The sequence below is a fragment of the Caballeronia grimmiae genome (assembly GCF_022879615.1).
Taxonomy (GTDB): Bacteria; Pseudomonadota; Gammaproteobacteria; order Burkholderiales; family Burkholderiaceae; genus Caballeronia; species Caballeronia grimmiae.
This window is the reverse complement of record NZ_CP084271.1, coordinates 2090496-2146592: the sequence shown is the minus strand read 5'-3', so window position 1 is coordinate 2146592 and position 56097 is coordinate 2090496. Positions and strand designations below refer to the sequence as shown.

The following is a 56097-nucleotide window of genomic DNA, read 5'->3' as shown; positions in this document are numbered from 1 at the left end:
CTGCTGCACCTTCACGATCGATCCGTACCCCGAAGGGGTCAGCGTCACGAGCCACGCATTCGATCCGACGATAAGCTCCGTCGAACCCTGATCGCGGATCACTTGCGTCGACGGCAGCCTCCGCTGCAGGCAGTCCGATATGTCCGACGCCGCGCGCGCCGACGAGACATAGATCATGGGTTTCGCTGCCCGCAGTTCCGGGCCACTGGTCGAGCCGCACGCGGCAAGCGCCCCGGCAGCCGAAGCAAAAGCGGTAACGAGAATTAGGCGATGCAAGGTCATAACGCTCCGTGAGAAAACGCGAGTCGGCGCACGGACGCGACGCACGCCGGAAACAGCGCAAAAGGCCGTGGTCCAGAGCGGCCGCCGCCCGTTGCCGAAACCGGCAATGCTATCATCGGGCCCATTGTCCTCGTGCGGGGCGCACCTCCGGCAGTCGCCAGAGGCGGTTCCGGGCCCGCATGCAGGCGGCACGAAACCATCCGCATTGCTCAATGGCCATCACCCTCAAGACTCCCGCCGACATCGAGAAGCTGCGCATCTCAGGCCGCCTGGCCGCCGAAGTTCTCGCGATGATCGCCGAACACGTGCGCCCCGGCGTCACCACCGACGAACTCGACTCCATCTGCAATCGCTTCATCGTCGACGAGTTGAAGGCGGTGCCGGCGAACGTCGGCTACATGGGCTTTCCGAAGACGGTTTGCACGTCGGTCAATCACGTGGTGTGTCACGGCATTCCGGGGCCGAAGGAATTGAAGGACGGCGACATCATCAACATCGATGTCGCGATCATCAAGGACGGCTACTTCGGCGACACCAGCCGCATGTACTACGCCGGCACGCCTGCGAAGGAAGCGCGGCGTCTGACCGAAACCACCTACGAAGCGATGGTCGCCGGCATCCGCGCGGTGCGTCCCGGCGCGACGCTCGGCGATATCGGCTTCGCAATTCAGTCGGTCGCGCATCGCGAAGGCTTCTCGGTGGTGCGCGAGTATTGCGGCCACGGCATCGGCCGGGTGTATCACGAAGACCCGCAAGTGCTGCATTACGGCCAGCGCGGCGCGGGGCTGCGTCTGAAGCCCGGCCTCGTCTTCACCATCGAGCCGATGATCAACGCGGGCCGCGCGGCCACGCAGCAATCACGCGATGGCTGGACCGTCACCACCAAGGATCGCTCGCTGTCGGCGCAATGGGAACACATGGTCGCCGTCACCGAGGAAGGCTTCGAGCTGCTTACGCCCTGGCCGGATGGCACGGGCGCTTACGCGCAACCGTGAGCGGACAGCGCCAGCAAAGCCTCGAAAGCGTGCGCTGTTAAGCACTTTCCAGGATTTAGGAATTGACGGGTACGCCCGTTCGGATGAAGCTACGCGAATGGGCCTGCGCCCGAGCCGCCGCAAGGCGCCCGGGCAAAGCCAGAAAGCCAGAGAGATAATCGCCCGCATGAGTCCCTCACTGACCGTCAGCCGCATCGGCGCGCAACAAGGTTCGGTTTTGCGCGAGCTTCGCACGGCATCGCTGCGCGAAGCGCCGTACGCGTTCGGCGAAACACTCGAAGAAGCACTGCTCGTCGATCCCGCTTCATTCGACGATACCGCCACGCTGCACGCCAGCTCGCCCCGGCTCGCCACCTTTCTGCTGTACACCGAAGGGCATCCGGCCGGGCTCGTGCATGCGTATGTCGAAGAGGCCGATGACAAGCGGGCATTCGTGAGCGCACTGTGGGTCGCGCCGGCGGTTCGTCATCTGCGGGGCGGGGAACTGCTCGTCAACTTCGCATCGCAGTGGCTTGCGGAGCAGGGCGCGTCGGAAGTGCATGCATGGATCGCCGATGAAAACCGCAACGCGATGCGCTTCTACGAACGCCTCGGCTTCGGCCCCACCGGCGATCGACGCGCGATGCCGATGCACGAGCAGGAAGCGGAATCGCTCTACGTGCGTCACATGAAGTCCGGATACGACGCTTAAGCCCTCCACGTCCAGCCTTTGCATGGCGTGCGCGCAGCACGCACTCATCTGTTCGATGCCAGAAAATCGGCCTGAAAAACTATGGCCGCAAGCGTGTACGCCTGTAAAATACGCAAAATTTTTGGCCGTTCCTATGTCGCTCAACAAAACGCCCTTCTTCGAACTGCGCAGCGGCTCCGTCGACACGCTTCTCTTCGTCGTCAAGACTCCCGACCTCGACGTCCTTCGCACCGAACTCACGCGGCGCTTCGAAGCGACTCCCGAATTCTTCGCGAACGATGTCGTCGCCATCGACGTGCGGCGCCTTGCCTCGGCTGACGGCGGCGAAGGCGAGCGTGTATCGCTTGCGGAGCTTGAGACGCTTTTGAAAAGCGTACGCATGCGTCCCGTTGGCATCGTCGCGTTGCCGTCGCAGGCCTGGGCGATTCAATGGGCCAACGCGGGCGGCCTGCCCATTCTGGAAGCACGCGACCGCCGGGGCGCGCCGAAGCCCTCCGTCGATGAAGCGAAGCCCAACACCGAAGCCGCCGCTGTCATCGAAGCAGCCGTCGCGAAGGAGCCGCCGCCCGCGCTGCCGCAGCCGGCGACCATCATCGACAGGCCGCTTCGCTCCGGCCAGCAGGTGTACGCGAAGGGCGATCTCATCGTGCTCGGGCTCGTGTCGTATGGAGCCGAGGTCATCGCGGAAGGGAACATCCATATCTATGCGCCGTTGCGTGGCCGCGCGCTCGCAGGCGTGCACGGCAATCTCGAAGCGCGCATCTTCTGCACGTGTCTCGAGCCGGAACTGATTTCCATCGCCGGGATCTACCGGACGACCGAGAACCCGCTCGCAGCCGATGTGCAGAGCAAGCCCGTGCAGATCTGGCTCAACGAAGAAAAGCTCATGATCGAACCGCTGCGGCTGACCTGAAGCCGCGCGCCCGTTGCGTATGGCGCGCGCTCATGCATGAGGCGCAAGCGGACCTATTGACGAACACAAGGTACTTGTATGGCAAAAATCATTGTGGTGACTTCGGGGAAGGGCGGCGTCGGCAAGACGACCACCAGCGCGAGCTTTGCATCGGCGCTTGCCATACGCGGCCACAAGACGGCCGTGATCGACTTCGACGTCGGTCTGCGCAACCTCGACCTCATCATGGGCTGCGAACGCCGCGTCGTGTACGACCTGATCAACGTCATTCAGGGCGAAGCGAACCTGCATCAGGCGCTCATCAAGGACAAGAAATGCGAGAACCTTTACATCCTTCCGGCGTCTCAGACGCGTGACAAGGACGCATTGACGCTCGAAGGCGTCGAGAAGGTCATCGACGAACTCATCAAGATGGACTTCGAGTACATCGTCTGCGATTCGCCCGCGGGCATCGAGTCGGGCGCGCTGATGGCCATGCACTTCGCCGACGAAGCGCTCATCGTGACGAATCCGGAAGTGTCGTCGGTGCGGGATTCGGACCGCATTCTCGGCATCCTCGCATCGAAGACGAAGCGCGCGATGGAAGGCAAGGAGCCGGTCAAGGAACACTTGCTGATCACGCGCTACAACCCGAAGCGCGTCTCCGAGGGCGAGATGCTGTCGCTCAGCGATATCCAGGAAATCCTGCGCATCGACCTAATCGGCGTGATCCCGGAATCCGAAGCGGTGCTGCATGCATCGAATCAGGGTTTGCCGGCCGTGCATCTCGACGGCACCGATGTCGCGGAATCCTACAAGGACGTGGTGTCGCGTTTCCTCGGCGAGGAAAAGGCGCTGCGTTTCACTGACTACCAGAAGCCTGGCCTGCTGCAACGCATCTTCGGCACCAAGTAAGGGGACGCAATGTCGATTCTTTCGTTTTTGCTGGGCGAGAAAAAGAAGTCCGCTACGGTCGCGAAGGAACGCTTGCAGTTGATCATTGCGCACGAGCGCGCGGGTGGCAAAGCCGCCGCCGATTATCTGCCGGCGTTGCAACGAGAACTGGTTGCCGTGATTTCGAAGTACGTGAAGATTTCCGATGACGATATTCGAGTGAGCCTCGAACGTCAGGACGATCTCGAAGTGCTGGAAGTGAAGATCGAAATTCCGCAGGCGTAACGCGCCATCGCGCACCGCGCGGCGTCGTACGTCCGCGCGGTGAGTTGTGATATGAAAAAGCCAGGATCCGGCGATCCTGGCTTTTTGCTTATGCGCGCTATCGTTTGCGCGCCGCGGTTCACGCCTGTTTTTCGACGCGCGCCGCTTCGGTTGCCGGCACTTCCGGCGACGGCGTGTGCGGGGCGACGGGCGTCGCATAGCGCTCGGACAGCGCCTCGTAGAGCGGGGGCGCGAACGCACGCGACACCCGGCTCGAGATGAGCGCGGTCGCCATCAGCGAGATGACGAGCGCGTGGCCGTTGATCATCTCCATCACGATGACGAACGCGGTGATCGGCGACTGGGTGACGGCGGCGAGATAGCCGACCATCGCGAGCGCGATGAGCATCGGCAGCGGCATGTCGGTGAAAAATATGTGGAGCACATTGCCGAAGCCCGCGCCGATCGACAGCGACGGCGCGAAGATGCCGCCGGGGATGCCGGGCAGATACGAGCCGATCATCGACACCATCTTGAGCAGCGGATAAAACACCGACAGATGCTCGCGCCCTTCGAGCAGGCCGCGCGCTTCGGCGTATCCGCTGCCGAACGTCGTGCCGCCGGATACGATGCCCGCCACCGCGATGACGAGTCCGCACAGCGCCGCGAACGCCACCGGGCGCGATGCGTGCAGCGTGCGCAGCGGCGCGGGAATCCACTTCGCCGTGTTGAGCAGCAGCCAGCAGAACACGCCGCCCGCGATACCGGTGATGACCGCCGTCACGACGACCGCGACTGCAAGCAGACTGGGGAAATGCGCGCCGACATCGATGGTGCCGAAGTACGTGTAGTTGCCGTTCAGCCCCAGCGCCACGATGCCGGCGATGATGATGCCGGTGATCAGCACGCCGCTCGCGCGCGTCGAGAAGCTGCGCGTCAGTTCTTCGATCGCGAACACGATACCGGCAAGCGGCGTGTTGAACGCCGCCGACAGACCCGCCGCCGCGCCTGCGAGCACGAGTTGCCGCTCGATCAGCAGATTCGAGCGCGGATAGAACCGCCGCATGTTGAACATCAGCGCCGCGCCGACCTGCACGGTCGGCCCTTCGCGTCCGATCGTGAAGCCGCCGAGAATCGCGATGAAGGAAACGGCGATCTTGCTCGCGAGGATTTTGAGCGTCAGGAGCCGCTTGCCTGCCGCCGCCGTCGGGCTGTGCAGCACGGCGATGACTTGCGGAATACCGCTGCCTTCGGAGCCGCGAAAGAAGCTGCGCGTAAGAAAGACGCACAGCGCCGCGACCGCCGGCGTCACGATGAGCGGCAGCCACGGATGCTCGGCGCGATAGTGCATGAAGAGGCCGTAGCCCCAGTCGATGAGTCGTGCGTAATACACCGCGACGAGACCGACGAGAATCGCGCCCAGCCAGAAGATGCCGTAGCGCCGCCACAGACTGCGCGTGCGGCGCGTGGTCAGGGTCGAGAGAGAGCGGAGCGCTCGGAGCATGCGGTAGCCGTCGCTTTCTGAAGAGCGCCGATTATATCGACCATCTCATAAACGGGCGCGCTGGCTGTAAAGGCAGAACGGCCGCCAGAAAAAAGAACAGGCGCGAGGCTTGCGCCGGGCGCCCAGGAAACGCTCCCACAAAGCAGGAGCGGAGAGGAGAAGTGCGCCGCACGCGCCGGAATATGAGCGAGCACGCGCGGCATTAATCGTTCCGACTGGGTCACGCGATGGAAGTTCAACGGAGTTTCGAACTTCGTCGCCTGGACGTTCAAGCCGTAAGGACTTCGAAAGCAATCACGGCGGCGATCGCGCCGAGATTGGCGACGACCGCCTCCCATAGGACTCCGCGCCATGTCGCGGGCCGGAAGCGGATCGCAAGCAGCAGGGCGACGGACAGCGCGATGGCGATCATCGCGACGAGGTGCGAGCTTTGCAGATAGAGGCGCATGGTGGTCTCCGCTGAAGTGCCTTGCTGCAGTCGAGTATAGGCACGCCGCGCCGCGCGTGAAACCGGCAGAAACGCCATTTTCCCGCCAGCTTGCGGACGGCGTTCGAGTGTTAGCTTTGATGCACGCATTTCAGGGAATCTTCTTGCAGCGCCGCTTACCAACCCGAATACGCGCAATCGTCCCTGAGAGGCGCGCCCGACAGCAGTTCGTGGAGCAATTGATCGATGACTTCCCCGACGACACGTTCACTAGAAGTCGATTTCTTCCGGGGAATCGTGCTGCTGGTCATCGCGGTCGACCATATATCGGGAAGCGTGCTGTCGCATTTCACGTTGCATCGATACGCGTTCTGCGATTCAGCTGAAGTCTTCGTGTTTCTTGGCGGTTACGCGTCGGCGGCGGCTTACACGGCGCTCGCGACTCGCCGTGGCCATCCGGCCGCTCGCCGACGCTTTTTCAAGCGAAGCTGGGAAATCTACCGCGCGTACCTGCTGACGGCGGTGCTGATGCTGCTGGGCGGCGCGCTGCTGATGCTCCTCCAGATCGATTCGCCGATGCTGCAATACACCGAATGGCCCGCGCTGCTCGGGCGTCCGTTCGGTCTGATGCTCGATGTCGCGACGTTGCGCCAGCAGCCGTATCTGTCGTCGGTATTGCCGATGTACGCGCTCTTCGCGCTCGCCATGCCGGTCGTGGCGCCGCTTGCGCAGCGCAAACCCGTCGTCGTGATGTTCGGCAGCCTGCTGCTGTGGCTCGCCGCCGCGCCGCTCGGGCACGCGTTGCCGGCATCGTATGTGCAAGCGTGGTCCTTCAATCCGTTCGCCTGGCAACTGATGTTCGCGGCGGGCGTGCTGGCGCGCGTGCAGCCGATCAGCGACACGTTCCACGCAAGCCGGACCGCGCGCTGGCTCACGTGCTTCGCGGTCGCGTTCGCGCTGACGTTCGCGTTTGCAAAGCTGTTCCTCGAGACGCAAGCCCCGCCGGGATACATGAAGCAGAATCTCGCGACGCTGCGCATCGTGAGCTTCGCGGTGGTGGCGTGGATCGTCGCGCGGGCGGTGTATCGAGGATGGATCGGCGATCTGGCGCGCAGGCTGCCGGGCGTCGTGACGGTGGGGCAGCAGGGGCTCGTGTGTTTCATCGCGGGCGCGTGCGTGTCGCTGGTGCTGGATTCGGCGCTGCGCGTGATGGGCGTCGATCAACTGGGACGGACGCCGTCGCACTGGCTCGCGGGACTTGCCGCCGATGCGCTCGCCATCGGCGCGCTGCTCTGGCTCGCGCGCTTCTGGGCGGATCGCAAGGCGGCGAAGGCGACCCGCGCGAAAGAGGCGGCGCGCGCCGGGGCGAAGCCTTCACCGCGTCTGTCCGTCATCGAGCGGCGGCCGGCGCCCGCGCACGCCGTCGATCGGCGGCGCGAGCGTTGAACGTGTCGCCGCGCCGCGCCTTGGTCACTCCAGCGTGATATCGCGTGTCTCGCGCATCGCGAGCACGGCGAGGAGGCTCACCGCCGCCGCGACCGACACGTAGCCGCCGACCCACGCGAGTCCGCCGCGATTCGCGAGCAGTTGCGCGATATACGGCGCCACCGACGCTCCCAGAATCCCGCCCAGGTTGTACGCGACGCCCGCGCCGGTATAGCGCACGTTGGTCGGAAACAGTTCGGGCAGAAGCGCGCCCATCGGTGCGAACGTCACGCCCATGAGGAACAGTTCGATTACGAGGAAGAGCGCGACGTACGCCGTGTTGCCGCTGCCGAGCAACGGCGCCATCGCGAAGCCGGAGAGGATCGCCGCGATGCAGCCGACGGCCAGCACCGGCTTGCGGCCGAAGCGGTCGCTGGCGATGGCGGAGATCGGCGTGGCGATCGCCATGAACAGCACGGCGAAGCACAACAGGCCGAGGAACTTCTCGCGCGAGAAGTGCAGCGTGGCGACGCCGTACGACAGCGAAAAGACCGTCGAGATGTAGAAGAGCGTATAGCAGACGACCATCGCGAGTGCGCCGAGCAGCGTCGGCCCGAGATAGCGGCCAAGCAGCGTCGCGATGGGCACGCGCACGCGCTCCTGGCGTTCCAGTGCGGCGCGGAACGCCGGCGTTTCCGCGATCTTCAGGCGCACATAGAGGCCGAGCGCCACCAGCACCGCGCTGACGATGAACGGCACGCGCCAGCCCCAGCTGCGGAACTGTTCATCGGAAAGCGAGAGCGCGAGGCCGAAGAACAGTCCGTTCGATGCCAGAAAGCCGACCGACGGCCCGAGTTGCGGAAACATCCCGAAGAGACCGCGCTTGCCTTTGGGCGCGTATTCGGTCGCGAGCAGCGCCGCGCCGCCCCATTCGCCGCCGAGCCCGATGCCCTGGCCGAAGCGCAGGATGCACAGCAGCACGGGCGCGAGGCTGCCGATGGAATCGTAGCCGGGCACGAAGCCGATGAGCGTCGTGGAGACGCCCATCACGAGCAGCGAGGCGACGAGCGTCGATTTCCGGCCGACGCGATCGCCGAAATGCCCGAACAGGAACGAGCCGATGGGGCGAGCCAGAAACGCGATGCCGAAGGTGACGAACGCCGAGAGCGCCTGCGCCGCCGGCGATCCGTGCGGAAAGAACACCGGCCCGATGACGAGCGCGGCGGCGGTGGCGTACACGTAGAAGTCGTAGAACTCGATCGCGGTGCCGATGAAGCTCGCGAAGATCACGCGCGAGGTGCTTTGGGCTTTATCGCCGGGGTTAGCGGCGGAAAGCGGGGTTGAGGACATGGTGTCTCCGTATCATGAAGCGCTGTTGGGCGCATCGGCCGCAAATGGACGATGGCGCTCGGTCAAGCTTTTATAGGGATGAAAAACGATGCCTCGGGCTGCGCGAGAGTGTGCGCAAGGCGGGTGCGGCGTGGCCGCATGAGCGCTTCGCGCGGCGCGCGGGGTCGGCGCGCGGCGAAGGCGGCGCCGGTCGGAGCCGGCAGGGGTGCCAAAAGTATATCGACCGGGCGCAGAGAGCGCCAACTCGTTCGCCGGCGGGCGCTAGTCGATGGTCGTCGCCTGCGGCGAGTGCGATGTCTGCAACTGGAACTGGCCGTTGTCGTTGAACATCCATCCTTCGAAGAGTTCGATCTGGCCGCTGCCGTTCAGGAGCCGCGCGGGCGGCGCGGGCAAGGGCGCCGAGCGTCGCAACGACGCGAGCGCGGTGGCTTCGGCTTCATCGTCCCCGTTCGTGCGATACACCGACGAATGCAGGACTCGCCCGCTGCGATCGACGGTGAACGAGACGAGGACGAACGAGCGCAGCATCGCTTGCGGAGTGCCTCGCAGCACGAGCGACGGATTGCGCTCGAAGATGCGCTCCGCGATGCGCGCTTTGTAGTCATTGAGCGTGGGACTGGGCGCGGGCGTCGCGGGCGCGGCGGCCCGCGCCTGCACGACGCTCGGCGGCGGCGTGAAGGTGCAGGCGGTGGTGGCGAGAAGGAGTATCGACGCGACGCAGATGCCCGACCGTCGTATGAATGAGGCGCACATGGAACGAAAGCACGAGTGACTCGATGTTTAAATAGTAGTCGGTGATTGCGTAGACGGGTGCATAACTTGCTAACGATGGTTGTATATCGAACGGAGAACGGAGGAAGTCATGAGCAGCGAACCGAATCGCCCTGAAGATGCACAGCCGGCCGAGCATAGCGACAACGAGAAGAGCAAGTTGCCGGAACGTAACGACGAAGGCCGCAAGCAGGCGCCGAATGACCAGCCGGGCAAAGAGCCGGGCGCGGGCGAGCCGCCGGTGGGTTGAGCGCACCAGGGATGCGGTGCTAAGGTAGGAGAGAGGCGTCCCGCGCCTCTTGGGAGAAAGCTATGTCACCCGCAAACGATCCCCCTTCCAACGGCGCGCCTGAACAACCGCCGTCGTCACCGAACGAGAACGGCTCGGTTCCCGATGCCGATAAGGCCGAGCCCGCGCCGCACGAGCGTCCGGTCAGAACGGACGATAACTGACGCGGGCGTTTGCGTCAGTCGCGGTAGGGTTGGACCAGTTCGGCGCAACGCAGCGGCGTGATTGAACGCGTCGCGGCTGAGTCTGTCGCGCGCGTTTCGACGCAGCGGTAGACGCTGTTTGTCTTCTGCAGGATGTAGGTGTCCTCGGGCAGGCCGGCGCTGCGCGCGGCGACGCTCGTCGTGCCGGTTATTGCGTATCCGTTCTGGATTAGGTCGAACAAGGTGATGTCGGATGCGCGCCATTGGGTGTTCGGCAGGACTTCGGCATGCGCGGACGGTGTGAGATCGCTGAGAGCGAGGGCTAACAGGAGCGCCGTTATGCCGCCTGGGATTTTCATGCGCGGTTCTCCGTGGGCTTAAGGCGGGTTAGAGGGCGTGCGGTCGGAGGGGTTCATTGGTTGACGGTGGGCGCGTGGTATTGCGTGGGTGGTAAGGCTGTTCGGGGCTTGGCTAGACTGGAAGTTTGTCGCGATTCTTCGTAGGAGCGAGAAACAGCCCCGTTACTTTGCCGTCGAAGACCGGCTTGTCGTCCGGTCGCAGTGCTCTTGCTTGTTTATCTGTCAGCAGCAGAGAAATAACACGCAACAGCCCTGTTTCTGTTGTCGATCACATCTTGCCGAAGCAGACGGACAAGAAAGAGCATCAGCCTGCGAATCCGTGGCGCGACGTGTCCGCGTTCGTGAAAAAGCATGTCGCAGAATTCAAGCAAGGCGAAGCCACGCGCGCCGCCCTGCTGTTTCTGATTCTGACGGCGGCGCGCAGCGACGAAGTGCGTGGGGCAACGTGGGGCGAGTACGATCTTGACGCGCGTATCTGGACCGTTCCCGCCGAGCGGATGAAAGCGAAAGAAGCGCATCGGGTCGCGCTATCCGCGCCCGCGCTGGCGCTTGTCAAACGGCTGAAGGACCAGCAGCTACATGAAACGCTGGTGTTCCCTTCGCCGCGCGGGAAGGTTCTCAGCGATATGGTTCTCACGTCCTTCCTGCGCCGGGTCAAAGCGAAGAGCGACACGCCCGGACGCGTCGCCACGGCGCATGGATTCCGCAGCAGCTTCCGTGATTGGGCCAGCGAGAACGGTCACGCCCGCGAGCTTGCAGAACGCGCGCTTGCGCACACCGTGGCGAATAAGGTTGAGGCGGCGTATCACCGCACGGATTTACTTGAGCAGCGCCGCCCGTTGATGGAAGCGCGGGCGAAGCACGTTCCTGGCAAGTGATCACGCCGCCCTTTGCATTATTGAGATGCGGCTCGAAACCCACATCATCACTCGGTTACGATTTTGCACTCCTGCTAGAGATGGAGGTGACATGTCGTTTCCAGAATGGGGGCGTTCGTACAACGCGCTGTGGGTGCCGCTAACGAGCGACTGGCAATGTTCGCTCGTACCTGCCCGCGATATGCAGGACGTCGATCGCGGTTGGAAGCTCTCTTACGAAGAGCGTCAGAAAGCACGCAAAGAGCGCGAAGAACAGATCGAGCAAGATCAGCGAGACTTCGACCGGTTGTTCCGAGTTTCCATCAACCGCCGCGCTGCGCACGCCTGTAGCGATTTCGGTGAGTATGCTGCTTTTATCCGCGAACACTTAAGCATCTCGGCATTTTCCGCGCCGGTCGATGGGGACGATATCACGCGTATCCTTCACGATGCGGTACGCGATGGTCAGATCGTTCCTGCCATTAGCCGCGCTTGGTGGGGTAGTCGGCGGGTCGCCCGACAATACGCACCGCAAAGCTGGCCGAAGCCGGCACCAGATCTGAAACCTACCATCTACTCCTTTCGTGGCGGCCAACTCGTACCGCTCGACGCGAATGGGCGCTTTATCGATGACTCGCCGTATGTGCCTACGAGGATTGCGGCCAAAGTCGCCGCCACGGCGGGCGCTCGTTCCGGCGGCGGTGATGGCGCAAGCGGTTTCGACTGGCTCGGCGCGGCTGAAACGGTCGCCGGGGCGGTGCTTGGCGGTGCGGGTTCAAGCGACGGCGAATCGATGCTGAAGAGCTTCGGAGATACTGACGATAGCGAAGGCGGTTCGTTGCTCAGTGACACGCTGCCGTTCGAGTACCAGCCGGATGCTTTGAGCGATGATGTAACGGAACTGGCGGCGCGGGGCGTCAATGAAGCGCAAGAGGCTGAATGCTTCGCTGAGTATGATATCGATATGGAAATGTGCTCGGCGGGCGGCGCGATGTACAACAGTCCGGCGTATTACCTTGAATGTAAGGCGCGCGCCTTTCAGAAATACCAGCAATGCAGAGGATATTGAGATGACCAAACCAGCGCGAGCGGCGATTGTATTCTACGACGAAGAAACTCAGGAATTTAAAGTCTGTAACGTACAGCGATCAAAGGTGCAGCCTTTAATCGAACGAGCTACGGTTATGCCTGTCCCGATTGATGAACATGATGCCACTATCACTGATGAGGACGCACGCAGGCTGGGAGGCATGGTCATGCTAATGCAGGGACACACGAATCCAGAATTGCGTGACCGTTTCAGGATCACAACGGAACGACCAATGAATTGGGAGTCGCCACAGCGACCCGAATAGAGACAGTAAAGACAAAACGGACCGAACGTGGTCACGTAAGAAGCAAAAAGGCCGCCCGTGTACGGGGCGGCCAAGTTGTACGAACGCGCGATATTCAGGCCCTTGGCTGCGGTTGAACCACTATCGGTCCGTCAACACCAGCGACGCTAGTTGTTCGCCGGTCATCTTCAGGACTTCCAAAACAGCGCGCCTTTCGCGCGCTCTTGGACAAGCAGCGCCCATCGGGTTTGGTCTAACCGGCCGCGGATAGTTTCAATGAGGAAACGGTACAGTCTGCGATACTCTTTCGAGCCGCGCGTCTGGTCTCGAACCCACTTAAGTTCGCCATTCAGGGCCGTGAGGCGCGCCTTTGCCGCGACGTGCTCAGGCGAATCCTGCGCGCTCGTTTTGCGTATTCGTTCCGCGTCTGCACGCGCGCGCAGCAGATTTGCACGTTGCAGTTCAAGAGAGCGAAACATATTTGGAGTCTGCTTCGCAAAAAGGGAAAAGGCGGACTCGATTGAGTCAGGAACGGCGGGAATGTGTTGCAAAGGTGCGGCTTCCTGTATCGAGTTAATAACCCGACGCCCCGAAGCCCATCGGGTGGCCGGGCACAAGGCAAGGTTGGCGTACCGGCGATACAGGCAACCGGCGAGCGCAAGCGCTCCCCCACCAAGGCCTGATTATGCAATCAGAATGGGCTCTTTCTTATACGTGCCGGTAACAATCAAGCAGCTTTTGGAACCTCTAGAATTGTCCAGAGCGCGCCGCCGTAGTATTTCACCAACACATGACGCACAGTGCCAAGGGAAGCACAACCATATTGGGTAGTGCTCGTTGATGGGCTAAATGATGGGTCGAAAAAACAAAAACCCCGTAAGTCATCAGACTTACAGGGTTCGATTAATGCATTGGCGGAGGCGGTGAGATTCGAACTCACGGAAGGATCGCTCCTTCGCCGGTTTTCAAGACCGGTGCCTTAAACCGCTCGGCCACACCTCCAGCAAGGCGCGTATTGTAGCGCAACTCGCAGGCCGCAAGAAACGGTTAGCCTTCGAGCGTGCGCGTCGCCTTTAGCGCGGGAAACAGCCGCATCCACAGCAACGCGACCGCAATCGTGCCGATGCCGCCGATCAGCACCGCCGGCACCGCGCCGAACAGCCCCGCCGTCATCCCCGATTCGAATTCGCCAAGCTGGTTCGACGTGCCGATAAACAGCGAATTGATCGCGCCGACGCGTCCGCGCATCTCGTCGGGCGTCTGCAATTGCACGAGCGACATCCGCACGACGACGCTGATTACATCCGACGCGCCCAGTGCCGCCAGCGCGATCAGCGAAACATACAGATTGCTCGACAGCCCGAACACGATCGTCGCGATGCCGAACGCGATCACGCCGCCGAACAGCGCCGTGCCCGCGCGCTGTCGCAACGGAAAATGCGCGAGCCAGATCGATCCGGCCAGCGCGCCCGCCGCCGGGGCCGCTCGCAGCACGCCCAATCCCCATGGACCGGTATGCAGAATGTCACGCGCGAACACGGGCAGCAGCGCGGTCGCGCCGCCAAGCAGCACCGCGAACAGATCGAGCGACAACGCGCCGAGAATCACCGGCTTGCTTCGAATAAAGCCGATCCCGCTGAACAACGCCGCAAACGACAAGGGCGCACGCATGCGCACGGCGTCATCGATGCGAATCGCCGAGACCGCGCACGCCGCGACCACGAAAGCGGCCGTCACCGCGCCATACACGGTCGATGCGCCCAGGCCGTACAGCAGGCCGCCCATCGCGGGGCCGAGAATCTGCGCGGTCTGATTCGCCGATGTCGACCACGCGCTCGCGTGCTGCAACTGATTGCGCGCGACGAGGTTCGGCAGCAGCGCCGCCATCGATGGCGATTCGAACGCGCGCGCAGCGCCCGTGATCATCGCGATCGCGTAGATGGGGCCGACGTGATCCCAGCCGCGCCACGCGCCGAAGCACAGCACGAGCGCCGCGATGCCCTCGATCGTCTGACAGACATAGGCAATCGTGCGCCGGTCGTAGCGATCCGCGGCATGACCGACGACGAGCGTGAGCACGAACATCGGCAGAAACTGCGCGAGTCCGACGAGGCCGAGCGCAAAGGCGCTGTGCGTGATCGAATAGACCTGCCATCCGATCGCGACCGACATCATCTGAAACGCCACCGACGACATCACCCGCGCGCTCCAGAACAGCGCGAAAGGACGGTGCCGCATCACCGAGCCTGGCGCCATCGCGGGCGCGCTCAACTGTGCGGGTCCTTCAAGAACAACTCCTGGAGATCGTTCAGAAAGCGCTGGCCGAGTTCGGTCGGGGCGATGCGCTCGAAATCGCGCGTGATGAGCCCGCGCTTCTCCGCTTCGACGAGCGCAGGCTCGATCGCCGACATCGCGAGACCGGTGCGCTCCACGAACGCGTGGACCGGGAAGCCCTCGACGAGCCGCAGCGTATTCAGCATGAATTCGAACGGCAAATCGCGCGGACCGACCTGGCGCTCTTCCTGAATCGCGCTTTCGCCGGGCGACAGCGCCTGATCCATATACGTCGACGGATGCTTGAAGCGCGCCTGCCGCACGATCTTCTGCGGAAACGACAGCTTCGTATGCGCGCCCGCGCCGATGCCGAGATAGTCGCCGAAGCGCCAGTAATTCAGGTTGTGCCGGCTCTGGCGGTGCGGCTTCGCATACGCCGACACTTCGTAACGCTCATAGCCCGCATCGCGCGTGCGCTCTTGAATCCAGTCCTGCATGTCGGCGGCGGCGTCGTCGTCGGGCAACGCGGGCGGATACTTCGCGAAGAGCGTATTCGGCTCCATCGTCAGGTGATACAGCGACAGATGCGGCGGCGCGAACGCGATCGCCGTCTCGATGTCCTGCCGGCATTCATCCAGCGTCTGCTGCGGCAACGCGAACATCAGATCGAGATTGAAGTTGTCGAAGTGCTTCGCGGCGATCTCGACTGCGCGCCGCGCCTGGCTCGCATCGTGGATGCGGCCGAGCGCCTTCAGATGCGCCTCGTTGAAACTCTGAATGCCGATCGACAGGCGATTCACCCCGCTCGCGCGATACTCCGCGAACTTCTCGACTTCGAACGTGCCGGGATTGGCTTCGAGCGTGATCTCGGCGTCGGCGTCGATGGGAAGCAGGGCGCGCGCATCGGAGAGCATGCGGTCGAGTCCCTTCGCCGACAGCAACGATGGCGTGCCGCCGCCGATGAAAATCGTGTGGACCTGACGCCCCCATACCAGCGGCAAGGCGCTTTCGAGATCGGCGCGCAACGCGTCGAGATAGCGGTCTTCAGGGAACGTGTCGTCCTTCGATTCGTGCGAGTTGAAATCGCAGTACGGGCATTTGCGCACGCACCACGGAAAATGCACGTAGAGCGAGAGCGGCGGCAGCGAGGTCAGCCGGATACTTCCCGGCGACGTGAACGCCTGGACGACGTTGATCGTGCGTTTGGTGCTGTCGGGTCCGGTGCTCACGCAAGTTCCTTCAGCCGTTGCAGCAGGTCACGCAGCGCGAGCGCGCGATGGCTCAGCGCGTTCTTCCGTGCGGGATCGAGTTCGGCGGCGGTCGCGTTCAGCGTCGGCAGAAAGAAGTACGGATCGTAGCCGAAGCCATTCGCGCCGCGCGGGGCATCGATTACTTCGCCGTGCCAACGGCCTTCCGCGATGAGCGGTTCGGGATCGTTCGCATGCCGCACCAGCACGAGCACGCAGAAATAGTACGCGCGGCGGTCCGCCTTGTTCGCGAGGTCCGCGACGAGCCGCGCATTGTTGGCGGCATCGCTTTTGTCGCCGCCGTTCATCATCGCGTAGCGCGCCGAATAAACGCCGGGCGCGCCGTTCAGCGCGCGCACGCACAGACCGGAGTCGTCGGCGAGCGCGGGCAGGTTCGTCAACGCCGATGCATGACGCGCCTTCGCCAGCGCGTTCTCGACGAACGTCGCGTGCGGCTCTTCCGCTTCCGGCACGCCGAGCTCGCCCTGCGCGATCAGTTCGATGCCCGCCGCATCCAGCAGCGATGCAAACTCGCGCAGCTTGCCCGCGTTGTTCGACGCGAGCACCACGCGCTTCATGCCATGCGTATCAGACACCTTCGATCTCCAGCGCCGCCTTCTGCTTCGCGATCAGCGCCTTGATGCCGCTGTCCGCGAGATCGAGTAGCGCGTTCATTTCGTCGCGCGAGAACGGCGCGCCTTCCGCCGTGCCCTGAACTTCGACGAAACCGCCTGCGCCCGTCATCACGACGTTCATGTCGGTATCGCACTGCGAGTCTTCTTCGTAATCCAGATCGAGCACCGGCGATCCATCGAAGATCCCGACCGAAATCGCCGCGACGAAATCCTTCACCGGCGATTGCGCGATGCGCCCGCTCGCGAGCAGCTTCGTTGCCGCGTCGTGCGCGGCGACGAACGCGCCGGTAATGCTAGCCGTGCGCGTGCCGCCATCGGCCTGGATCACGTCGCAGTCGATATGCAGCGTGCGCGGGCCGAGCGCGTTCAGATCGAACACCGAGCGCAGCGCGCGACCGATCAGGCGCTGAATCTCCTGCGTGCGGCCGGTCTGCTTGCCGCGTGCGGCTTCGCGGTCGCTGCGCGTGTGCGTCGCGCGCGGCAGCATGCCGTATTCCGCGGTCAGCCAGCCTTGCTCGCGTCCGCTCAGAAACGCCGGCACGCGCTCGGCGATGCTCGCCGTGCAGATCACCTTGGTATCGCCGAACTCGACGAGCACCGAACCTTCCGCGTGCTTCGTGTAATGCCGCGTGATGCGGACATCGCGCAACTGGCTGTCGCGGCGGCCGCTCGGACGTGGAATGGAAGGCTTGAGCAGGGGAGAGTCGGTCATGGTGATCCGGAGTAGGAGAGGTCAGGCGCGGGTTCTAAGCCGATCGCGCCGGGTGCAGCGATTTTATCGTCATTCAACGGGTGACGTTGCCGGGCGCGACGGGTGCCGGGAGCGCCTGTCCGGGCGGCCCGCGCGGCAAAAATGGGATAATGCCGATTCATCGCCCGGCGGCACACGCGTGCTCATCCCAAAGCACCTTCAGACGCGCCGGGCGTTTCGTTGAACCGGCCTTCGCAAGGAAGGCTCACATCGCGAGACGGACCATGATCTACAGCATGACAGGCTATGCCAGCGCGACGCGCGAAGTCGTCGCGGATGGCGCCGGACCCAATGGCGCCGGCGGTTCCGGCGTCGGTGTTTCGGTGGAGTTGCGCACGGTGAATTCGCGCTTTCTCGACCTGAATTTCCGGATGCCCGAAGACGTGCGCGCGACCGAACCGCAATTGCGCGAAATGCTGATGACAAAGCTCTCGCGCGGCAAGGTCGATATTCGCATCAACCTGAATCGCGTCGAGCAGACGGCCAATGCGGGCGCGCTCAATCGCGACGCGCTCACGCAACTCGCGACGCTCGAACGCGCGGTGCTCGACGTCTTCCCGGATGCCGAACGCATGCGCACCGGCGAGATTCTTCGCTGGCCGGGCGTGCTGGCGGAAAGCTCGGTGTCGCCCGAAACGCTGCGTGAAGCGGTGCTTGCGTGCGGCAAGCAGGCGATCGCCGATCTCATCGATGTGCGCGCGCGTGAAGGCGAGGCGCTCGGCAACGTGCTCATCAACAACGTGACGGAGATGGAAACCATCGTCGCGCGCATCACGCCGCTGGTGCCGGAACTGATCGCCAAGCATCAGCAGAAGATCGTCGAGCGATTGCAGGACGCGCTCGGCGTCGCGACCGCCGAAAACACGGCCACGACGAGCGTGCCGCGCGAAGAGATCGCGGAGCGCATCCGCCAGGAAGTGACGATGTACGGCATTCGCATCGATATCGCCGAAGAATTGCAGCGCCTGACCGCGCATCTCGCTGAAACGCGCCACGTCCTGCAGAAGGGCGGCAAGGTCGGCAAGCGGCTCGACTTCATGATGCAGGAGCTGAATCGCGAAGCGAACACGCTCGGCTCGAAGGCGGCGGCGAAGGAACTCGCGGATGCATCGATGACGCTCAAGCTGCTCATCGAACAGATGCGCGAACAAGTACAGAATCTGGAGTAATGCAACATCATGCCGAACACCGCACACCGCTCGCATAGCAACTACACGGGCGTCTATCCCGGCAACCTGTTCATGGTGGTCGCGCCTTCGGGCGCGGGCAAGTCCACGCTCGTCAACGCGCTGCTCGCTCAGGACCCGGCCATTCGCCTGTCCGTGTCGTACACGACGCGCGATCCGCGTCCGACGGAAACCAACGGCGTGCAGTATCACTTCGTGTCGGTCGAAGACTTCATGGAACGGCACGGCAAGGGCGAGTTCCTGGAGAGCGCCGAAGTCCACGGCAACTACTATGCGACCTCGCGCCTGTGGATCGAAGACCAGATGAAGATGGGCCACGACGTGCTGCTCGAAATCGACTGGCAGGGCGCGCAGCAGGTGAAGAAGCAGTTCCGCAACGCGGTCGAAATTTTCATCTTGCCGCCGTCGCTGGATGCGCTCGAGGACCGGCTCAAGAAGCGCGGCCAGGACTCGGAGAAAGTCATCGTGCGCCGTCTGCTCGCGGCGGGCAGCGAGATGGCGCATGCATCGGAAGCGGAGTACGTGGTCATCAACGAAAACTTCGATCGCGCGCTCACCGAATTGCAATGCCTCGTCACCGCGACGCGGCTGCGCTTCACGTCGCAATACGCGCGTCATACACAGCTTTTCGTCGACCTCGGCATTCATCCCTCGCACGCGTCCTGACGCGAGCCGTGGCCAAGCCGTACCGGTCACATAAGGTAGAATAAAACTCATATTGAGAAGGAAACAAACATGGCCCGCATTACCGTCGAAGACTGCCTGAAACAAATTCCGAATCGCTTCGAGCTCGCGCTCGCGGCAACGTATCGCGCGCGCCAACTGGCGCAAGGCCACACCCCGAAAATCGAAAGCCGCGACAAGCCGACCGTCGTCGCGCTGCGCGAGATCGCAGCCGGACAGGTGGGCGTCGAAATGCTGAAGAAGGTGCCCGTTTAAGGGCTGCCGGATTCAAAGTCTTATCGCTTCATAGGCGTTTCACTTCTTGCAACCGGCGCGACAGATCGTCAAGCGGCGCGTCACACGAACACGGAGGCGAACTTGAGTCAGACACCGTTGCCCGTCTCCGCGTCCGTGGACCCCGAGACCGATTCCGACATCGACCAGGACGCGCTTCTCGACGCCGACAAGCCGCACGCCGCGCGCAAGTACATCGACGCAGTCCTCGAACAGTCTTTCCGCCATCTGTTCGGCCCGACCGCGACTCCGGAGCAGCCGCGCAAGCACGACGTCGTTTCCATCGCGAACCTGACGAACGCGCTCGCGAGCTACCTCTCGGCCGACGAGATCAAGGAAGTCAAGGCGGCGTTCCACTTCAGCGACGAAGCGCATCTCGGGCAGTATCGCCAGAGCGGCGAGCCGTACATCACGCATCCGGTTGCGGTCGCGGAAATCTGCGCGAGCTGGAAGCTGGACGCGCAATCGATCATGGCGGCGCTCCTGCACGACGTGATCGAAGATCAGGGCGTGACCAAGACGGAGATCGCGGAGCGCTTCGGCGCGAAAGTCGCGGAACTGGTCGATGGCTTGTCGAAGCTCGACAAGATGGAGTTTCGCAATCGCGAGGAAGCGCAGGCGGAGAACTTCCGCAAGATGCTGCTCGCGATGGCGCGCGACGTCCGCGTGATTCTCGTCAAGCTCGCGGACCGGCTGCACAACATGCGCACGCTCGGCGCGGTGCCGCCGGAAAAGCGCCGCCGCGTGGCGCGCGAGACGCTGGATATCTACGCGCCGATTGCGCATCGGCTAGGCTTGAACAACACGTATCGCGAGCTGCAGGACCTGAGCTTCGCGAACTTCAACCCGAATCGCTACGCCACGCTTGAAAAAGCGGTGAAGTCGGCGCGCGGTAACCGGCGCGAAGTGGTCGGCAAGATTCTCGAAGCGGTGCAGCGCACTATCGCGGATGCGAAGATTTGCGCCGAAGTCACCGGCCGCGAGAAAACCATCTTCAGCATCTACAAGAAGATGCGCGACAAGCAGTTGTCGTTCTCGCAGGTGCTCGATGTGTACGGCTTTCGCGTCGTCGTCGAGAGCGCGCTGGAATGCTATACGTGCATCGGCGCGCTGCATGCGCTCTACAAGCCCGTGCCGGGCAAGTTCAAGGATTACATCGCGATTCCGAAGGTCAACGGCTATCAGTCGTTGCACACGACGCTCGTCGGGCCGTTCGGCGCGCCCATCGAGTTTCAGATTCGGACGCGCAAGATGCATGAGATCGCCGAAGCGGGCGTCGCGGCGCACTGGCTCTACAAGAACGGCGGCGCGGACCTCAACGATGTGCAGAAGCGCGCGCATCAGTGGTTGAAATCCCTGCTCGACATTCAAAGCGAAGCCGGCGATTCGAGCGAATTCCTCGAGCACGTCAAGATCGACCTGTTCCCGGACGCGGTCTATGTCTTCACGCCGAAGTCGAAGATCATGCCGCTGCCGCGCGGCGCGACCGCGCTCGACTTCGCGTATTCGATCCACAGCGACCTCGGCAATCAATGCGTCGCGGTGAAGATCAACAACGAGTTGCTGCCGCTGCGCACGGAGCTGAAGAGCGGTGACATCGTCGAAGTGATCACCGCGCCGTATTCGAAGCCGAACCCCGCGTGGCTCGGCTTCGTGCGCACCGGCAAGGCGCGCTCGGCCATTCGTCACTATCTCAAGACGATGCGTCTGAACGAGTCGGTGCAACTGGGCGAGCGGCTCGTCGACCAGAGTCTCAAGGGCTACGGCCTCGCATTGTCCGAAGTCACGCCGGAAGTGTGGGAAAAGCTCGTGCAGTGGACGGGCAACAAGACGCGCCAGGAAATTTTCGCGGACATCGGCCTTGGGCGTCGCGTCGCGGCGGTGATGGCGAAGCGCATCGAAGTCTTGATGAACGGCATCGCCGATGACGACGAGCATCCGCATCGCGAGCATCACAACACGAATACCGCGCCGCCGGTGGTGATCACGGGCACCGAGGGCATGTCGGTGCAGCTGTCGCCGTGTTGCCGCCCGATTCCCGGCGACAACATCATGGGCTATATCGGCATCGGGCTCGGCATGGCGATTCACACGACCGAGTGCCGCGTCGCGCAACGCATTCATCGGCGCGATCCGGGCCGCTGGATCGACGTCGCCTGGGCGCCGCAGCCTGGCCGTCTTTTCGATGTCGCCGTGAAGGTGCTCGTGCGGAACACCAAGGGCGTGTTCGCGCGGGTCGCGGCGGACATCACGTCGGCGGATGCGAACATCGTGCATATCGCGATGGACGAAGATGTCTCGCAGGAAGCCAAGCTATTGCGTTTCGTGATTCAGGTCAGCGACCGCGTGCATCTCGCCAACGTGATGCGCCGCGTGCGCACGAACCTGGACGTGATGCGCATTGCGCGGGAGCGTCCGAGCGACGAGCCGCATCATCGCAATCAGGACGGCGGCATGCGTGTCGACCGGGAACGCGCCGACTACTGAGCGGCGCGGGAACGCGGCGTGCATGCCTTTCGTCATTCGACCGAAAGCATGGGAGACGCCGCAATGAAAACATCCGATCTCGAAGGCGCCACGCTCGACTACTGGGTCGCGCGCGGGCTGCACGACTTCATCCGCGAAATCTACTTCACCGACAGCGGAGAGACGCTCTCTATTCGCGGCACTGACCGCGGCAAGGCATGGGACGGGCGATTCCTTCCATCGACGTCATGGGAGGCGGCTTCCGTCGTACTGGAGCGCGCCTGCCGGCTGGAGATGAGCGATCACGGGCGTGGCGAGGTGCAATGCACGGTGACGTTCGGCGCGCAGGGCCAGCCGGTGCAAGGACGCGGGCCGTCGCTGCGCGTCGCGCTGCTGCGCGCGTTCGTGCAGCATTCTTTCGGCGATGCCGTCGAGGATGTTTATCTGCGGCATCCGCAGACTTTGCTTGGTACGCGGGCTGAATCTATCTCGGAGCAGACTGCCGTTAGCACGGCAGGGGATGTTCCTGTTCCTGAAGGGCGGATCGGGGATGTGCGGTCGGCGCCGCGGCCTTGAGCTTTCTTGGTGTTCGGGTGCGGCGGGAAGAGTGTTTCGTGTCGGGCTATTGATGCGTCCGTCGCTGGCGAGGCACTTGATTGAGTTGGCGCTTTGGCGTCTCTGCCCGATCCCATGCAACGAAGCAGCATCTACACCGCCCATAGCATCCGTGGGCGGCGGACGCGTCGCCTCGTGGCGCAGCAGGGTTTAGTCGTTTGTTACAGTCTGACGGCGTAGTAAGCCCGGCATAGCGCGTCGCGCTGCCATCCGGCGCTAGGCTCGATCACACGCCAATATCTGCGCCCCAAAACAAAAAGGGCCTTCCATCTGGAAGGCCCTTCGAAAAATGGCGCGGCTGGCAGGATTCGAACCCACGACCCCTTGGTTCGTAGCCAAGTACTCTATCCAACTGAGCTACAGCCGCACGCAAAACGGTACTGCTATATTACTTCAATGCGCTTTTGGTTAAGCGCTCGATGCCTTCGCTCGAAACGAAAACACCGGAATGGGTGGCGCGGCTGGCAGGATTCGAACCCACGACCCCTTGGTTCGTAGCCAAGTACTCTATCCAACTGAGCTACAGCCGCACGCAGAAGCGGAATTATAGCGAAGCCGTTTTCAAAAAGGAAGCGTTTTCGACCGGAAAATCGCTGCTGCCTCTTCATTCAAACGCTGTACTTCAGCCTCCGGACGAGCGTCACCGCGCTCGCTTCTTGCGACGTGGTAAGTTGATGGTCTGAACCTAACTGCGGCACCCTGAAACCGGTTTGCACGATGAACAAGGCATTTGTCAAAGAATCCGACGAGAGCGACGACGACCTCGAACTCAACCAGCCCGATGTCCCGGCCGGCGCGAAGAACTACATGACGCCAGCAGGCCATGAGAGGCTGCGAAGCGAGTTGCTGCAACTTCTCGATAACGATCGTCCCGAAGTGGTCAAGCTCGTGTCCTGGGCGGCGTCCAACGGCGATCGGTCGGAGAACGGCGACTACATCTACGGCAAGCGGCGTCTGCGCGAAATCGACCGGCGTATCCGCTTCCTGACCAAGCGGCTCGATCTTGCCGAAGTCGTGGATGCGCGCAAGCAGGAGAACGTCGATCAGGTGTTTTTCGGCGCGACGGTCGATTACGCGGGTGACGACGGCATCGTGCAGACCGTGACGATCGTCGGTATCGACGAGGTCGATCTCGATCGCGGCCACGTCAGCTGGATCTCGCCGGTCGCGCGCGCGCTGCTGAAGGCGAAGATCGGCGATACGGTGCCGCTGCACACGCCGGCGGGCGTTCAGCAGATCGACATCCTCGACGTGCGTTACCCGCGCTGATCACCCGGAGAAGGGCGCAGGACGAAAAAAAGCCGCTCCGAAGAGCGGCTTTTTCACAACTGTGCTGCGGATACGGCTTAGAAGCGGTGACGAACGCCAACCGTTGCCGAAACCTGGTTCGACGACGACGACATACCGACGCCGTTGATCGTCGCGCCCAGATCCGAACCGTCGAGGCCGGTCACGTGCTGGTATTCGCCCTGCAGGTACACGTCGGTACGCTTCGACAGCGCGTATGCCGTTTGCAGGTCGACCTGATGCCACTTCGGTGCGATACCGTTGATGCGGCTGTTCGTGTACGTGTAGTTCGCAGCCAGCGACATAGCCGGCGTCAGGTTGTAACGGCCGTTGACTTCGTAGTTCGTGAAGCGAACGTGACCGTTCGTCAGCTGGAAGGCGCCTGCGCCTTGCGTGCCGCCGTTGGTGATGCTGGTTGCGTTGTCCAGCATCGTCTGCGTGAACACGAAGCCGACCGTTGCCGGGCCGAACGCGTAGTTGATGCCGCCGCCGAAGATGCGCTGACGGCCAGCCACGAACGGCGTGTTGTCGTTGGTGACTGCGCCAGCCGCGTTCGCCGAGCCGACGTTGTTCAGTTGCATGTACGCGCCAGCGATGTTCAACGGACCGTAGTTGTACGACACGCCTGCGCTGTAAGCGCGGTTATCCGCGAAACCGCCTGCTTCGTTCGAGAAGCCGTACATCGCGCCGAACTTGAAGCCAGCGTAGTTCGCGCTCGTGTACTTGACCGAGTTGTTGACGCGGAACGTGTTGTCCAGGTTGTCGTTGTCGAACGGGTGGGCGAACTGCGTGCCGCCGTATTGCGTGCCCGTCAGAGCCAGAGGCCCGAGGAAGTCGACCACGGAGTCATACTGACGGCCGAGGGTCACGGCGCCGAACTGGTTGCTCGACAGACCGACGAATGCCTGACGGCCGAACTCACGACCACCTTGGCCGTTCGTGCCGTTCATGATGTTGAAGCCGTTTTCCAACGTGAAGATCGCCTTCAGGCCGCCACCGAGGTCTTCCGAACCACGCAGGCCCCAACGGCTGCCGTTGACCGAGCCGCTCGTCGCCTTCCAGTTGCTGTGGCCAGGGCCGCCGACCGTCGTCACCTGGTTGTTCGTGTAGGTGATGCCCGCATCGATCAGGCCGTACAGCGTGACGCTGCTTTGCGCATGGGCGGCGGTAGCGAAGACGCCCGACAGGGCAGCGACCATGAGAGTCTTTTTCATCTTTGTAACTCCGAGAGCAGATTGGGCCTAAGGGTCCCAGGCTTTGAGGAAACCTCCGTGCGACGCGCTGCGAGAGGCGCTGTCGGGGAGCAATGCGTCCGAAGGTGCGACACATTTGTTTCCGGACCAGACGAAGTGTAAAGACGGCGTTACAGATGGGGCGTTCCACTTTCCGCAATAAATCATTCTCCGATCAGCAATGATCAAATCGCGCCTGTTTTCCCTTTATTCACAATGAGTTATCGGCGAATAAAGTCGTAAAGACCAAGGTGTCAACAGAACGACGTTGCGGAAGTGCTACATGAAACTAAGGCGTCGGCAATGGGAAACTGCCGAAGTATTGATTGTTGAGCTTAAAGAAACAGACGTTTGTGCGTTCCGAACGTAATGCTCGATGGGGTTATCGCTATACTGCGGTTTCTGCTTTCCGAAGCAGACTTTTTCGTTGACGGAAAAGATCTCCAAACTTTGTCAGCGCGACTTCCCGGTCGCGCTTTTTTTTCGCCGGTGCGCTTGAGCGTCAAGCAGGGCGGGGCTTGGGCGGGCAGCGGCTTTTAGCGAACAGGCCGCGTAAGAGGTGGCTTGCCTTAAAGTCCACGCGAAATCGTTACCTATCTTTCGAGGCAAGCGGCAAGTTCTGCCAAAATGTTCCAAGACGCGGGGACTTATTTGCATGAAGAATTGGCTTCACTGGTGAGAATCGCAAGAGGCGGGAGAAATGGGTTAATGAAGTTACTGAGCGCTTCAGGTCCGATTAAGCAATTTCGTGATTAAAGCACGGAGAAACTCGGGCGCCGAATTGATCCGAGATGCGTTCAAAGAAGATAAGCAGTTCTGCGAATCCGATAATAAAAATCGTCGTCGATATTAAGAAAAAACAATGGACGATAAACTCGGGCGAACGTCTAATTTCTTATTAACGGAAAGTGGAGCTTCATTCCAAAGACGTTCGCGCAGGGAACCACCACAGCCGCGCCTGGCTTGGTGGGCGCGGCGTCCTGCGGGCTAGCCAGCGTGGCTGAGGAAGGCGCGGCGGCGCGTTCGGTCAAGTTCGCGCGAATGCCGCGCGCCGTATATCACACCGAAATTGACGACAAAAAAGATTCGATGCGACGCTAACGTTTTTCTACAATCGGGTTATCCGCAATTGCCCGTCATTCGAGTTTCGGTTCAATGAAGTTGAATCCCGAACACCGCGTTCGCCTGCGTCGTAAATCGGTGTAACTACCAATCAATAAAAAATCATATCCACTGACACCGCATTTTTACCGACGCCCAAGCCCGCCGCCGCGTCCAAAACAGCGTACGTTAGAATGCACAATCTGATCGCCCTCCCTGACCCGCCGTCCCACGATGCGCCCCGATTTCTTGCCTGAATCCGCACTGCCCGCCGAACCCGTCGTCTTCGTCGATCTCGAAACGACTGGCGGCACCTTCGGCGTCGACCGCATCACCGAAATCGGTATCGTCGAGGCGGGGCCGCAAGGCGTGTCGCAATGGACGACCCTCGTCAATCCCGGCAGGCCGATTCCCGCGTTCGTCCGCCAGTTGACCGGCATCGACGATTCGATGGTCCGCGACGCGCCCACGTTCGAGCAACTCGCTTTCGACCTGATGGAGCGGATGAGCGGGCGGCTCTTCGTCGCGCATAACGCGCACTTCGATCATGGATTCCTGAAGGACGAGTTCAGGCGTATCGGCATGCGCTTCTCGCCCGACGTGCTCTGTACCGTGCAGCTTTCCCGCGCGATCTATCCGCAAGAAGCGCGGCATGGCCTCGATGCGCTCGTCGAACGTCATGCGCTGTTGCCTTCGGCGCGACATCGCGCGCTCGCGGACGCCGATCTGCTCTGGCAGTTCTGGCAGCATCTCCATGGCTCGCATCCGTCCGACGTGCTGCGCGCGCATATGGACCGCGTTACGCGCCGGTTCCAGCTTGCCGCGCATATCGACGAAGACACGATCGAGCGCATTCCGGCGGGCTGCGGCGTTTATACGTTCTATGGCGACGACGATCTGCCGCTCTATGTCGGCCGAAGCGTGCGATTGCGTCAGCGGGTGCGGTCGCACCTGACGGGGCCGCGCCGGTCGGCGAAGGATATGCGGCTCGCCGCGCTCGTGCGCCGTGTCGAATGGAAGGCGACCGGCGGCGAAATCGGTGCGATGCTTGCCGAAGCGCACATGGTCGCGACGCTGCGTCCGTCGCTGAATCGCGTGTCGAAGTCACGTGGCGGCGATGCGCGCGGTGCGCCGTGGCTGCATGCCGGGGCGATCGCCATCGAGGAGCGCGACCCGTCGACGGGGGAGCCCGCGTGGCATGTCGTCGACAACTGGCAGTATCTCGGGACGGCCGGCACGTTGGCCGAAGCGCGGACGTTATGCACGTCCGCCAAGCCCAATGCGTTCGATCTGGCGACTTATCGGATTCTCGCCGAGCGCCTTTCGCGGGGACTGGCGATCACGCCGCTCGCGCTGGATGCGCTCGTCAGCGCGACGTGATGCGACGTGACGCGATCGGACGCGCCGGATTCAACCCACGGCGCCCACACCGCCGCCCGCGCACACATGCGACAGGGCGCGCGAAAGCGGCGCGTTCATCGACGATTCATAGCGCGTCAGATGCTTCCAGCGCGCGACGCTGTCGGCGAGGCGGAGCGGACAGTCGTCGGCATGACGGATCGGCTCGACGCGCGCCAGTGCGCTCAGCAGCGAGCGCGTAAGCTGGTCAAGTTTCGGCCGTGTGTCCCTGGCGAGATCGGGCGGCGTGCCTTCGGGAGCGGCCCGCACCGCGCGCCAGCTGGCGAAAAGGGCGTTCTGCACGTCCTTGCTGGCGTCGATCTGATCGCGGAAGAACTGTTGCGCGAATTCCGGATCCACTTCCGCCGCGCGTGCCCGCTGTTCGACCTGTTTCAATAACGCGGCCTCGCGGGGTTCGTCGGTGATCGGCTCGTGGTTCGCCCATTTCCAGCGCGCGACCGGTTCGGCCAAAGCGAGCCGTTGCGAAACCAGTGCGATGAGATTGGTGAACGCGGTGTCGTCGCCGTCGGCGTGCGCCGGGCTGGCGAGGGCAAGGAAAAGCGCCGAAGCGGCGGTAATCGCGTGGAGCGGGCGGAGAAGGGAAGGTCGGCGCATCGGTCGTGGGCGGAAGCTGACGAAAGCGCCAGCATAGCGCAGCGACTTCAGCCGGCGGGACGGATGCGCGCCGGGCAGCGATGCTCGACGACGTTCGAGCGCGCGCGACGCCCCTCGGCGTCGAGCCATATGCGGACTGCGTAGTCCGGGTGCGCCTTGTGCACGGGCGTCGCGATCACGTCGACGACGTGAGCGGTAAGACTCGCCGCCCTTAGTTCGACGACGCCATCTTGCGCTGTTCGTCGAAGAACGCGCGCACGTGCGCCGGCAACTCGGTCGCGAGAAACTCGACGGCCACCGGCTCCGGGTCCGGGGAATACACTTTGTCGGGCGTCGGGATCTTCGTCGGTTTGGCGTCCATGGTTCTCTCCTCGGGTGACATCAACTGTTGCGTTGCTACGGATGCGGCCTTTCGCGCGATCGCATCCTTACTAATCCAACACCACTTCCTTCTTATGCGTTATCGGATCGTCGCAGCCTGACTTGAGCGGCGCGTGAGATCCGGCACGATCGTTCTTGAGTCCTTCGGTAATTTGCGCTTGATGCTTGATCGAAGGACCGGCGTGTTCCAGCAAAAACTTCGCATTGCCTAATGGATGGAAGCGCGCGCGAAGCCGCGTGGCGTCTGGCTGTGCGGCCGACGCGCCTATCTCACGCTTTCGACTTTAGCCTCTCCCCTATAGGTATAACGATACCGGGAAACCATCGTTGACGCCTCATGCTGCGGAGCGGAAAATGGGTCGCCGTTGTATGAAACCGCACATAACGAGTGAATTAGCGAGGGCGGTTGAGGAGAGGCGAAACGAAACCGCGAGAAGGACGCGATCGACGCTTCATTCGACCAGGCGCCGTGTCCGCTGCGAAAGTCGTCGCTGACGACACACCGACAGCCCAAAGCAAAAACCCGCGTCACTTGCGTGAACGCGGGTTTTTGTTTGATGCTGAATCTTGATGGTGCCGGAAAGAGGAATCGAACCCCCGACCTTCGCATTACGAATGCGCTGCTCTACCGTCTGAGCTATTCCGGCATCAGAGAAACAAGATTATAGCGAGCACTTTCTCGTTTTGACAATACCCTGAATCAATTTTTCTTTTCGAGATGGTAGGCCGTGACGCGCTCCACCTCGTTCTTCGAGCCGAGGAAGACCGGCACGCGCTGATGCAGGCTCGTCGGAACGATATCGAGGATGCGCTGTTCGCCGTTCGTCGCCGCGCCGCCGGCCTGCTCGACGATGAACGCCATCGGATTCGCTTCGTACATCAGGCGCAGCTTGCCGGGCTTCGACGGGTCGCGGCGATCCGCCGGATACATGAAGATGCCGCCGCGAGTCAGGATGCGGTGCACGTCCGCCACCATCGACGCAATCCAGCGCATGTTGAAATCCGTGCCGCGCGGGCCGTCCTTGCCCTCGTTCAACTCACCGACGTAACGCTGCACCGGCTCGTACCAGTGGCGGACGTTGGAGGCGTTGATGGCGTACTCGTTGGTGTCGGCCGGCACCTGCATATCGCGCTGCGTCAGCACCCACGAGCCGAGCTCGCGGTCCAGCGTGAAGCAGTTCACGCCGTTGCCCGTGGTCAGCACGAGCACCGTTTGCGGGCCGTACACCGCGTAGCCCGCGGCCACCTGCGCCGAGCCCGGCTGCATGAACGCCGCTTCGGTCGGATCCGCGCCGTCGGGGCAGCGCAACACCGAGAAGATCGTGCCGATCGACACATTGACGTCGATGTTGGATGAGCCATCGAGCGGATCGAAGGTCAGCAGGTAATTGCCCTTCGGGTAGCGGTTGGGAATCGGGAAGATCTTTTCCATCTCTTCCGATGCCATCGCGGCCAGATTTCCGCCCCATTCGTTGGCTTCGAGCAGAATTTCGTTCGACAGCACGTCGAGCTTCTTCTGCACTTCGCCCTGAACGTTCTCGCTGCCTGCCGAGCCGAGCGCGTCGCCGAGAGCGCCTTTGCTCACCTGATAGCCAATTTGCTTGCAAGCCCGCGCGACGACTTCGATCAACAGGCGCAGGTCGGCCGGCAGGTTTTGATGTTCACGCTGCTGCTCGATCAGATACTTGGTCAGCGTGGTACGGCTGGAGATGGAGGACATGCGAAGCTCCGTGAGCGTTTAGACGAATGTTCACGATTCTAACCGCTCGATTCGGTCATTCCTTATGACAGTGCCCGCTGATGCCCGCCATAAGCGAGAACGGCCGCCGCGCCAATCGTCGCGCGGCGGCCGTCAGGGCGTTAAAGCGCGCTCAGGACGCGAGCGCTTTCTCCACGACTTCCCGCACGTCGCGCGACTTCACCTTCGACGCCACTTCGGTCAACGCCGCGTGCATCTTCTCGCGAAGCTGCGGCGTGAAGCGTCGCCACATCTCGAGTCCGCGCGCCAGACGGGCGGCGACCTGCGGATTCAACGCATCGAGCGCGATCACCTGCTCGGCCCAGAACGCGTAGCCGGAACCGTCGACGGCATGGAACTGCGCGGGATTGCCGCTGCAGAAGCTGAAAATGAGCGAGCGGGCGCGATTCGGGTTCTTGATATTGAACGCCGGATGCTGCATGAGATTGCGCACGATATCGATCACTTTGCGATCCGCGCCGCCGCGTTGCGTCGCCTGAAGCGCGAACCACTTGTCGATGACGAGCGGCTCCTTCTCGAACCGGCGATAAAAGTCCTCGAGCGCGGCATCGGCGGCATTTGCGCTCGCGCCCGCCGTCGCGCTCGCGAGCAACAGCGCCGAAAGCGCCGCCGAGCGATCGGTCATGTTGTTGGCGTCGTCGTACTGCTTTTGTGCAAGCTGAACGGCGTCACGCGGATCGTCGAGCTGGCTCAGATAGGCGAGGGCGAGGTTCTTCAGGCCGCGCTTGCCGGCGTCTTCCGGCATCGGACGATATTCGCCCGGCGTGCGGTTCGCCTCGTAAAGCGCGAGCCACTTGTCGCGCAACCGCGACGCCAGTTGCCGGCTCATGAACACGCGCGCCGCGTGGACGGCGGCCGGATCCGACACGCTCATCTGCTCGGCGAGATAGCTCTCGGACGGCAGCATCAGCGCGAGTTCGCGGAAGGCGGGCGTGAGTGTGGTGTCGTCGAGCACGCGGGCGAACGCGGCGATCGTTTCATCGTCGATGGCAAGCGCCTCGCCCTTCGAAGCGCGTGCCGCCAACGCGAGCAATTCGCGCGTCGCGAGCCGCTGGCCGGCTTCCCAGCGGTTGAACGGATCGCTGTCGTGGGCGAGCAGGAACGCGAGCTGTTCGTTCGTGTAATCGAAATCGACGATGACCGGCGCGGAAAAATTGCGCAGCAGCGACGGCAGCGGCGGTTCATCGACATCGACGAACGTGAACGATTGCTCGCGCTCGGTGAATTCGAGCACGCGCGTCGTGCCGCCCGGCTGTTGCTCGCCTTCGAGGCGCAGCGGCAAGTCCGCGCCGTTCGCGCCGATCAGACCGACCGAGAACGGGATCAGGAGCGGCCCTTTCTGCGTGGCGCGCGCCGCCTCCGACGTCTCGCCGTAACCTTGCGCGAGCGTCAGCGTGTAACGCTTCGCAGCGGCGTCGTACGATGCGCGCACCGTCACGCGCGGCGTGCCCGCCTGGCTGTACCAGCGCTCGTACTGCGCGAGGTCGCGCTTGTTGGCATCGGCCATGGCGCGGCGGAAATCGTCGCAGGTGACGGCCTGGCCGTCGTGGCGCTGAAAATAGAGGTCCATGCCGCGCTGGAAGCCGTCGCGGCCAAACAGCGTTTGATACATCCGCACGACTTCCGAGCCTTTCTCGTAGACGGTCATCGTGTAGAAGTTGTTGATCTCGACATAGCTTTCCGGGCGAACCGGATGCGCCATCGGGCCGGCGTCCTCGGCGAACTGCATCTGCCGCAGCACGCGCACGTCTTCGATGCGCTTCGTCGCGCGAGCGGCGGCGCTGGCCGCGCCTTCGGCATCGCCGGCGGCCATGTCGGCGGAAAATTCCTGATCGCGGAACACGGTCAGGCCTTCCTTCAGGCTCAACTGGAACCAGTCGCGGCAGGTCACGCGGTTGCCGGTCCAGTTATGGAAATACTCGTGGCCGACGACCGCCTCGATGTTCGAGAAGTCGATGTCGGTGGCCGTTTCCGGATTCGCCAGCACGTACTTCGTGTTGAAGATGTTGAGGCCCTTGTTCTCCATCGCGCCCATGTTGAAGTCGCTCACCGCAACGATCATGAAGCGGTCGAGATCCAGCTCCAGCCCGAAGCGCTTTTCGTCCCAGCGGATCGAGTGGATCAGCGAATCCATTGCGTGACGCGTCTTGTCGAGATCCTGCGGCTCGACCCAGACCTGCAGCAGCTTTTCCTTGCCCGAACTGGACTTGATGCGTTCTTCGATGCACACGAGCTTGCCCGCCACCAGCGCGAACAGGTAGCTCGGCTTCTTGAACGGGTCTTCCCATTTGGCGAAGTGACGGCCATCGGGCAGATCGCCTTCTTCGAGCAGATTGCCGTTCGACAGCAGCACCGGATACGCCGCCTTGTCGGCGCGCAGCGTGACGGTGTACGTCGACATCACGTCCGGGCGATCCAGGAAATAGGTGATGCGCCGAAAGCCTTCCGCCTCGCACTGAGTGAAGAAGTTGCCGCTCGACACATAGAGCCCGGACAAGGTCGTGTTCTCAGCCGGATTGCAGATGCTTTCGATGCTCAGCTCGAACGCGTCGCCGGGAATATCGCCGATCGACAGGCCGTTTTCAGTCACATGAGCGCCGGCGTGGGGCTTTCCGTCGATCGATGCGCTCACGAATTCGAGTTGTTCGCCCATCAGTTCGAGGCGGGGCGCGGCGCTCGCGGCGTCCGGATTGCGACGCAGGCGCATGGTGTTCTTCACGACCGTGCGCGACGGCACGAGATCGAACTCGAGCGCGACCGAATCGATCAGAAACGCGGGCGGCGTGTAGTCCTCGCGGCGGATAACAGCGGATGCGGTCGGTGCGGTGTTGGACATGGCAAGATCGTGTAGGTGGAATGGCGGCGCGGTCGCATGGGCGTGCCGGGAAGCGGGAAGACAGGCACGAATGCGGGCGAGGCGGGTCGAACCATTGTACAAAACGGCCGGGCGTCGTGAGTCGGATGCGAGCCGGCAAGTGCGGCAACTGCTATCTATAACTGAGAAGGGCATTCGACGAAGTGAGGAAGACCATGAATCTCTCGATGTTTCCCAGCACGCTTGTGCACGCCGTCTGCGTGCTGGGCGCGTTGTGGCTCGCCGGTTGCACGAGCTACGTCCAGACTCGCGTGACCGCCTTTTCGGACTGGTCCGGCAGCGACGCGAATCGCACCTACGCGTTCGCGCGCACGCCGGAGCAGCAGAACAGCATCGAACAGGCGAGCTACGAGGTGCTCGTTGCCAACGAACTGGCGAGATACGCGTTCAAGCAGGTTCCGGAAGCGAGCGCGCACTACGAGGTGGCGCTCGCGTATTCGGTTCGCGGCGATCTGCTGACCGTGCGCCAGCCCGTCTATTACGATCCCTGGCCGATGTACGGCTATTACGGCCGCCCGTTCTGGGGTCCGTGGGGCGGCATGGGACCCTACGGCCCGTGGGGCCCGACCGGCTACGTCGATCAGAGCTATCCGGTCTTCATCCACGCGCTGCAGGTTCGCATGACGGATCGCACGACGGGCCGCGAGGTCTACAAGGTGAGTGCGGTCAATTCGACCGGCGACGCGTCGCTGTTCCACGCGATGCCGTTTCTCGTCCGCAGCGCGCTCGCCGATTTCCCGCTCGGCAACGGCACGGTGCGCACGGTGACGCTGCCGGTCGATCAGAGCGGCGGCGTCGGCAACGAGACGGCGGCATCGGCCGGACCGAACGCGGGCGGCGGTGCGGCGAAAGGGGTCGAGTGACAGGCTGCGAGCCTTGTCGGAACGGGCGTTCGCAGACTTCGCTGACCGCCCGCATCCATGCAGCACGGGCCGATTAGCGATATATTCGCGGTCATGACAAAACCGTGTCCGCCCGACCCCAAAACCGTCCCGAAGCCCGCCACGTGGGACGCGCGGCTCGCCCGCGTGCTCGTCACGCCGCTCGTCGGCACGCCTGTCACGCCGAATCATCTGACGACGCTGCGCCTGGCCATCGGCCTCGCGGGCGCCTATTACCTTTCCCTCGGCGATTTCTGGCTCTGCACGCTCGGCGCATTGCTGATCGCGCTGTCGAATTTCGTCGATCACACCGATGGCGAACTCGCGCGCATCAGTGGTCAGTCGAGTAAAATCGGGCACTTTTACGACCTCGCGTCCGACGCGTTCATCACCGTGCTGCTGTTCCTCGGCATCGGGTTTTACGTGGCGGAGCATCATCCGTCGATGGCCGCGGCGGCGCAGTGGCTCGGCGGCGTCGCCGGCGTTGCGGTCGCGATCATTTTCTTCCTGCGCATGCGCATCGAGTCGATGGTCGGCAAGTCCGGCACCAAGCAGGCTTCGATGGGCGGTTTCGAAACCGAAGACGTGCTGTACCTGCTGCCGGTCGTGACGATACTGAACGGCATGACGCCGTTTCTGATCGCCGCATGCATCGGCGCGCCGCTCTTCGCGGTGTATGTCGCGGTGGACTACCGGCGCGTCGTACGGCGTGTGCAGTCGAATACGAAAGGCGCAGCGGCCAAGGACGGCAACGATTTTCAGGCGGTGAGATGAGCGATACGGCAACCCCGGTCAGCAACCTGCATTACGAGCGGCATCCGGCGGACGCCGGCCGTCCCACGCGGGACGAAATCGACGCCACGCTCCACGCGCGTCTCGCGGCGCTGCCCGCGCCGAAGCTCCACGCGGATTACGAGAAACAAGGCTCCTTTCTTTATCTCGACGACTTCCTGCCGCGCGAATACACCGAACGCCTGATCGCCGCCGTGCACGACGTGACGCCGGCTGTGAACCGCAACTATCTGCCGGGCCACAAGGCGGGCGGCAGCGTGAGCCGTCACACGCTCGACAAGCTTGCGCCGTTCATCGCGGACCTGTACCGGTCCGAGGCGCTGATCAAGTGGCTCGAAGCCATCAGCGGCGACAAGCTGCAGCTTTCGCCCGAAGACGATCCCCACGCCTACGCGCTGTACTTCTATACGCGTCCGGGCGACCACATCGGCTGGCATTACGACACCTCGTACTACAAGGGCCGCCGCTATACGATGCTGCTCGGCGTGATCGACGATTCCTCCTGCCGGCTCGACTACGAACTGCATACGCGCACGCCGAACGCGACGCCGGAGCCGGGCTCGGTGCAGTATCCGCCGGGCGCGCTCGTGTTCTTCGATGGCGACAAGCTGCGCCACCGCGTGACGCCGCTTCGCGAGAACGAAATGCGCGTGTCGCTCACGTTCGAATACGTGACCAATCCGAACATGCGGCCGTTTCAGCGCTTCATCTCGAACATGAAGGACTCGATCGCGTACTTCGGCTTCAGCCAGGTCTTTCGCCGCAAGGGCGGCAAGAACGGACAGGCATGAGCCGCGCGGGCACGTTCATGCTGTCGGTCGGCGTGGTGTTGTTCATCGCGCTGCTCGGCTGGCAAGGTTTCGGCTCGGTCGCATCGACGCTCGCCGCAGCGGGCTGGGGTCTCGTCGCGGTCGCGGCGTTTCACTTCGTGCCGCTCATCGTCGACAGCGCGGCCATCAGCGTGCTCTTTTCCCACAAGCAACGCGATGTCTCACTGCGCGATGCGCTTCTCGCACGCTGGGCCGGCGAATCGGTCAATAGCCTGATGCCCGCGGGCCAGATCGGCGGGCCGATGCTGATGGTCCGCCATCTCTCGCAGCGTGGCATGCGCGCGCGTGACGCCGCCGCTGTCATCACCGTCAGCACGACGATGCAGACCGTCGGGCAACTGATCTTCGCGCTCGTCGGCGTCGTGCTGCTCACGGATTACGCGGCGGGCGGATCGTCGACGGTCGTGTCCATCGCCGTGCTCGCGGTCGTAGGCGTAATCGGCGCGATGATCTTCGGCTTCTATCTCGCGCAGCGGCGCGGTCTGTTCGGCCGCGCGATGCGCTTCGTTTCCGGCATCGCCGCGCGCTTCTCTAAGAAGCGCGACTGGTCGTCGCTCGTGACGCGCGCCGAAGCCGTCGATACCGCCGTCCACGAGCTGTATCGCGAGCGCGGCAAGGTCGCGGCGAGCTTCGCCCTGAGCCTCTTCGGATGGATCGTCGGGACGGGGGAAGTGTGGCTCGCGCTCAATGTGCTCGGCCATCCCGTTGGACTGACCGAAGCGCTGCTGCTCGAAAGCCTCGGCCAGGCGATCCGCGGCGCGGCCTTCATGATTCCCGGCTCGCTTGGTGTGCAGGAGGGCGGTTACCTGCTGCTCGCGCGCCTCGTCGGCCTGCCGCCGGAAGCGGCGCTCGCGCTCTCGCTCGCCAAGCGCGCGCGCGAACTGCTGCTGGGCGTGCCGGGCATCGTCTATCTGCATTTCGTTGAGAAAGGCTGGCAGCGCCGCCGTCTTGCGCGTGTGCCGGAAATCGACTGACTACCCCTCGAAGGGAAACAACACCATGCGCGCAATTATTCTTGCGGCCGGGATGGGCTCGCGTCTCGCTCAGCCCGACGGCGAGCAAAAGCCGAAGTGCCTGCTGCGCTTCAAGGACAGCACCGGCGACGGTTCGGGCGATGCATCGCTGCTCGAACGCCATCTGCATTTTCTGAAGAACGCGGGCGTCGACGAGATCGTCTTCGTGACGGGCTACAAGCACGAGCAGATCAATGCGGAACTCGCGGCCATCGACTGGAAGCCGCAGACCGAAACGATCGTCAACGGCGAATTCACACTCGGCAGCGTGCTGTCCGTCCACACGGCTCGCGACGCGATGACGCGCGGCGGCGACGTGCTGCTGATGGACGCCGACGTGCTCTACGACGAGCGCATCATCGACCCGCTGGTGGCGGGCGGCTCCGTGAACCGTCTGTTGATCGACCGCGACTTCGAAGCCGGCGATGAGCCGGTGAAACTGTGCGTCGAGAATGGCGTGCCGGTCGAACTGCGCAAGCAGGTGGCGGCGGGCTTGAAGTACGACACCATCGGCGAATCGGTCGGCTTCTTTCGCTTCGATGAAAAGACGGCTGCGCGTCTTGCCGATATCGTCGCGGATTACGTGCAGACCGGCCGCGCGAAGATGCCGCATGAAGAAGCGGTGCGCGACCTTCTGCTGGAGCAGCGCCACGTGTTCGATATCGCCGATGTCACCGGCGCACCGTGGATCGAAATCGACTTTCCGAACGACGTGAAGCGCGCGGCCGATGAAGTCCTGCCGCAGCTCAACCCGCTGCGCCAGTTCGCAGGCTAAAAAGACAAGAGGAGCAATTCGACAATGAACGCACCACGCACTATCCCCGTTGGCTATTCGCGCACGCTGCGCCTGCGCGAGATGCTCACGAGCAACCGCCTCGAGTTCCTGATGGAAGCGCACAACGGCATCTCGGCGCGCATCGCGAAGGAAGCGGGCTTCAAGGCGATCTGGGGCTCGGGCCTTTCGATTTCCGCGCAGTTCGGCGTGCGCGACAACAACGAGGCGAGCTGGACGCAAGTCGTCGACAACCTCGAATTCATGGCCGACGCGAGCGATCTCCCGATTTTGCTCGACGGCGACACCGGCTACGGCAACTTCAACAACGTGCGGCGGCTGGTGAAGAAGCTGGAGCAGCGCGGCATCGCGGGCGTGTGTATCGAAGACAAGCAGTTTCCGAAGACCAACAGCTTCATCAACGGCGAAGCGCAGCCGCTCGCCGATATAGACGAATTCTGCGGCAAGATCAAGGCCGGCAAGGATTCGCAGAGCGATCCCAACTTTTCGATCGTCGCGCGCGTGGAAGCGCTGATCGCGGGCTGGGGCATGGAAGAGGCGTTGAAGCGCGCGGAAGCCTACCGTCAGGCGGGCGCGGACGCGATCCTCATTCACAGCAAGCTTTCGAAGCCCGATGAAATCCTGACCTTCGCACGCGAATGGGCGGGGCGCGGTCCGCTCGTCATCGTGCCGACGAAGTACTACAGCACGCCGACCGACGTGTTCCGTCAGGCGGGCATCAGCACCGTGATCTGGGCGAACCATTTGATTCGCGGCGCGGTGTCGGCGATGCAGGCCATCGCGAAGGAAATCCACGACAGCGAGACGCTCGTCAACGTGGAAGACCGCATCGCATCGGTGAACGAAATCTTCCGCCTGCAGGACGCGGACGAATATTCCGCCGCCGAGAACATCTATCTGACGGCGGCGAACGAAAAGCGCAGCGCGGTCGTGCTGGCCGCGAGCCGCGGCGCGGGTCTCGAAGCGGTGACGGCGGATCGTCCGAAGGTGATGCTGCCGGTCGCGGGCAAGCCGCTGCTGCGTCATCTCGCGGAAGCGTTCAAGAAAGAAGGCATCAACGACATCACCGTGGTGGGCGGATATCGCGCGGACGCGATCGACACGTCGGGCATCCGCCTCGTCGTCAACGAGAAGCACGAGTCCACGGGCGAACTCGCGTCGCTCGCGTGCGCGGCGAAGCACATCGCCGGCGATACGGTCATCTCCTACGGCGATCTGCTGTTCCGCAGCTACATCCTGCGCGATCTGGTCGAGTCGGAAAGCGATTTCTGCGTCGTCGTCGATTCGTCGCAGACGCCGCAGGCAGGCGCATCGGCGAGCGCAACGGACTTTGCCTATTGCTCGACCGCCGACGATCGCGCGCTGTTCGGCCACAAGGTGTGGCTCGAAAGCGTGGTCGGCGCGGGCCAGGCGTTGAACGGCGGCCGCGCGCCACAAGGCCGCTGGATGGGTCTGATCTACGTCCGGGCGGCGGCGCGCGAGCGTTTCACCGCGACACTCGCGCAGCTTCAGCAACGCGCCGACTTCGACACGCTCGACATGGCCGCGCTCCTCAACGCGCTGATCGCAGCGGGCGAGAAGGTGGAAGTGCAGTACGTGCACGGCCACTGGCGCGGCGTCAACGATCTGGACGATTTCCGCCGCGCAGGCGATTTTGCGCACGGCCAGACGCCGATCGGTTCGGAAGGAACGGAGAACGCGCGTGATTGAAGCAGCCGAGTTCGTCGAAGCGGCGCGCGCGCATGGCTTCGACTGGTATGCGGGCGTGCCGTGCTCGTTTCTCACGCCGTTCATCAATTACGTGCTGCACGACGAATCGCTGCACTACGTGTCGGCGGCGAATGAAGGCGATGCCGTCGCGTTGATCGCGGGTGTCGCGCTGGGCGCGGCTCAGGGAGAAGGAAAGGGCGCGGTCAGGCGTCGCGGCATCGCGATGATGCAGAACTCCGGCCTCGGCAACGCGGTGAGTCCGCTAACGTCGCTCACGTGGACGTTCCGCCTGCCGCAGCTTCTGATCGTCACGTGGCGCGGCCAGCCGGGCGTCGCGGACGAGCCGCAGCACGCGCTGATGGGTCCGATCACGCCGCAGATGCTCGACACGATGGAGATTCCGTGGGAGCGGTTTCCGACGCAGAGCGATGCGATCGGTCCGGCGCTCGAGCGCGCGACCGAGTACATGGACCGCACGGGCCGTCCGTACGCGCTCGTGATGCAAAAGGGCAGCGTCGCGCCTTATGAGTTGAAGCGCACCGGCTTGTCCGGAGTGCGTGCTGCCGGCGAGCGGGCTTCTGTGGCGCGTTTCGATGGCGAGCGCGTGTCGCGCCACGACGCACTGGAACGCGTGATCGCGAGAACGCCGAAGGAATCGACCGTGGTGCTCGCATCGACGGGCTTCTGCGGCCGCGAACTCTACGCGATCGACGACCGCGAGAACCAGCTCTATCTCGTCGGCTCGATGGGTTGCGTGACGCCGATGGCGCTCGGGCTCGCGCTGTCGCGCCCGGACCTCACCGTGGTCGCGCTCGACGGCGACGGCGCCGCGCTGATGCGCATGGGCGCATTCGCGACGCTCGGCGCCTACGGCCCGTCGAACCTGCTGCATCTGCTGCTCGACAACGGCGCGCACGAATCGACCGGCGGGCAGGCGACCGTCTCGCGCGGCGTCGATTTCGCGTCGATCGCGTCGGCGTGCGGCTACGCGCTCGCGCTCGATGGCGACGACATCGGCGTGATCGATCGCCTCTTCGCCGCCGACGCACCCGAAGGCGCGCGCTTTGCCCGGCTGTCGATCGGCACCGGCACGCCCGCCGACCTGCCGCGCCCGAAGATCACGCCCGAGGACGTGCGCGCGCGCCTGCAACGACATATCGGAGAACGCTGATGCTGCTGCTCAATCCTGGCCCCGTCACGCTGACCGAGCGCGTGCGCAACAGCCTTCTGCAAACGGACCTGTGCCACCGCGAGCCCGAGTTCTTCGATCTCCAGGACGAGGCGAGAAAGCGTCTCGTCGCCGCATACGAGCTCGATCCCGCGAAGTGGACGGCCGTGCTGATGACCGGCTCCGGCACGGCCGCGGTCGAAAGCATGGTGGCGGGCATCGTGCCGGAAGGCGGGCGTCTGCTCGTCGTCGAAAACGGCGTGTATGGCGACCGCATCGCACAGATCGCGAAGCAGTACGGCATCGAGCATGAAGTCTTAAAGTACGAATGGATGCAGGCGCCCGACATCGACGCGATCGTCGCAATGATCGACGCCCGAGCGTTCACGCACGTCGCGATCATCCACCACGAAACGACGACTGGCCGCCTCAACGCCATCGATGCGCTGTCTCGCGCGTGCGCCACACGCGGGGTGGGGCTGCTCGTCGATGCCGTCAGCAGCTTCGGCGCGGAAGCGATCGACTTCGACGGCGGCGGCATCGTTGCAGTCGCGGCGACGGCGAACAAGTGCCTGCACGGCGTGCCGGGCGCGGCGTTCGTGATCGTCCGGCGCGATGCGCTGGAGAAGGCCGCGAGCCGCACCTATTACCTCGGCATCGCGCGGCTCGCGAAGCTGCAGGACCAGCGCAATACGCCGTTCACGCCGTCGGTGCATGCGTACTATGCGCTCGTCGAAGCGCTGCGCGAGTTCGAGGACGAGGGCGGCTGGCGCGCGCGGCATCGGCGTTATGCGGCGCTTGCCGAGCAGGTGCGCGCAGGGCTGGCTGCGCTCGGAATCGACAGTGCGTTGCCGCCGGAGGAATCGTCGGTGGTGTTGCGTGCGTACCAGTTGCCGCAAGGCGTCACATACGAGACGTTGCACGATGCGCTCAAGGCCAAGGGCTTCGTGATCTATGCGGGGCAGGGCGGTTTGTCGAAGAGCCTGTTCCGCATTTCGACGATGGGCGCGCTCGATGCAGCCGACATGGACCGGCTGATCGCGGCGGTTGGCGAACTTCTGCGCTGATCAGGGCTTGCAGAAAATAGCAGTGATGAAAGGCGCGACGCGGTGCACCACCGCGTCGCTGCCCGCCTCGCGCACGCGCTGCTCCACTTCGTCGTCCCCGCCCCACACGACGGCGCCATACGCCGCATCGCCGATGGGTTCGCCCTTGCCTTGCCTGAAGAGCGGATCGTCCTTCTGATACGCCACCAGCGCGTAGACCTTGAAGCCGTAGGCGGTCATCACCGTGCCTTTCACCGGCTTGAACGCGTTGATCGAATTCGGCTCGACGCGCATCGCCTTCTTTTCGAGCAGACCTTCTTTCTGAAGCGGCGCGATGAAGTCATGCGGCGTGGACTTGCAGTCGAGCTGCGATTCAATGGCCGTCGCGTGCGCGAGCGAAGCGGACGCGGTGATCGCGAACGGCACGGCCAGGCGAGAGAGTCGAGCGGCAAGCATCATGGCTTAAGCGACGTGAATGGCATCAGGCACTTTAACGACAACGCAAAAAATCTGCATGAGCGGCGCGATGGAAAAATTTCGCCGCGCCGTCGCGAAGCCGTTTCAAAGGCGCGCGTCAGGCCGCCAGTTCCAGCTTCGCCGTGTTGCGCTTGTCGCGCGAGTGAACGCGTCTTCCTGCTGCATACGTCTCGAACACCGCGCGATCATCGCCGAGGAGCGCGAACGCAAACAGCAGTTCCTCGAGCGATTCCACCCGCGCCGTGCGCCGTGCGAGCAGCGGCGTCGCGGCCGGATCGAGCACGACGAAATCCGCTTCGCTGCCCGCCGCGAGCGTGCCGATCCTGTCGTCGAGATCGAGCACGCGCGCCGCGCCCGTCGTCGCGAGCCAGAACATGCGCGTCGCGGTCAGATGATGGCCCGTCAGGCGCGCGACCTTGTGCGCTTCGTTCATCGTTTGCAGCATCGAGAACGACGTGCCGCCGCCGACATCCGTCGCCAGCGCAACCGGCATGTTCGCCGCGCCCGCCTTCTCGAAGTCGAACAAGCCGCTGCCGAGAAAGAGGTTCGATGTCGGGCAATGCGACGCCACCGCGCCGGTTTCCGCCATGCGCTGACGGTCCGTCTCGTCGAGATGGATGCAATGGCCGTACACCGCGCGCCGCCGCAGGAGGTTGTAATGGTCGTAAATGTCGAGATAGCTGCGATGCCCCGGAAAGAGGCTCTCGACCCACTTGATCTCGTCGGTGTTTTCGGCGACGTGGCTCTGGATGAACACGTCGTGGTGCTTCTGCGCGAGCGCGCCGCACGCTTCGAGCTGCGCCTCCGTCGATGTCGGCGCGAAGCGCGGCGTCAGCGCGTAGTGCTGGCGTCCGCGTCCGTGCCAGCGCGCGATCAGTTCGGCGCTGTCGTCGTAGCCGGATTGCGCCGTGTCGCGCAAAAACTCCGGGCAGTTGCGATCCATCAGCACCTTGCCCGCGACCATGCGCAGATTGCGTGACTCGCTTTCGGCGAAAAACGCATCGGCGGATTGCTTGTGCACCGTGCAGTAGACGAACGCGGTCGTCGTGCCGCAGGCGAGCAGTTCATCGAGGAAGAAGCTCGCCGTTTCCCGCGCGATCGTCGCGTTCTCGAAGCCGCGTTCGACCGGAAACGTGTACGTGTTGAGCCACGGCAGCAAGCCCGATGCCGGCGACGCGATCATGTCCGTCTGCGGATAGTGAATGTGCGAGTCGATGAAGCCCGGCACGATCAGCTTGTCGCGCATCGTGTGCACGGTCGCATCCGGCCTGAGCGTGTCGCGCAGCGACGCATACGCGCCGGCCGCGCTTACCTTGCCGTCCTCGACGATCAAGAGGCCATCGGCCTCGTACACCGCGCCGTCGGCGGCATGCGCGGGGTCATCGCGAAAGGTCAGCAACTGGGCGCGGTAGGCGGTCTGAGTCATGGTGCAACGTCTCCGGTTTCTAATGATGTCTACAACTGCGAAAGCAGCACAATCGAGAATGCCGCGATGACCCACATCGCCGGCTTGATTTCCCTCGCGCGTCCCGTGGCCGCCTTCAGCACGACGAATGCGATGAAGCCGTAGGCCACGCCATCCGTGATCGAGTACGTGAGCGGGATCAGGATCATCGCGAGGAAGGCGGGAATGGCTTCATCGAAGCGATGCCATTCGATCTTCGTGATCGCTTCCATCATGAACACGCCGACGAGCACCAGCGCGGGCGCGGTCGCGATCGCCGGAACTAGCGACAGCAGCGGCGAGAGAAACAGGAACGGCAGGAAGCACAGGCCGGCGACGACCGCGACGAGCCCCGTTCGCCCGCCCGCGGAAATGCCCGCCGCCGATTCGATGTACGCGTTCGCCGGACTCGTGCCGAGCGGCGCGGAGATGAGCGCGGAGAAGGCGTCGACCGTCATCGACTGACGGATGTTGCGCGGATTGCCGTTCTCGTCGTAGAGCTTGCCCGCCTCCGAAATCGCCATGAAAGTGGAGAGCGCATCGAAGAAGGACGTGAACAGCATCACGAAGATGAAAGGCCAGTAGACCACTTTCAGCGCGCCGAGCAGGTCCAGTTGCCCGATGCCCGAGAAGTCCGGCGCGGAAATGAGGCCGTTCCAGTTGACGAGCGTTTTGGTGGCGATCGCGGCGGGCCAGTACGCGGTGCCGTCGCCCCAGACGCGGCCGATCGGAATCGCGATGATCGTCGTGAACACGATGCCGAGCATCAGCGCGCCGGTGACCTTGCGCGCGACGAGAATCGTCGTGACGGCGAGGCCGATCAGGAACGTGATGACGACCGGATTGAGCGATGCCGAATGCACGATGGTGACCGGATCGCCGACGACGAACTTCGCGTTCACCAGCCCGATCAGGCTGATGAAGAGTCCGATGCCACACGACACCGCATGCCGCAGGTTCGCGGGAATCGCATCGACGACGAGCTTGCGCGCGTTGAAGAGCGCGAGGATCGCGAAGATCACGCCGGCCCAGAACACGCAGCCTAGCGCGGTCTGCCACGGCATCTTGCCGCCGTGGACCATCACGAATGCAAAGAGCGCGTTCATGCCCATGCCGGGCGCGACGAGCACCGGATTGCGCGCATAGAGGCCCATCGCGCAACTGCCGAGAAAACTGACGATGACGGTGGCCGTCAGCGCGGCGGGAAACGGCACGCCCGCCTGCGAGAGAATGCCGGGATTGACGACGATGATGTACATCGCCGTGAGAAAGGTCGTGATGCCCGCGACGACTTCCGTCTTCGTGCGCGATCCCGCCGCGCGGATGCCGAAAAAGCGCTCGAGCGCGGTGGTGTCGCGTTGTGTGGTGACTGTGGTATCCATCTTGTTTCTATGTAGTGCAGGTTGATGCGGTTATTGCTTCCAGTGCGCGTCGAGGCGCGCGATCATGCCGTCGCGTTCCTCGGCGCTGACGAACGACGCTTCCAGGCTGTTGCGCAAAAGCGTGTAGACCTCTTTATCCGAGAGCTTGAGCGCATCCACGACGGCGAAGTAGTTCGCGTTGACGTAGCCGCCGAAGTAGGCGGGATCGTCGGAATTGATCATCACGCGGACGCCCTGATCGAGCAGGTCTTTCAGCGTGTGCTTCGTCATGTCGTCGAACACGCAGAGCTTGAGGTTCGACAGCGGGCAAACGGTGAGCGCGATGCGTTCGTCGGCGAGGCGTGCGACGAGCTGCGCATCCTCGATGCTGCGCACGCCGTGATCGACGCGATCGACCTTCAGCAGATCCAGCGCTTCGTAGACATACGAAGGCGGGCCTTCCTCGCCCGCATGCGCGACGAGCTTCAGGCCGCGTTCGCGCGCCTTCGCGAACACGCGCTCGAACTTCGACGGCGGATGCCCGCGCTCCGACGAATCCAGCCCGACGCCGATCAGCCGGTGCGCGTATTTGTCGAAAAGTGGCAGCGCTTCGTCGAACGTGGCGAGCGCGTCTTCTTCGGAAAGGTGGCGCAAAAAGCACAGGATCAGGCGCGAACTCAGGCCGCGCGTTTCGGCTTCGGCGAGCGCGCCTTCGATGCCCGCGACGGCCGTTGCGATGGACACGCCGCGCTCGGTGTGCGTCTGCGGATCGAAGAAGATTTCCGTGTGCGCGACGTGGTCTTCGAGCGCGCGCTCGACGTAGGCCATCGTCATGTCGAAGAAGTCCTGCTCGGTGAGCAGCACGCTTGCGCCCGCGTAGTAGATATCGAGGAACGATTGCAGGTCGGTGAATGCGTAGGCGGCGCGCAGGGCTTCGATGGAGTCGTACGCGAGCTTCACGTTGTTGCGCTTCGCCAGTTCGAAGATCAACTCGGGCTCGAGCGATCCCTCGATATGGATATGCAGTTCCGCCTTCGGCGCGTGCGCGATCTTGTCGGCGAGTGTGGGATTCATGGGGGCTTTGTGGTTGGGGCAGTTAAACGGTTTGTTGCGACGACGCATGCGCCATATTGGCTTCGACCGCCTGCAGCAGCTGGGCTGCCGCTGCGACGGCGATCACTTCGGGCGCTTTATCGACGATGCCGTCGATGCCGATCGGACACACCATCCGTCCGATGCGCGCGGGGTCGATGCCGCGCGCCGCCAGCCGGTGCTCGAACTGCCTGCGTTTCGTATGCGAGCCGATCATGCCGAAGAACGCGAAGTCGCCGCGCGCGAGGATACGCTCGGCGAGCACGAGATCGACCGCATGGTTGTGCGTCATCACGATGAAGTACGTGCCGGGCGGCGCGTTATCGACGGCTTCGTCGGGCGCGTCGTTCGGCTCGATCGTCACGTTCGCGGGAACGAAGGGCGCAGCCGGAAAAGCGGCGTCGCGTTCATCGACCCAGACGACGTGGCACGGCAGCGTCGCGAGCACGCGCACGAGCGCCGCGCCCACGTGACCCGCACCGAACAGCACCACCTTGAAGTCGCGCGGCGCGATGGTTTCGGTGAGCAATGCACCGCTTTCATCGAAACCCGCGCCGTCCCACAACAGGCAGTCGGTGTCTTCCGCGCCCGGCTCGGGATCGGACAGCATCACCGCGTCGGGCATCGGCGCGAACGAAACGCTGCGCACGGTCGACAGACCTTGCGCCGTGCGTTTCGCAAGCGACGTCACCCAGTTCAGGTCAGATACGTCGAGCCGCTCGAACGCGAGCACGACCGCGCCGCCGCAGCACTGGCCGAGGCTCGGGCCGAGCGCGAAACGCTCGAGCCGGCGCATGCGCTGCATGTGCATGCCGTCCTTCAGCACTTGCCGCGCGGTTTCGATCGCCTTCCATTCGAGATGGCCGCCGCCGATGGTGTAGCGGGCGTCCTCGCGCGTGACGATCATCTTCGTGCCCGGCTCGCGCGGCGCGGAGCCTTCGACACGCGCGACCGTCACGAGCACGGCGGCGTCGCCGTGCGCGAGCAGGTGTTGCAGGTCGGTCAGCCAAACTTGCATCGGTGGAGCTCCGGGAAAGGATCGTGTTTGCGTCGTCGCAGGCGCTAGTTTACCGGGCGCTCGCCTGCGCCTCGAAGCCGGGCGCATCGAGCGCGTCCAGAATCGCTTCCGGCGTCGCGGGCGCGCGCAGCTTCGGCGCGTCTGGCGCGTTAGGCGCCGTGGCAGCAATCGCGGCGCGGATCGCGAGCAGCACCGAGAACGCGAGCAGCAGCGGCGGCTCGCCGACCGCCTTCGAGCGGAAGATCGTCGGTTCGGCGTTGTCGTTGCGGTACAGCGCGACGTTGAACGCGGCGGGGGTATCGTTGACGGCGGGTATCTTGTACGTGGACGGCGCGTGCGTCATCAGCCGGCCATCGCGGTTCCACCACAGTTCCTCGGTCGTGAGCCAGCCCATGCCCTGAATGAAGCCGCCTTCCACTTGCCCGATGTCGATGGCCGGATTGATCGAGCGGCCCGCGTCGTGCAGCAGGTCGGCGCGCAGGAGCTTCCATTCGCCGGTGAGCGTATCGACGACGACTTCCGACACAGCCGCGCCATACGCGAAGTAATAGAACGGATGGCCGGTGAGCGTCTTCGCGTCCCAGTGAACCTTCGGCGTCGCGTAGAAGCCGTCCGACCACAATTGCACGCGGGCGAGATAAGCGGCCGCGACGAGTTGATCGAACGGCATCTGTCCGCCGTTCGATTCGACCACGCCGCCGCCGAAGCGCACGTCCGCCGCCGCGCCGCCGAGATGCTTCGCGGCGAGCTCGGCGAGCCGTGAGCGGATCGCGAGCGCGGCGTCTTCGGCGGCCTTGCCGTTGAGATCGCTGCCGGTCGATGCCGCCGTCGCGGAGGTATTGGCGACCTTCGACGTATCGGTGGCCGTCACGCGCACCCGCGCAATCCCGATGCCGAACACGCTCGCGACGACCTGCGCCACTTTCGTGTTCAAGCCCTGACCCATTTCCGTGCCGCCGTGATTCACGAGCACGGAGCCGTCCTTGTAGACGTGCACGAGCGCGCCCGCCTGGTTCAGGAACGGCACGTTGAACGAGATGCCGAACTTCACCGGCGTGAGCGCGATGCCGCGCTTGAGCACGGCGCTCGTCGCATTGAACGCGGCGATCGCGGCGCGACGCGCGGCGTAATCGCTCGATGCGATCAGCGCATCGGTCAGCGGGGCGAGCACGTTATCGGCGACGGGCTGGCCGTACGGCGTGACGTCGCGCTCGCCGATGCCGTAGAAATTCGCGCGCCGCACGTCGAGCGGATCGCGCTTCAGGCGATGCGCGATTTCGTCGAGCATCACTTCCATCACGAGCGCGCCTTGCGGACCGCCGAAGCCGCGAAACGCCGTGTTCGACTGCGTGTTCGTCTTGCAGCAGTAGGCGCGGATATCGACATCGCTCAGGTAGTACGCGTTGTCGAAGTGACAGACCGCCCGCGTCGCGACCGCGCCCGACAGGTCTGCCGAGTAGCCCGCCCGCAGCGCGATTTCGACGCGCGCGCCGGTGATGCGCCCGTCGTCGTCGAAGCCCGCTTCGTATTCGTAGACCGCGTCGTGGCGCTTGCCGGTAATCATGAAGTCGTCGTCGCGATCGGCGCGCAGCTTGACGGGGCGCTTCAGCAGATGCGCCGCCAGCGACGCCACGCACGCGAACACCGCCGATTGCGACTCCTTGCCGCCGAAGCCGCCGCCCATGCGCCGGCACTCGCACACGACCGCGTGCGACGGCCAGTCGAGCATGTGCGCGACGACTTGCTGCATCTCGCTCGGATGCTGCGTCGAACTGTAGACGAGCATGCCGTGCGATTCCTTCGGCACCGCGTAGGCGACTTGTCCTTCGAGATAAAACTGTTCCTGTCCGCCGACTTCGAACTCCCCGGCGATGCGATGCTTCGCCGCCGCGATGCGGGCTTCGGGATCGCCGCGCTTCAGATGCAGCGGCGGCAGCACGAACTGCTTGCGCGCCTTGGCTTCGCGCGGCGTCAGCACGGGCTCCAGCGGCTCGTAACGCACGACGTCCTCGCTGCGGGCGAGCGCGGCGGCGCGGCGCGCCAGATCGTGCGTCTCGGCGATCACCGCGAACACCGGCTGGCCGAGGTACTGCACTTCGCCGGCGGCGAAGATCGGATCGTCGTGGAGCACCGGGCCGCAGTTGTTCTCGCCGGGGATGTCGGCGGCGGTCAGAACCGCGATCACGCCCGGCGCGGCGCGCACGGCGTCGAGATCGACCGAAACGATGCGCGCATGCGCGTGCCGCGACAGCCCGAGCGCCGCGTGCAGCGTGCCGCGCAACTCGGGGATGTCGTCGGTATAGACGGCTTCGCCGCTCACGTGCAGCGCCGCCGATTCGTGCGGCAACGCCGCGCCAGCGGCCTGTTGCGCGGCGGCGTCCAGTCCGACGGGCTCGCTCACCTTGTTCATGGCTGCTCCTCGGCGGCCGATGCGTGCGCGCCGTAAGCGAACGCGTTGATTTCAGCGAGCGCCAGCGGCGCGTCGGCACGCGTCTCCAGATAGAAGCGCAACAGCACGTTGCGCGCCACTTTTGCGCGATACGCGCTCGATGCGCGCATGTCGGTGAGCGGCTGAAAATCGCTGTCGAGCGCGTTCATCGCGGCGCGCACGCTGGCTTCGGTCCAGTCCTGGCCGATCAGCGCGGCTTCCGTGCTCGCCGCCCGCTTCGGGGTCGCCGCCATGCCGCCGAACGCGATGCGCGCGTCCGTCACGCGCGCTGCGTTATCGAGCCGGATCGCGAAAGCCGCGCAGACGGCCGAGATGTCCTGGTCGTAGCGCTTCGATACCTTGTAGGTGCGGAATCGCAAGTTGGCGGCCGGGCGCGGCACGCGGATCGCCGCGACGAACTCGCCCGCCGCAAGCGCGGTCTTCTGATAGGCGAGGTAGAACGCATCGAGCGGCAGCGTGCGCGTCGCGTCGCCGTGTTGAAGGACGACTTCGGCGTTCAGCGCAATGAGCGCAGGCATCGAATCGCCGATCGGTGAGCCGTTGGCGACGTTTCCGCCGAGCGTGCCGGCGTTGCGGATCGGCCGCGATGCGAAGCGCGTCCACAATTCGGCAAGCTCGGGGTAATCGACGGCAAGCGCCGCATACGCATCTTCGAGCGATGCCGCCGCGCCGATCGTCAGATGCTGCGCGTCGCGCTCGATGCGCTTCAGTTCGTCGACGTTGCCAATGAACAGGATGTCGCCCAGATCGCGGAACTGCTTCGTGACCCACAGCCCAATGTCCGTGCTGCCCGCGAGCAGCCGCGCGTTCGGATTCTCCGCCCGCAAGCGCGCGAAGTCGGCGCGCGTGACGGGCGCTCGATACGTACTGGAGCCTGACCGGTATTCGAAGGTTTGCGTGCGGCGCAAGCCGGCCAGCGCCGTTCTGACCGCCGCGCGATCGAACGGCGGACGCGGAGGATCGAACATGCGCTCGGCGGCATCCACGATTGGCCGATAGCCGGTGCAGCGGCACAGATTCCCCGAAATGGCGGTGGCGATTTCATCGCGCGAAGGCGGGCCGGCATCGGCGGGATGAGCGTGATACAGCGCCCACAGCGACATCACGAAGCCCGGCGTGCAGAAGCCGCACTGCGAGCCGTGGCAATCGACGAGCGCCTGCTGCACCGGATGCAGCGCGCCATCCGCGCCGCGCAGGTCCTCGACGGTGAACAGCGCGCGGGAATCGAGCGTCGGCAGGAACTGGATGCACGCGTTGACGGCCTTGAGCGCGAGTTCGCCGGTCTCGCCCAGCTCGCCGACGACGACCGTGCACGCGCCGCAATCGCCTTCCGCGCAGCCTTCCTTGGTGCCGGTGCATAGCTCGGTTTCGCGCAGATGCTGAAGCACCGTGCGGGTGGGCGGCGCGTCGGCGATTTCGCGGACGGCGCCGCGCCAGAAGAAGCGGATGGTTTGCGTTGTCATGGGCGAGCAGGGACATTGCGGACCGGGCGCGCGTTACGCGGTTTCCGTTGCCGGTCATGCACCGGCCAAACGGACTGCGCGCACGTAGATCGCCATCCAGCCTCGACCATAGCACCGCAATATCCCAAAAATATTATTGAGACGGTATCTAGGTTATGCGGAAGCGCTGATGCGGGGAAGCGAAAAGCGGGGGAAGCGGTGTGCGCGGGCGCCGGATGGCCCGCGCAGCGAGCGGCCGAATCAGCGCGTGGCGGCGCGCAGCTTGCGTTTGGAAAGCAGGCTCGCGGCCACGAGCACGAAGATGACGGCGAACGCGACGAGCGACCATTGCGGCAGCGTCAGTCCGAGGATGGGCGGATACGGCGTTTCGCACAGCCCGGCGACCTTGAACACTTGCGGCAGCCAGCGCGCGGGCGGCAGGCCGTCGACGACGGGCTGCAGTGCATCGTAGCCGCAACTGAAGCCCGGATGGGCCTGTACGTAGACGTGCCGCACCGCCGTGGCGATGCCGCCGAGCGCCGACAGCGCGACCAGCGTTTCGAGCACCGCGATGCCGCGCCAGCCGTTCAGACCCGCGCCGAGAAACGCGAACACCGCGACGAGCACGAAGAAGTACCGCTGGATGATGCACAGCGGGCAGGGGTCTTCGCCGTGGAAGAACTGCAGATAGAGCGCACCGCCGACGAGCCCGAGGCACACGAAGCCGAGCAGCGTGAGAAGCCGGCGCTCGCGTCGCAGGACGCGGTCATCCTCGTGCATCGTGAAGTGATGTAGATGGTTGTTCATTATTACGCAACGATTCGAGAAAAAAGTGCCCTAAGCCTCGGGGATTCGCGCAGGAATTCTAGCGCGATCGCCCGAGGGCGCGGGTGAGACGGGACGGCGCGTTCAGCGCGTCGTTTCCAGCACGGCTTCGACGGCGCGGCCGATCGAGAGCAACGTGTCGTCGTTGTTGGGCGCGCCGGCGAGCATCAGACCGACCGGCGCGCCGCCACGCGGATGGCACGGCAGCGACAGCGCGCATGCATCGAGAAAATTGAAGGCGGTCGGGTTACGCAGGATCAGCGCGTTGGTCCGGTTGAAAAGCTCGTCGTCGCCTTCCAGCTCCGCGATGCGCGGCGGCAGCACCGGCACGGTCGGGCAGACGATGGCGTCGAAGCGCTGCCAGAGCGTCGTGCGCGCGGCTTCGATCATCGCGGCGCGCGCTTCGCAGAGTTCGATGTAATCGGCGGCGCTCGCCGTTTCCGCGCGCATCAGACGGGCGAGCACGCGCGGGTCGTATTCGGCGGCGTGCTCGGCAATCAGCTTGCGATGCCACGCATACGCTTCGATCGACACGAGGCCAAAGCGGTTCAATTCCGGCAGGCGGTCGAGCGGGGCGAAGCGGACGTCTTCGACGAGCGCGCCCGCGGCCGCCAGATGATTGATGGCCGCCTGCACCGCCTGCGCGACCGGCGCTTCGACGCCGTCCGTCACGTAATGAGTCAACACGCCGAGGCGCACGCCGTCGAGCGGGCGCGTGGCGGGGACATCCGGCTCGCGGCCCGCGAGAATGCGATCGACGAGCGCGCAGCACGCGACCGACACGCCGATCGGCCCGAACGAATCCAGCGTCTTCGAAAGAGGAATGCCGCCTTGTTTCGGAATGCGGCTCGCGGTCGGCTTGAAGCCGGTCAGCCCGCAGAGCGCCGCCGGAATGCGGATGGAGCCGCCGGTATCGGTGCCAAGCGCGACGGCCGCCATGCCATCGGCCACCGATGCCGCCGCGCCGGACGACGATCCGCCCGCGATCCGCGCATCGCCCGGCACGTCGGCGCGATACGGCGAGCGCGGCGTGCCGTAGTGCGGATTCAGGCCGAGCCCCGAGAACGCGAATTCGCTCATGTTGGTGCGCCCGACGATCACCGCGCCGGCCCGCCGCAGCCGCGCGACGGCGACGGCATCGGCTTTCGCGGGCGCGGCGTTGGCCAGCACGGTCGATCCGGCGCGCGTCACCTGGCCTTCGATATCGAACAGGTCCTTCACCGACACCGGGATGCCCGCGAGCGGCGACAGCACGGTCCCGGCGCGGCGCAGCGCATCATGGGCATCGGCGGCGGCGCGGGCATGGTCGGCATCGACGTGCGTGAATACGGTCGAACCCTGGCCGTTCGGATCGGCGATACGTTCGAGCGCCGTTTCGATCAGCGCGCGGCTGGTCGTGCGGCCGCATTTCAGGTCGGCGGCGAGGAGGGCAAGCGGGGCGAACTGCGGCGAAGTGGTTGGCATGGCGTCGGGCAGTAGCTTGCCGGCGGCAGGCTTCGCTTCACGCATGCCGGTCGGCGTCCGATGCGGCGCTTCGAGCGGACGCATCGGCGGTGTAAGGGCGGGCGCGGTCGTCAGCCAGGGCTGGGGCCGGGCGCCGAAGGTGGCTGTCATTCTAAGCCAGCGCAGTAATAAATACGCGTGCAACGGCGTAATCGTGCGAAGGCCGTCACGTATTTCTGGCTTCAGATGGTGCGCGAGAAGCGCTTGAGCGTCGCGACGCCCGCTTGTCCCAGATAGCGGTCGAACACCGATGCGACGTTGCGCACGAGCATCCGTCCGGCGGGAAGCACGCGAATGGCGTTGCCGGTGATGTCGATAAGGCCGTCATCGGCCATCGGCGCGAGGCGCGCGAGTTCATCAGCGAAAGTGTCAGCGAACGCGATGCCGTGCGCCGCTTCCATGTCCGCGAAACGCAGCGTGCCGCCGCACATCAGCCGCATGATGACGTCGCGGCGCAGGAGGTCGTCGGCGGAAAGCCGCACGCCGCGCCTGATCGCGAACTGGCCGGCGTCGATGGCGGCGGCGTAGCCGGGCAGATCGCGGGCGTTCTGCGCATACACATTGCCGACCTTGCCGATCGACGACGCGCCGATGCCGATCAGATCGCAGTCGGCGTGCGTGCTGTAACCCTGAAAATTGCGCTGGAGCGTGCCGGCTTGGTACGCGCGCGCGAGTTCGTCGCCGGGCAGCGCGAAGTGATCCATGCCGATGTACACGTAGCCCGCGTCGCTCATGCGCTCGATCACGCGCCTGAGGATCGCGAGCCGCACGTTGGGCGACGGCAGGGCGCTTTCGTCGATCTGACGCTGCATCTTGAAGAGCGACGGCATGTGCGCGTAGCCGAACACCGACACGCGGTCCGGCGCGAGCGCGATGATCGCATCGAGCGTGCGCGTGAAGCTCTCGACGCTCTGATGCGGCAAGCCGTAGATCAGATCGACGCTCACCGAGCGGAAGCCGTTGTCACGCGCCGCGCGCATCACGTCCTCGGTCATCGCCCGCGGCTGGATGCGGTTGACGGCCTGCTGCACGCGCTCGTCGAAGTCCTGCACGCCGAGGCTCAGCCGGTTGAAACCGAGTTGCCGCAATAGCGCGATGGTCTGCGGCGATGCCTCGCGCGGATCGACTTCGATTGAATATTCGGCGCGCTCGTCCGCGACGAGATTGAAATGCGCGGCTGTCTCGGCCATCAGTTCGGCCATTTCGTCGTGAGACAGGAACGTGGGCGTGCCGCCACCCCAGTGAAGCTGCGTGACGGGACGGGCGGCGTCGAAGCAGGCGGCCTGCATCGCCAACTCGCGCTTCATGCGATCCAGATACGGCCGGCCGTGCGCGCGATTCTTCGTCGCAACCTTGTTGCATCCGCAATAGAAGCAGACGGTGTCGCAGAACGGAATGTGGAAGTACAGCGACAAATCCGCCGATGCGCCGCCGGTTGCGGCTGCTTCGAAGTAGTGCGCGGGATCGAACGAACCCGTGAACTGGACGGCTGTGGGGTAGGACGTGTAGCGCGGGCCGTGTGCGTCGTAGCGGGCGAGCAGGTCCGGGCGGAAGAGAGTGTCGACGGGTGTCATGGCGAGCCTATGCGTTGCGCCGAGTTTAGCGAGCGCAGGCAAACCGGCGTTGCGTGATAACGTCGCAGCCCGCGCGGGCGTGGGACAATGACGGCTTCGCCGGCTGTCCTTTTTCTATCGCCATGCCCTTGCAGTCTTCCTCAGCCCACGCCTGCCGCGAAGGATGCGGCGCGTGCTGCATCGCGCCTTCCATCACGAGCGCGATTCCCGGCATGCCCGCCGGCAAGCGCGCGGGCGAGCCGTGCGTTCAGCTCGACGGCGACCTGCGCTGCAAGATCTTCGGCGATGCGCGCCGGCCAGGCTGCTGCGGCGGGCTGCAACCTTCCGCGGAAATGTGCGGCGACACGCGCGAGTACGCCATCGCATGGCTCGCGCGGCTCGAGGTCGAGACGCAACCGCAATGAACTTTGCCTGTCCAAGCACCGTTCCAACATCGAATCGAGGAAACCCCGCATGACATACCCCGTCGCGCCGCGTCGGCGCCGGATCGTGCTGGCCGGGCTCGCCGCCTTGCCGGTGTGCGCGTTAGCATCGGCGGCGCGGGCCGCGTCCATCTTTCCGTTTATTCCGGATCACTACACGTTTCCACAAAAGCAGGTGCAGGAAGCCGTCGGGCGCAAGTTTCCGCTGCAGCGCACGGCGCGGCAGATCTTCGATGTCGTACTAAGCAATCCGGTCGTCGGCATGGCGGCGGATCGCAATCGCGTGACGGTGCATGTCGATGCGCGGCTCTCCACGCCCTTCATGCCGAATCCCGTAAACGGCGCGTTCACGCTGTCGACGCAACTCGCCTACGATGCCCCGAGCCGCTCGGTCATTCTCATGTCGCCGACAGTTGACGACTCGCAGCTGACTGGCGACGCTGCGCAGTACAACCAACAGATTGCGGCCGCCGGCGCGCTGCTCGCCGCGCAGTTGCTCGACCGCTATCCGATCTACACGTTCAAGCCCGAAGAATTGCAGTTTGCCGGTGTTTCTTACGAACCCGGTACAATCACAGTCCTTTCAAACGGCATACGCGTTCAGATCGTCGAGAAGTGAGTCGAAATCTTCGCGCGCTTTGCTCCACGCCAACAGCGAAAACAGCTAACAAGGGCTGACGGATGGACTGGATTCTCATGTTGAAGGCGCTCGTTCTGGGCGTTGTAGAAGGCTTGACCGAATTCCTGCCGGTTTCGAGCACCGGGCACCTGATCGTTGCGGGAAGTCTGCTGAATTTCACCGACGCCCAGGCGAAGACGTTCGATGTCGTCATCCAGTTCGGCGCGATTCTCGCGATCTGCTGGGAATACCGCGCGAAGATCGGCTCGATCGTGAGCGGTTTGCCGACGCGGCCCGACGCGCGGCGCTTCGCGGTGAACGTGATCATCGCGACCATTCCCGCCATCGTGCTCGGGCTGCTTCTCGAGAAGAAGATCAAGG

General features: G+C 63.9%; 53 protein-coding genes and 4 tRNA genes (2 of these 57 running past the window's edge). 27 read left to right on the top strand and 30 right to left on the bottom strand.

What is annotated here, in order from left to right; translation table 11 throughout:
* Positions 1-282: the 5' portion of a hypothetical protein gene (locus tag LDZ21_RS10340; RefSeq protein ID WP_244793215.1), read on the bottom strand. The gene continues 69 nt to the left of window position 1, outside the view; the window shows 282 of its 351 coding nt (coding positions 1-282); the start codon lies at positions 280-282; its stop codon lies beyond the left edge, outside the window.
* A 212-nt stretch (positions 283-494) separates the two neighbouring features.
* On the opposite strand from LDZ21_RS10340, the gene map reads away from it, so the two are divergent.
* The 5 genes from map to minE all read left to right on the top strand — a co-directional run bounded on the left by map (position 495) and on the right by minE (position 4039).
* On the top strand, positions 495-1277 hold the full coding sequence (gene map / locus LDZ21_RS10335) for a type I methionyl aminopeptidase (protein ID WP_035960586.1): 783 nt from the start codon (positions 495-497) through the stop codon (positions 1275-1277).
* 166 nt (positions 1278-1443) lie between these two features.
* Complete coding sequence (locus LDZ21_RS10330) at positions 1444-1968, top strand: GNAT family N-acetyltransferase (protein ID WP_244793213.1); 525 nt, start codon at positions 1444-1446, stop codon at positions 1966-1968.
* Positions 1969-2101: 133 nt separating this feature from the next.
* Positions 2102-2881 (top strand): septum site-determining protein MinC, encoded by a 780-nt coding sequence (minC, locus tag LDZ21_RS10325; protein ID WP_244793211.1) that lies wholly within the window; start codon positions 2102-2104, stop codon positions 2879-2881.
* 78 nt (positions 2882-2959) lie between these two features.
* Positions 2960-3775 (top strand): septum site-determining protein MinD, encoded by an 816-nt coding sequence (gene minD / locus LDZ21_RS10320; protein WP_035960590.1) that lies wholly within the window; start codon positions 2960-2962, stop codon positions 3773-3775.
* Positions 3776-3784: 9 nt separating this feature from the next.
* The gene (gene minE, locus LDZ21_RS10315; protein WP_008350955.1) at positions 3785-4039 is read left to right on the top strand and encodes a cell division topological specificity factor MinE; all 255 of its coding nucleotides are present in this window, start codon (positions 3785-3787) and stop codon (positions 4037-4039) included.
* 118 nt (positions 4040-4157) lie between these two features.
* On the opposite strand, the gene LDZ21_RS10310 is transcribed toward minE, so the two are convergent.
* Entirely contained in the window at positions 4158-5522 is a 1365-nt protein-coding gene (locus tag LDZ21_RS10310; protein WP_244793209.1) for a chloride channel protein, read from the bottom strand.
* Positions 5523-5790: 268 nt separating this feature from the next.
* Positions 5791-5970 carry a hypothetical protein gene (locus tag LDZ21_RS10305; protein WP_244794815.1) on the bottom strand — a complete coding sequence of 60 codons (180 nt, stop codon included), beginning with the start codon at positions 5968-5970 and terminating at the stop codon, positions 5791-5793.
* A gap of 225 nt (positions 5971-6195) precedes the next feature.
* Between LDZ21_RS10305 and LDZ21_RS10300 the strand changes: the two genes are divergently transcribed.
* Positions 6196-7395, top strand: a complete 1200-nt coding sequence (locus tag LDZ21_RS10300) for an OpgC domain-containing protein (protein ID WP_244793207.1) — start codon at positions 6196-6198, stop codon at positions 7393-7395.
* 24 nt (positions 7396-7419) lie between these two features.
* On the opposite strand, the gene LDZ21_RS10295 is transcribed toward LDZ21_RS10300, so the two are convergent.
* Entirely contained in the window at positions 7420-8724 is a 1305-nt protein-coding gene (locus LDZ21_RS10295; RefSeq protein WP_244793205.1) for an MFS transporter, read from the bottom strand.
* Between the two features lie 261 nt (positions 8725-8985).
* Positions 8986-9477: an energy transducer TonB family protein gene (locus LDZ21_RS10290; protein ID WP_244793204.1), complete on the bottom strand. Its 492-nt coding sequence runs from the start codon at positions 9475-9477 to the stop codon at positions 8986-8988.
* A gap of 109 nt (positions 9478-9586) precedes the next feature.
* On the opposite strand from LDZ21_RS10290, the gene LDZ21_RS10285 reads away from it, so the two are divergent.
* A complete protein-coding gene (locus tag LDZ21_RS10285; RefSeq protein WP_167569245.1) occupies positions 9587-9745 on the top strand; it encodes a hypothetical protein in 159 nt (52 codons plus the stop codon).
* 217 nt (positions 9746-9962) lie between these two features.
* Here the strand turns inward: LDZ21_RS10285 and LDZ21_RS10280 are convergent, their stop codons facing one another.
* Complete coding sequence (locus LDZ21_RS10280; protein WP_244793202.1) at positions 9963-10286, bottom strand: hypothetical protein; 324 nt, start codon at positions 10284-10286, stop codon at positions 9963-9965.
* Positions 10287-10561: 275 nt separating this feature from the next.
* On the opposite strand from LDZ21_RS10280, the gene LDZ21_RS10275 reads away from it, so the two are divergent.
* Together LDZ21_RS10275 and LDZ21_RS10270 are read left to right on the top strand one after the other, a co-directional pair.
* Entirely contained in the window at positions 10562-11164 is a 603-nt protein-coding gene (locus tag LDZ21_RS10275) for a tyrosine-type recombinase/integrase (RefSeq protein WP_244793200.1), read from the top strand.
* A gap of 91 nt (positions 11165-11255) precedes the next feature.
* Positions 11256-12212: a hypothetical protein gene (locus tag LDZ21_RS10270; protein ID WP_244793198.1), complete on the top strand. Its 957-nt coding sequence runs from the start codon at positions 11256-11258 to the stop codon at positions 12210-12212.
* 453 nt (positions 12213-12665) lie between these two features.
* On the opposite strand, the gene LDZ21_RS10265 is transcribed toward LDZ21_RS10270, so the two are convergent.
* The 6 genes from LDZ21_RS10265 to rph form a co-directional block, all read right to left on the bottom strand.
* On the bottom strand, positions 12666-13028 hold the full coding sequence (locus LDZ21_RS10265; protein WP_244793196.1) for a hypothetical protein: 363 nt from the start codon (positions 13026-13028) through the stop codon (positions 12666-12668).
* Between the two features lie 361 nt (positions 13029-13389).
* A tRNA-Ser gene (locus tag LDZ21_RS10260) sits at positions 13390-13479 on the bottom strand.
* A gap of 45 nt (positions 13480-13524) precedes the next feature.
* Positions 13525-14715 (bottom strand): MFS transporter, encoded by a 1191-nt coding sequence (locus LDZ21_RS10255; RefSeq protein ID WP_244793194.1) that lies wholly within the window; start codon positions 14713-14715, stop codon positions 13525-13527.
* A gap of 29 nt (positions 14716-14744) precedes the next feature.
* Entirely contained in the window at positions 14745-15980 is a 1236-nt protein-coding gene (gene hemW / locus LDZ21_RS10250) for a radical SAM family heme chaperone HemW (protein ID WP_244793192.1), read from the bottom strand.
* A complete protein-coding gene (rdgB, locus tag LDZ21_RS10245) occupies positions 15977-16576 on the bottom strand; it encodes an RdgB/HAM1 family non-canonical purine NTP pyrophosphatase (protein ID WP_244794814.1) in 600 nt (199 codons plus the stop codon). The genes hemW and rdgB overlap by 4 nt, the downstream gene beginning before the upstream one ends.
* Before the next feature lie 10 nt (positions 16577-16586).
* A complete protein-coding gene (rph, locus tag LDZ21_RS10240) occupies positions 16587-17345 on the bottom strand; it encodes a ribonuclease PH (protein ID WP_244793190.1) in 759 nt (252 codons plus the stop codon).
* Positions 17346-17608: 263 nt separating this feature from the next.
* Here rph and LDZ21_RS10235 point away from each other — a divergent pair, with 263 nt between their 5' ends.
* The 5 genes from LDZ21_RS10235 (at position 17609) to LDZ21_RS10215 (ending at position 22570) form a co-directional block, all read left to right on the top strand.
* Complete coding sequence (locus LDZ21_RS10235) at positions 17609-18553, top strand: YicC/YloC family endoribonuclease (RefSeq protein ID WP_244793189.1); 945 nt, start codon at positions 17609-17611, stop codon at positions 18551-18553.
* A 9-nt stretch (positions 18554-18562) separates the two neighbouring features.
* Entirely contained in the window at positions 18563-19237 is a 675-nt protein-coding gene (gmk, locus tag LDZ21_RS10230; RefSeq protein WP_035960603.1) for a guanylate kinase, read from the top strand.
* 69 nt (positions 19238-19306) lie between these two features.
* Positions 19307-19510: a DNA-directed RNA polymerase subunit omega gene (rpoZ, locus tag LDZ21_RS10225; RefSeq protein ID WP_006025620.1), complete on the top strand. Its 204-nt coding sequence runs from the start codon at positions 19307-19309 to the stop codon at positions 19508-19510.
* Positions 19511-19645: 135 nt separating this feature from the next.
* The gene (locus LDZ21_RS10220; RefSeq protein ID WP_244794813.1) at positions 19646-22015 is read left to right on the top strand and encodes a RelA/SpoT family protein; all 2370 of its coding nucleotides are present in this window, start codon (positions 19646-19648) and stop codon (positions 22013-22015) included.
* A 63-nt stretch (positions 22016-22078) separates the two neighbouring features.
* On the top strand, positions 22079-22570 hold the full coding sequence (locus tag LDZ21_RS10215; RefSeq protein WP_244793187.1) for a phage protein NinX family protein: 492 nt from the start codon (positions 22079-22081) through the stop codon (positions 22568-22570).
* Between the two features lie 329 nt (positions 22571-22899).
* Here LDZ21_RS10215 and LDZ21_RS10210 read toward each other — a convergent pair.
* Together LDZ21_RS10210 and LDZ21_RS10205 are read right to left on the bottom strand one after the other, a co-directional pair.
* A tRNA-Arg gene (locus LDZ21_RS10210) sits at positions 22900-22976 on the bottom strand.
* 86 nt (positions 22977-23062) lie between these two features.
* Positions 23063-23139: transfer RNA gene (locus tag LDZ21_RS10205), tRNA-Arg, on the bottom strand.
* Between the two features lie 187 nt (positions 23140-23326).
* Between LDZ21_RS10205 and greB the strand changes: the two genes are divergently transcribed.
* Entirely contained in the window at positions 23327-23878 is a 552-nt protein-coding gene (gene greB / locus LDZ21_RS10200) for a transcription elongation factor GreB (protein WP_244793185.1), read from the top strand.
* A 77-nt stretch (positions 23879-23955) separates the two neighbouring features.
* Here greB and LDZ21_RS10195 read toward each other — a convergent pair whose 3' ends face one another.
* Positions 23956-25110, bottom strand: coding sequence for a porin (locus LDZ21_RS10195; RefSeq protein ID WP_244793183.1), 1155 nt, complete (start codon positions 25108-25110; stop codon positions 23956-23958).
* A gap of 1353 nt (positions 25111-26463) precedes the next feature.
* Between LDZ21_RS10195 and LDZ21_RS10190 the strand changes: the two genes are divergently transcribed.
* Complete coding sequence (locus tag LDZ21_RS10190) at positions 26464-27609, top strand: exonuclease domain-containing protein (RefSeq protein ID WP_244793181.1); 1146 nt, start codon at positions 26464-26466, stop codon at positions 27607-27609.
* A 30-nt stretch (positions 27610-27639) separates the two neighbouring features.
* On the opposite strand, the gene LDZ21_RS10185 is transcribed toward LDZ21_RS10190, so the two are convergent.
* The 5 genes from LDZ21_RS10185 to pepN form a co-directional block, all read right to left on the bottom strand.
* On the bottom strand, positions 27640-28242 hold the full coding sequence (locus LDZ21_RS10185; RefSeq protein WP_244793179.1) for a chorismate mutase: 603 nt from the start codon (positions 28240-28242) through the stop codon (positions 27640-27642).
* Positions 28243-28453: 211 nt separating this feature from the next.
* Positions 28454-28603: a hypothetical protein gene (locus LDZ21_RS10180; protein WP_035960616.1), complete on the bottom strand. Its 150-nt coding sequence runs from the start codon at positions 28601-28603 to the stop codon at positions 28454-28456.
* Between the two features lie 591 nt (positions 28604-29194).
* Positions 29195-29270 (bottom strand) — tRNA-Thr (locus LDZ21_RS10175).
* 53 nt (positions 29271-29323) lie between these two features.
* Positions 29324-30343 carry a class 1 fructose-bisphosphatase gene (locus LDZ21_RS10170; RefSeq protein ID WP_035960618.1) on the bottom strand — a complete coding sequence of 340 codons (1020 nt, stop codon included), beginning with the start codon at positions 30341-30343 and terminating at the stop codon, positions 29324-29326.
* Positions 30344-30494: 151 nt separating this feature from the next.
* A complete protein-coding gene (gene pepN / locus LDZ21_RS10165) occupies positions 30495-33218 on the bottom strand; it encodes an aminopeptidase N (protein ID WP_244793177.1) in 2724 nt (907 codons plus the stop codon).
* A 194-nt stretch (positions 33219-33412) separates the two neighbouring features.
* Between pepN and LDZ21_RS10160 the strand changes: the two genes are divergently transcribed.
* The 8 genes from LDZ21_RS10160 (at position 33413) to LDZ21_RS10125 (ending at position 41511) form a co-directional block, all read left to right on the top strand.
* Entirely contained in the window at positions 33413-34120 is a 708-nt protein-coding gene (locus LDZ21_RS10160; RefSeq protein ID WP_404980504.1) for a DUF4136 domain-containing protein, read from the top strand.
* A gap of 93 nt (positions 34121-34213) precedes the next feature.
* Entirely contained in the window at positions 34214-34912 is a 699-nt protein-coding gene (locus tag LDZ21_RS10155; RefSeq protein ID WP_035961114.1) for a CDP-alcohol phosphatidyltransferase family protein, read from the top strand.
* Entirely contained in the window at positions 34909-35721 is an 813-nt protein-coding gene (locus LDZ21_RS10150; RefSeq protein WP_244793175.1) for a HalD/BesD family halogenase, read from the top strand. The genes LDZ21_RS10155 and LDZ21_RS10150 overlap by 4 nt, the downstream gene beginning before the upstream one ends.
* Positions 35718-36734 carry a flippase-like domain-containing protein gene (locus tag LDZ21_RS10145; protein ID WP_244793173.1) on the top strand — a complete coding sequence of 339 codons (1017 nt, stop codon included), beginning with the start codon at positions 35718-35720 and terminating at the stop codon, positions 36732-36734. Before LDZ21_RS10150 ends, LDZ21_RS10145 begins: the two co-directional genes overlap by 4 nt.
* Positions 36735-36759: 25 nt before the next feature.
* The gene (locus tag LDZ21_RS10140) at positions 36760-37548 is read left to right on the top strand and encodes a phosphocholine cytidylyltransferase family protein (protein WP_244793171.1); all 789 of its coding nucleotides are present in this window, start codon (positions 36760-36762) and stop codon (positions 37546-37548) included.
* A gap of 24 nt (positions 37549-37572) precedes the next feature.
* Positions 37573-39276 (top strand): phosphoenolpyruvate mutase, encoded by a 1704-nt coding sequence (aepX, locus tag LDZ21_RS10135; protein ID WP_244793169.1) that lies wholly within the window; start codon positions 37573-37575, stop codon positions 39274-39276.
* Positions 39269-40447 carry a phosphonopyruvate decarboxylase gene (gene aepY / locus LDZ21_RS10130; RefSeq protein WP_244793168.1) on the top strand — a complete coding sequence of 393 codons (1179 nt, stop codon included), beginning with the start codon at positions 39269-39271 and terminating at the stop codon, positions 40445-40447. Before aepX ends, aepY begins: the two co-directional genes overlap by 8 nt.
* Positions 40447-41511 carry a 2-aminoethylphosphonate aminotransferase gene (locus LDZ21_RS10125; RefSeq protein WP_244793166.1) on the top strand — a complete coding sequence of 355 codons (1065 nt, stop codon included), beginning with the start codon at positions 40447-40449 and terminating at the stop codon, positions 41509-41511. The genes aepY and LDZ21_RS10125 overlap by 1 nt, the downstream gene beginning before the upstream one ends.
* On the opposite strand, the gene LDZ21_RS10120 is transcribed toward LDZ21_RS10125, so the two are convergent.
* The 10 genes from LDZ21_RS10120 to hemN all read right to left on the bottom strand — a co-directional run bounded on the left by LDZ21_RS10120 (position 41512) and on the right by hemN (position 54675).
* Entirely contained in the window at positions 41512-41949 is a 438-nt protein-coding gene (locus tag LDZ21_RS10120) for a hypothetical protein (protein ID WP_244793164.1), read from the bottom strand.
* 115 nt (positions 41950-42064) lie between these two features.
* Positions 42065-43393, bottom strand: coding sequence for a guanine deaminase (gene guaD, locus LDZ21_RS10115; RefSeq protein WP_244793162.1), 1329 nt, complete (start codon positions 43391-43393; stop codon positions 42065-42067).
* A 29-nt stretch (positions 43394-43422) separates the two neighbouring features.
* Positions 43423-44793 carry an NCS2 family permease gene (locus tag LDZ21_RS10110; protein ID WP_035960630.1) on the bottom strand — a complete coding sequence of 457 codons (1371 nt, stop codon included), beginning with the start codon at positions 44791-44793 and terminating at the stop codon, positions 43423-43425.
* A gap of 30 nt (positions 44794-44823) precedes the next feature.
* A complete protein-coding gene (locus LDZ21_RS10105; protein ID WP_244793160.1) occupies positions 44824-45846 on the bottom strand; it encodes an adenosine deaminase in 1023 nt (340 codons plus the stop codon).
* A 22-nt stretch (positions 45847-45868) separates the two neighbouring features.
* Positions 45869-46882, bottom strand: coding sequence for a xanthine dehydrogenase accessory protein XdhC (xdhC, locus tag LDZ21_RS10100; RefSeq protein ID WP_244793158.1), 1014 nt, complete (start codon positions 46880-46882; stop codon positions 45869-45871).
* A gap of 49 nt (positions 46883-46931) precedes the next feature.
* The gene (gene xdhB, locus LDZ21_RS10095) at positions 46932-49292 is read right to left on the bottom strand and encodes a xanthine dehydrogenase molybdopterin binding subunit (RefSeq protein WP_244793156.1); all 2361 of its coding nucleotides are present in this window, start codon (positions 49290-49292) and stop codon (positions 46932-46934) included.
* Positions 49289-50794, bottom strand: coding sequence for a xanthine dehydrogenase small subunit (xdhA, locus tag LDZ21_RS10090; protein WP_244793154.1), 1506 nt, complete (start codon positions 50792-50794; stop codon positions 49289-49291). The genes xdhB and xdhA overlap by 4 nt, the downstream gene beginning before the upstream one ends.
* Before the next feature lie 240 nt (positions 50795-51034).
* Positions 51035-51553, bottom strand: a complete 519-nt coding sequence (locus tag LDZ21_RS10085) for a disulfide bond formation protein B (protein ID WP_035961127.1) — start codon at positions 51551-51553, stop codon at positions 51035-51037.
* 129 nt (positions 51554-51682) lie between these two features.
* The gene (locus tag LDZ21_RS10080) at positions 51683-53062 is read right to left on the bottom strand and encodes an amidase (protein WP_244794811.1); all 1380 of its coding nucleotides are present in this window, start codon (positions 53060-53062) and stop codon (positions 51683-51685) included.
* A 221-nt stretch (positions 53063-53283) separates the two neighbouring features.
* Positions 53284-54675, bottom strand: a complete 1392-nt coding sequence (hemN, locus tag LDZ21_RS10075) for an oxygen-independent coproporphyrinogen III oxidase (protein WP_244793152.1) — start codon at positions 54673-54675, stop codon at positions 53284-53286.
* Between the two features lie 122 nt (positions 54676-54797).
* On the opposite strand from hemN, the gene LDZ21_RS10070 reads away from it, so the two are divergent.
* The 3 genes from LDZ21_RS10070 to LDZ21_RS10060 all read left to right on the top strand — a co-directional run.
* Complete coding sequence (locus LDZ21_RS10070; protein WP_244794810.1) at positions 54798-55079, top strand: YkgJ family cysteine cluster protein; 282 nt, start codon at positions 54798-54800, stop codon at positions 55077-55079.
* 49 nt (positions 55080-55128) lie between these two features.
* Entirely contained in the window at positions 55129-55716 is a 588-nt protein-coding gene (locus tag LDZ21_RS10065; protein WP_244793150.1) for a DUF1439 domain-containing protein, read from the top strand.
* A 62-nt stretch (positions 55717-55778) separates the two neighbouring features.
* Positions 55779-56097, top strand: the 5' end (the start) of a protein-coding gene (locus LDZ21_RS10060; protein ID WP_035960639.1) for an undecaprenyl-diphosphate phosphatase. It continues 515 nt past the right edge of the window; only the first 319 of its 834 coding nucleotides appear in the window; its start codon is at positions 55779-55781; its stop codon lies beyond the right edge, outside the window.

What these genes read in the sequence shown, in the direction of transcription:
- map (WP_035960586.1), top strand. Translation starts at nt 495, where the DNA reads ATGGCCATCACCCTCAAGACTCCCGCCGACATCGAGAAGCTGCGCATC.
- LDZ21_RS10330 (WP_244793213.1), top strand. Translation starts at nt 1,444, where the DNA reads ATGAGTCCCTCACTGACCGTCAGCCGCATCGGCGCGCAACAAGGTTCG.
- minC (WP_244793211.1), top strand. Translation starts at nt 2,102, where the DNA reads ATGTCGCTCAACAAAACGCCCTTCTTCGAACTGCGCAGCGGCTCCGTC.
- minD (WP_035960590.1), top strand. Translation starts at nt 2,960, where the DNA reads ATGGCAAAAATCATTGTGGTGACTTCGGGGAAGGGCGGCGTCGGCAAG.
- minE (WP_008350955.1), top strand. Translation starts at nt 3,785, where the DNA reads ATGTCGATTCTTTCGTTTTTGCTGGGCGAGAAAAAGAAGTCCGCTACG.
- LDZ21_RS10310 (WP_244793209.1), bottom strand. Translation starts at nt 5,522, where the DNA reads ATGCTCCGAGCGCTCCGCTCTCTCTCGACCCTGACCACGCGCCGCACG.
- LDZ21_RS10305 (WP_244794815.1), bottom strand. Translation starts at nt 5,970, where the DNA reads ATGCGCCTCTATCTGCAAAGCTCGCACCTCGTCGCGATGATCGCCATC.
- LDZ21_RS10300 (WP_244793207.1), top strand. Translation starts at nt 6,196, where the DNA reads ATGACTTCCCCGACGACACGTTCACTAGAAGTCGATTTCTTCCGGGGA.
- LDZ21_RS10295 (WP_244793205.1), bottom strand. Translation starts at nt 8,724, where the DNA reads ATGTCCTCAACCCCGCTTTCCGCCGCTAACCCCGGCGATAAAGCCCAA.
- LDZ21_RS10290 (WP_244793204.1), bottom strand. Translation starts at nt 9,477, where the DNA reads ATGTGCGCCTCATTCATACGACGGTCGGGCATCTGCGTCGCGTCGATA.
- LDZ21_RS10285 (WP_167569245.1), top strand. Translation starts at nt 9,587, where the DNA reads ATGAGCAGCGAACCGAATCGCCCTGAAGATGCACAGCCGGCCGAGCAT.
- LDZ21_RS10280 (WP_244793202.1), bottom strand. Translation starts at nt 10,286, where the DNA reads ATGAAAATCCCAGGCGGCATAACGGCGCTCCTGTTAGCCCTCGCTCTC.
- LDZ21_RS10270 (WP_244793198.1), top strand. Translation starts at nt 11,256, where the DNA reads ATGTCGTTTCCAGAATGGGGGCGTTCGTACAACGCGCTGTGGGTGCCG.
- LDZ21_RS10255 (WP_244793194.1), bottom strand. Translation starts at nt 14,715, where the DNA reads ATGCGGCACCGTCCTTTCGCGCTGTTCTGGAGCGCGCGGGTGATGTCG.
- rdgB (WP_244794814.1), bottom strand. Translation starts at nt 16,576, where the DNA reads ATGAAGCGCGTGGTGCTCGCGTCGAACAACGCGGGCAAGCTGCGCGAG.
- rph (WP_244793190.1), bottom strand. Translation starts at nt 17,345, where the DNA reads ATGACCGACTCTCCCCTGCTCAAGCCTTCCATTCCACGTCCGAGCGGC.
- LDZ21_RS10235 (WP_244793189.1), top strand. Translation starts at nt 17,609, where the DNA reads ATGATCTACAGCATGACAGGCTATGCCAGCGCGACGCGCGAAGTCGTC.
- gmk (WP_035960603.1), top strand. Translation starts at nt 18,563, where the DNA reads ATGCCGAACACCGCACACCGCTCGCATAGCAACTACACGGGCGTCTAT.
- rpoZ (WP_006025620.1), top strand. Translation starts at nt 19,307, where the DNA reads ATGGCCCGCATTACCGTCGAAGACTGCCTGAAACAAATTCCGAATCGC.
- LDZ21_RS10215 (WP_244793187.1), top strand. Translation starts at nt 22,079, where the DNA reads ATGAAAACATCCGATCTCGAAGGCGCCACGCTCGACTACTGGGTCGCG.
- greB (WP_244793185.1), top strand. Translation starts at nt 23,327, where the DNA reads ATGAACAAGGCATTTGTCAAAGAATCCGACGAGAGCGACGACGACCTC.
- LDZ21_RS10195 (WP_244793183.1), bottom strand. Translation starts at nt 25,110, where the DNA reads ATGAAAAAGACTCTCATGGTCGCTGCCCTGTCGGGCGTCTTCGCTACC.
- LDZ21_RS10190 (WP_244793181.1), top strand. Translation starts at nt 26,464, where the DNA reads ATGCGCCCCGATTTCTTGCCTGAATCCGCACTGCCCGCCGAACCCGTC.
- LDZ21_RS10185 (WP_244793179.1), bottom strand. Translation starts at nt 28,242, where the DNA reads ATGCGCCGACCTTCCCTTCTCCGCCCGCTCCACGCGATTACCGCCGCT.
- LDZ21_RS10180 (WP_035960616.1), bottom strand. Translation starts at nt 28,603, where the DNA reads ATGGACGCCAAACCGACGAAGATCCCGACGCCCGACAAAGTGTATTCC.
- LDZ21_RS10170 (WP_035960618.1), bottom strand. Translation starts at nt 30,343, where the DNA reads ATGTCCTCCATCTCCAGCCGTACCACGCTGACCAAGTATCTGATCGAG.
- pepN (WP_244793177.1), bottom strand. Translation starts at nt 33,218, where the DNA reads ATGTCCAACACCGCACCGACCGCATCCGCTGTTATCCGCCGCGAGGAC.
- LDZ21_RS10160 (WP_404980504.1), top strand. Translation starts at nt 33,413, where the DNA reads ATGAATCTCTCGATGTTTCCCAGCACGCTTGTGCACGCCGTCTGCGTG.
- LDZ21_RS10155 (WP_035961114.1), top strand. Translation starts at nt 34,214, where the DNA reads ATGACAAAACCGTGTCCGCCCGACCCCAAAACCGTCCCGAAGCCCGCC.
- LDZ21_RS10150 (WP_244793175.1), top strand. Translation starts at nt 34,909, where the DNA reads ATGAGCGATACGGCAACCCCGGTCAGCAACCTGCATTACGAGCGGCAT.
- LDZ21_RS10145 (WP_244793173.1), top strand. Translation starts at nt 35,718, where the DNA reads ATGAGCCGCGCGGGCACGTTCATGCTGTCGGTCGGCGTGGTGTTGTTC.
- LDZ21_RS10140 (WP_244793171.1), top strand. Translation starts at nt 36,760, where the DNA reads ATGCGCGCAATTATTCTTGCGGCCGGGATGGGCTCGCGTCTCGCTCAG.
- aepX (WP_244793169.1), top strand. Translation starts at nt 37,573, where the DNA reads ATGAACGCACCACGCACTATCCCCGTTGGCTATTCGCGCACGCTGCGC.
- LDZ21_RS10125 (WP_244793166.1), top strand. Translation starts at nt 40,447, where the DNA reads ATGCTGCTGCTCAATCCTGGCCCCGTCACGCTGACCGAGCGCGTGCGC.
- LDZ21_RS10120 (WP_244793164.1), bottom strand. Translation starts at nt 41,949, where the DNA reads ATGATGCTTGCCGCTCGACTCTCTCGCCTGGCCGTGCCGTTCGCGATC.
- guaD (WP_244793162.1), bottom strand. Translation starts at nt 43,393, where the DNA reads ATGACTCAGACCGCCTACCGCGCCCAGTTGCTGACCTTTCGCGATGAC.
- LDZ21_RS10110 (WP_035960630.1), bottom strand. Translation starts at nt 44,793, where the DNA reads ATGGATACCACAGTCACCACACAACGCGACACCACCGCGCTCGAGCGC.
- LDZ21_RS10105 (WP_244793160.1), bottom strand. Translation starts at nt 45,846, where the DNA reads ATGAATCCCACACTCGCCGACAAGATCGCGCACGCGCCGAAGGCGGAA.
- xdhC (WP_244793158.1), bottom strand. Translation starts at nt 46,882, where the DNA reads ATGCAAGTTTGGCTGACCGACCTGCAACACCTGCTCGCGCACGGCGAC.
- xdhB (WP_244793156.1), bottom strand. Translation starts at nt 49,292, where the DNA reads ATGAACAAGGTGAGCGAGCCCGTCGGACTGGACGCCGCCGCGCAACAG.
- xdhA (WP_244793154.1), bottom strand. Translation starts at nt 50,794, where the DNA reads ATGACAACGCAAACCATCCGCTTCTTCTGGCGCGGCGCCGTCCGCGAA.
- LDZ21_RS10085 (WP_035961127.1), bottom strand. Translation starts at nt 51,553, where the DNA reads ATGCACGAGGATGACCGCGTCCTGCGACGCGAGCGCCGGCTTCTCACG.
- LDZ21_RS10080 (WP_244794811.1), bottom strand. Translation starts at nt 53,062, where the DNA reads ATGCCAACCACTTCGCCGCAGTTCGCCCCGCTTGCCCTCCTCGCCGCC.
- hemN (WP_244793152.1), bottom strand. Translation starts at nt 54,675, where the DNA reads ATGACACCCGTCGACACTCTCTTCCGCCCGGACCTGCTCGCCCGCTAC.
- LDZ21_RS10070 (WP_244794810.1), top strand. Translation starts at nt 54,798, where the DNA reads ATGCCCTTGCAGTCTTCCTCAGCCCACGCCTGCCGCGAAGGATGCGGC.
- LDZ21_RS10065 (WP_244793150.1), top strand. Translation starts at nt 55,129, where the DNA reads ATGACATACCCCGTCGCGCCGCGTCGGCGCCGGATCGTGCTGGCCGGG.